Below are 55193 nucleotides of genomic sequence, written 5' to 3'. Positions count from 1 at the left end.
TCCCGGTCGGCCAGCCGCAGCCCGTCCGCGTCGATGAGCACCGGCACCTCGGCCCCGACCACCTCAGCGACGGTCCCGGCGTCGTCCCCGGCGCCCGGCCCGGTGACCCATGCCTGCACCCGTCCCGCCTTGTGCGGGCCACGGTCGGAGACCAGGGTCTCGGGGAAACGGGCGATGACGGCGTCCCCGGCGGGCCCGACGTACCGCACGGCCCCGGCCCCGCCGCGCAGCGCGCCCGACACGGCGAGCACGGCGGCCCCCGGATACCGCGCCGACCCGGCCGCGATCCCGACGACCCCGCGCCGGTACTTGTCGCTCTCCGCCCCGGGCACCGGCAGCAGCCGGGCCACGTCCGCGTGTTGCAGGGCCTCAAGGTCCGGCTCGGCGGGCAGGTCGAGCCCGATGTCGACGAGCCGCACGGTACCCGCGTGCTCCCGGGCCGGGTCGATCAGCAGTCCGGGCTTGTGCGTCCCGAAGGTCACGGTGAGGTCGGCGCGGACGGCGGCCCCCAGCACCTGCCCGGTGTCCGCCTCGACCCCGCTCGGCAGGTCGACGGCGACGACGGCGGCGCGGGACCGTTCGGCGGCGGCGGCCAGGGCCGCGGCCTCGGGCCGCAGCCCGCCCCGCCCGCCGATCCCGACGATGCCGTCGACGACGAGGTCGGCCCGGTCGATCGCCGCCTCGCCGCCGCCGGGCGCGGCGACGCCGCCGCCCGCGCGGCGCAGCGCGGCCAGCCCCGCGGGATGGGTGCGGTCGGCCGCGAGCAGCACGGCCGTCACCCCCGCCCCCCGGCGCGCGAGCCGCGCCCCGGCGTACAGGGCGTCACCTCCGTTGTCCCCGCTGCCCACCAGCAGTACGACCCGGCTGCCGTATACGCGTCCGAGCAACTGGGCGCAGGCGGCCGCCAGTCCGGCGGCGGCCCGCTGCATGAGCGCCCCCTCCGGCAGCCGTGCCATGAGATCACGCTCGGCGGCCCGCACCGTCTCCACGCTGTACGCAGTACGCATGGGTCCGAGTCTGCCCCGGATGCCCCCGCGCCCGCACCCGCGCCCCCGTCGGTCGGCGGATCGTCAGCCCTCCGCGATCACCACCGCGGACGCCACGCCCGCGTCGTGGCTGAGGGAGACGTGCCAGGACTTCACGCCGAGCTGGGCGGCCCGGGCCGCGACCGTGCCCGTCACCCGCAGCCGGGGCTGCCCGCTGTCCTCGACGTACACCTCGGCGTCCGTCCAGTGCAGGCCGGGCGGGCCGCCGAGCGCCTTGGCCAGGGCCTCCTTGGCGGCGAAGCGTACGGCGAGGGAGGCCGCGCCCCGGCGCTCGCCGCTCGGCAGCAGCAACTCGCTGTCCAGGAAGAGCCGGCCGACCAGTCCGGGCGTCCGTTGCAGCGACGCCTCGAACCGGTCGATCTCGGCCACGTCGATACCGACCCCGATGATGCTCATGCCCAGCACCCTACGGCGAACAGCCCCCCATGACGGCGGCTCAGGACGCCGACTCGGGACGGCAGATCGGCGCGACGGCTCAGAACACCGGCCCGGAGCGGCCGAACGGGACGACGGCTCACGACACCGCACGACCGAGCCCTCACACCAGCGGCAACACGGCACCGCACAGGCAAGCCGTCGCGCCGGCGGTGCCCGCCGGACGGGCGCGGCCCGCCGGAGCGCCGCGCGGCGCAGGGGCCCCGCTACTCCACCGTCACCGACTTCGCCAGGTTGCGCGGCTGGTCCACCTCGTTGCCGCGGGCGGTGGCGAGTTCGCAGGCGAACACCTGGAGCGGGACGGTCGCCACCATCGGCTGGAGCAGGGCCGGGGTCGCCGGGATGCGGATCAGATGGTCGGCGTACGGGGCCACCGCCTCGTCGCCCTCCTCCGCGATCACGATCGTCCGTGCGCCCCTCGCCCGGATCTCCTGGATGTTGGACACGATCTTGTCGTGCAGCGCCGATCGCGCCTGCGGCGACGGCACGACGACCACCACCGGCAGGTCCTCCTCGATCAGCGCGATCGGCCCGTGCTTCAACTCCCCGGCCGCGAAGCCCTCGGCGTGCATGTACGCCAGTTCCTTCAGCTTCAGCGCGCCCTCCAGCGCCACCGGATACCCCACGTGCCGCCCCAGGAAGAGCACCGTGTTCTTGGCGGCGAGGGTGCGCGCCAGCGCCCGCACCGGCTCCATCGTCTCCAGGACCCGCTCGACCGACCCGGCGATCCGCGACAGGTCCCGGATGACCGCCCCGATCTCGTCACCCCACTTGGTGCCCCGCACCTGGGCCAGATACAGCGCCACCAGATAGCAGGCCACCAACTGCGTGAGGAACGCCTTGGTCGAGGCGACCGCGACCTCGGGCCCGGCGTGCGTGTACAGCACCGCGTCCGACTCGCGCGGAATCGTCGACCCGTTGGTGTTGCAGATCGCCAGCACCTTGGACCCCTGCTCGCGGGCGTGCCGCAGCGCCATCAGGGTGTCCATGGTCTCACCGGACTGGGAGACCGCGATGACCAGCGTCCGGTGGTCGAGGATCGGGTCCCGGTAACGGAACTCGCTGGCCAGCTCCACCTCGCACGGGATGCGCGTCCAGTGCTCGATGGCGTACTTGGCGATCAGACCCGCGTGGAAGGCCGTACCGCACGCGACGATGACGACCTTGTCCACCTCGCGCAGTTCACCCGCGTCGATCCGGACCTCGTCCAGGCTCAGCGAGCCGGCCGCGTCGATGCGGCCCAGCAGCGTATCGGCGACCGCCTTGGGCTGCTCGGCGATCTCCTTGAGCATGAAGTAGTCATAACCCCCCTTTTCCGCGGCCGACGCGTCCCAGTCCACGTGGTACGGCCTGACCTCCGCCGGACGGCCGTCGAAGCCCGTCACCGTGACACCGTCCCGGCGCAGTTCCACCAGCTGGTCCTGACCCAGCTCGATCGCCGACCGCGTGTGGGCGATGAACGCGGCGACGTCCGAGGCGAGAAAGGCCTCGCCCTCTCCAACGCCCACCACGAGCGGCGAGTTCCGCCGCGCGCCGACCACCACGTCTGGCTCGTCCGCGTGCACCGCCACCAGGGTGAACGCGCCCTGAAGCCGCCGGCACACCAGCCGCATCGCCTCGGCGAGGTCGGCGGTCACGGAGAACTCCTCGGCCAGCAGGTGCGCGACCACCTCGGTGTCGGTCTCGGACGCGAGGTCATGGCCGCGCTCGGTCAACTCGGCGCGCAGCACCGCGAAGTTCTCGATGATCCCGTTGTGCACCACGGCGACCCGCCCCGCGTTGTCCAGGTGCGGATGCGCGTTGGCGTCCGTGGGCGCCCCGTGGGTGGCCCACCGGGTGTGTCCGATGCCCGTGGTCCCCGCCGGCAGCGGCCGTTCGACCAGCTCCTTCTCCAGGTTGACGAGTTTCCCGGCCCGCTTCGCGGCGGCGAGCCCGCCGTCCGCGGGCACGGCGACGCCCGCCGAGTCGTACCCCCGGTACTCCAGCCGTTTCAACCCGGCCATGACGACGTCGAGCGCCGACTGGGCCCCCACATATCCCACAATTCCGCACATGGGCCGCAGCCTACGGGCCGAAGCCCGCGCAAAACCGGCACCGCGTGCCCGAAATCGGAAATTGCCACCGTCGTACGACCACCCGTCATCGCGCGCCGCTCCCTCGCGTGACCCATCCCACCCGCCGTCCCGTTCGAACTCCGTTAACAATGGACTGTGATCTCTCCGGTCTCCCCGATGCCCCGGAGCGCCCACCGGCACCGGCCGGAGGCGACTCCCTACGTCGACCTCACCCGAGCCGAGTGGAGCGCGCTGCGCGACAAGACGCCGCTGCCGCTCACCGCCGAGGAGGTCGAAAAGCTGCGCGGCCTCGGCGACGTCATCGACCTCGACGAGGTGCGCGACATCTACCTCCCGCTGTCCCGGCTGCTCAATCTGTACGTCGGTGCCACGGACGGGCTCAGAAGCGCCCTGAACACCTTCCTGGGCGAACAGGGCTCGCAGTCCGGCACGCCGTTCGTCATAGGCGTCGCCGGTTCCGTGGCGGTGGGCAAGTCCACCGTCGCCCGCCTCCTTCAGGCGCTGCTGTCCCGCTGGCCGGAACACCCTCGGGTCGAACTGGTCACCACGGACGGCTTTCTGCTCCCCACCAAGGAGTTGAAGGCGCGCGGCCTGATGTCCCGCAAAGGCTTCCCGGAGTCGTACGACCGCCGCGCCCTCATCCGGTTCGTCGCCGACATCAAGGCCGGCAAGGACGAGGTCACCGCCCCCGTCTACTCCCATCTGATCTACGACATCGTGCCCGGCGAGCGGCTCACCGTGCGCCGCCCGGACATCCTCATCGTCGAGGGCCTGAACGTCCTCCAGCAGGCCCTGCCCGGCACGGACGGCCGCACCCGGGTCGGCCTCGCCGACTACTTCGACTTCAGCGTGTACGTCGACGCCGGCGCGGAGGACATCGAGCGCTGGTACCTCAGCCGCTTCCGCAAGCTGCGCGCCACCGCCTTCCTCGACCCGTCCTCGTACTTCCGCACGTACACACAGGTGTCCGAGGAGGAGGCCCTGGACTACGCCCGCACGCTCTGGCGGACCATCAACAAGCCCAATCTGGTGGAGAACATCGCACCCACCCGCGGTCGCGCCACCCTCATCCTGCGCAAGGGCCCGGATCACAAGGTGCAGCGGCTGCGGCTGCGCAAACTGTGACCGCTACCCTGCCGCCATGCTTCACCTCCGGCTGATCGTCCCGTCCGGCACGACCGACGACGTCGTGCGCCTCATCGAGCGGACGGTCGGCGCCACGCACCTCGTGGTGCTGCCCGGCGCCGCCCGCAACCCCGTCGGGGACGTCGTCCTGTGCGACGTGGCCCGGGAGGCGGGCGACGAACTGCTCACCGCGCTGCGGGCGTCGGGCCTTGAGGAGACCGGCTCGATCGCCGTCGAGAACATCGACCTGTCCTTGTCCAAGCGGGCCGACAAGGCCGAGGAGGAGGCGCCCGGCGAGGGCGCGGACGCGGTGCTGTGGGAACACCTCGCCGAGGCGACCCACGAGGAGTCGACGCTCACCGTCACCTATGTGGCGTTCCTGGCCGTGGCCACGATGCTCGCCGCGTGCGGTGTGATGCTGGACAACGCGATCCTGATCGTCGGCGCGATGGCCGTCGGCCCGGAGTTCGGGCCGCTCGCGGGGATCTCGACGGCGCTCGTGCAGCGGGCGCCGCATCTGGTGTGGCGGTCGCTGTGGGCGCTGCTCGCCGGGTTCGCCGTCGCGATGGTGGTGACGGCCGGTTTCAGCGGGCTGATGGACGTGCTCGGGCTGTTCGAGAGGTCGATGGTGGAGGCGGCCCGGCCGAACACCGCGTTCATCTGGAAGCCGGACGCGATGTCGTTCGTGGTGGCGTTCCTGGCCGGCATCGCCGGCACCCTGTCCCTGACGTCCGCCAAGTCGGGCGCGCTGATCGGGGTGGCGATCTCCGTGACCACGGTACCGGCGGCCGCGAACGCCGCGGTGGCCTTCAGCTACACGGACTACTCACAGACCTGGGGCTCCGTCTGGCAACTGCTCGCCAACCTGGGCGGAATCGTCCTGGCGGGCACCCTCACCCTACTCACCCAAAAACTCCTGTGGTCAGCACAACGCCGCCGCCGCGCATCCCCCTGACCCAACACCCCACCCGGGCCCCCGCCCCGACAAACCGCCCGACCGAGCGCCCCGATCCACCACCTGGTCGCCCCCCACCAGGCTTCCGGCTCCGCCACCTTCCCGGCAACCTCCCGACCGACCCCGAGGCCACAAGGCCGGTTGCCTGCCCGGTCAGGCCCCGGCGGCCGTTTCGGACGGGCGCCGGGGGTAGCGCGAGCGGGGCGGCGCGGCCATCAGCCGAGCGCACCGCCTTCGAGGAAACCCCGGCACCAACACCACCGCGCCGACGAACCGCCCGACGACCGACCCACGCCGACCGCCCGCCGGACGGTCCAGCAAGTCCCCCGGCCGACCCCCCGCACAGACTCCGGCCGACCACCGGCCCGCGCCGAACCCACCCGCCCAGGCCACCGGCCGAGCCCACCGCATTCGACGGAACACCGGCACCGACACCACCGCGTCGGGAACCCGCGCGGCCGGGAGGTCGATGATCTGCTCGGTCAGGCCCCCGGCCAAGCCCCGGCGGGTCCCCGGCGGCCGTTTCGGACGGGCGCCGGGGGTAGCGCGAGCGGGGTGGCGCCGGACGTCGGGTGGGTGCGGTGGTGTCGGGGGTCAGCCCAGTGCTGACTTCACCGCGTCGGCGAGGCGGGCGGCGATCGAGCGGGCCTGGTCGATGTCGGCGGCCTCCACCATGACGCGTACCAGCGGCTCGGTGCCCGAGGGGCGCAGCAGTACCCGTCCGGCGGAGCCCAGCTCCCGCTCCGCCTCGGCGACCGCGGCGGCGAGGTCCGCGGAGGTCTTCACCCGGGACCTGTCCACGTCCGGCACGTTGATGAGGACCTGGGGCAGCCGCTCCATGACCGCCGCGAGCTCCCGCAGCGTACGGCCGGTCCCGGCGACCCGTGCGGCCAGCAGCAGCCCGGTCAGCGTGCCGTCGCCGGTGGTGGCGTGGTCGAGGACGATGACGTGCCCGGACTGCTCGCCGCCGAGGGCGTAGTCGTGCTCCTTCATCTCCTCAAGGACGTAGCGGTCGCCGACCGCGGTCTGCACGAGGCGGATGCCCTCGCGCTCCATGGCCAGCTTGAAGCCCAGATTCGACATCACGGTCGCGACGACGGTGTCGGAGCGCAGAGCGGAACGTTCCCGCATCGCCAGCGCGAGCACGGACAGGATCTGGTCGCCGTCGATCTCCTCGCCGGTGTGGTCCACGGCGAGGCAGCGGTCGGCGTCGCCGTCGTGCGCGATGCCGAGGTCGGCGCCGTGCTCCACGACGGCGGCCTTCAGCTGGTCGAGATGGGTGGAGCCGCAGCCGTCGTTGATGTTGAGCCCGTCCGGCTGGGCGCCGATGGTGACGACCTGCGCCCCGGCCCGGGAGAACGCCTCCGGAGAGACCCCGGCGGCGGCGCCGTGCGCCTCGTCAAGGACGATCTTCAGTCCGTCGAGCCGGTTCGGCAGCACGCCGAGGAGATGGGCGACGTACTGGTCGAACCCTTCGTCGTAGCTCCGCACCCGGCCCACGCCCGCGCCGGTGGGGCGGTCCCAGGGGGCGCCCGTGCGGTGCTCCTCGTAGACGCCCTCGATCCGGTCCTCCAGCTCGTCGGCGAGTTTGTGGCCGCCGCGGGCGAAGAACTTGATGCCGTTGTCGGGCATCGCGTTGTGGCTTGCGGAGAGCATGACACCGAGGTCGGCCCCGAGGGCGCCGGTCAGATACGCCACCGCGGGCGTCGGCAGCACACCGACCCGCAGCACGTCCACGCCCGCGCTGGCCAGCCCCGCGACCACCGCGGCCTCCAGGAACTCCCCGGACGCACGCGGGTCCCGCCCGACCACCGCCGTCGGCTTGTGGCCCGCGAAGCTGCCCGCCTCGGCCAGCACGTGCGCCGCCGCGACGGAGAGGCCGAGCGCCATCTCGGCCGTCAGATCCGCGTTGGCGACACCGCGCACGCCGTCCGTGCCGAAGAGTCGTCCCACTTGTCCTCCTGAGGAAGCGTCAGTTTCGAAGCCGTAGCGCATGCGACGGTTCGCTGCCGGGTCGGTGCGGCTCCGCATCCCAGGCATGCCTGCCTGGACACCCGATCACACAAGCCTTTGAGCGTCTTGTGCCGTTATACGCCCTTGGCCTGTGATATACGAACGCCCCGGCGGCACTGTGGCGTGCCGCCGGGGCGTTCGGAGTACGAGCGGGCAGCTGCGGTCAGCGCTTGCTGTACTGCGGAGCCTTGCGGGCCTTCTTCAGACCGGCCTTCTTGCGCTCGACCGCACGGTCGTCACGACGCAGGAAGCCGGCCTTCTTCAGCGGGCCGCGGTTGTTGTCGACGTCGGCCTCGTTCAGCGCGCGGGCGACACCGAGACGGAGCGCACCGGCCTGACCGGAGACACCGCCGCCCGCGATGCGGGCGATGACGTCGTAACGACCTTCCAGCTCCAGAACCTTGAACGGCTCGTTGACTTCCTGCTGGTGCACCTTGTTGGGGAAGTAGTCCTCAAGGGTGCGGCCGTTGATCTTCCACTTGCCGGAGCCGGGAACGATCCGGACCCGGGCGATGGCGTTCTTGCGGCGGCCCAGGCCGGCGGCCGGCTGGGGCTCGCCGAAGCGGGAGGCCAGGGACTCCGAGGTGTACTCGCCCTCGACGGGCGCCTCGGACTCGGTGGTGTAGCTGTCGATGTCAAGCTCTTCGAGCGGCTGCTCGGCAGTGGTCTCGGCCACGATTCTCCTCAGATTCTCTTCAGTCTTAGGGGGTGGCCGGACTTACTGCGCGACCTGGGTGATCTCGAACGGCACCGGCTGCTGCGCGCCGTGCGGGTGCTGGTCACCCTTGTAGACCTTCAGCTTCGAGAGCATCTGACGGCCCAGGGAGTTCTTGGGGAGCATGCCCTTGACGGCCTTCTCGATGGCCTTCTCGGGGTTCTTGTCCAGCAGCTCGTCGTAGCGGACGGAGCGCAGACCACCCGGGTAGCCGGAGTGGCGGTACGCCATCTTCTGGGTCCGCTTGTTACCGGAGAGGTGCACCTTGTCCGCGTTGATGATGATGACGAAGTCACCAGCGTCGACGTGGGGGGCGTAGATCGGCTTGTGCTTGCCCCGGAGGAGGGTGGCGGCGGTCGTGGCGAGACGGCCCAGGACGACGTCCTGAGCGTCGATGACGTGCCACTGACGCGTCACATCGCCGGGCTTGGGGCTGTACGTACGCACGGTTCGTAGCCTTCGCTATCTTCAGTGAGTGGTCCTGACAAGGTCACCGAAGACGATCACGACAGCCCTGACCGCACCGCGGTGACGCAAACCGCGTGCTGGTCGCTGGTCATCGGCCCGGTGGACCGGTGTAAGGGCCCGTCCCGTGAGAATGAGCAAGCCAATACACAACGAACATGCAGGATACCGGGGTGCCTCGGACGGGTCAAAACGAGTGGCCTCCGACACCTCCGGCGGCGAAGATGCGCCACCCTGCGCCGATAGGTCCCCTATCCGCCCCAACGGGGGCGCACCGGCAGCGCCGGTCCCCGTCTAGGATGCGCCCCATGAGCTATGGGCAGGGGGGACCCCAGTCCCAGTGGGATCCCTGGAAACCGCATTCTCAGCAGCAGCCCTGGAACAGCGGCGGCAGCCAGACCCCGGACTGGGCCGCCCTGGCGGAGGCATCGGAGACCCGGAACAAGCGCCGCAGACTGCTGTTCATCGGCGGCGGCGCGGTCGCCACCGTCGTGGTCGGCGCGGCCGTCGCCATGGCCGTGGTCTCGGCGAACGGCGACAACGGCGACAACGCCTCGGGGCAGCCCGCCGACCTGCCCGCGAGCGCTTCACTGCCCAGTGACTCCGCCGCGCCCGCGCCGTCCTTCGATCCGACCAGCGCGCCGCCGCCGCTGGACCCGAAGGACTTCATATCCAGCGCGCAGAAGGACACGGCGCCGCTCAGCGCCGAGACCCTTTTCCCCGGCACCCAGCTGACCATGGGCGAGACCGTCTACAAGAAGGGCGCCACCGCCGACACCAAGGACTGCGCCTCGGCCGCCGGCGGCACCCTGCCCAAGGTCCTCACCGGCAACGACTGCACGCGGCTGCTGCGGGTCAGCTACGTCAAGGACGGGGTCGCGGTCACCGTCGGCGTCGCCGTCTTCGAGACGGAGGCCCAGGCCGTCAAGGCGAAGGGCCAGACCGACAAGAAGAGCATCGTGAAGTCCCTCGCGGGCAAGGGCGTCGCGGCCTTCTGCGACTCGGCGGTCTGCCGCTCGACGACCAATTCCTACGGCCGTTACGCCTACTTCACCATCGCCGGTTTCACCGACGGCAAGGACGTGACGACCAAGGACACCAAGGTCTTCTCGACCGGTGACGACCTGGCGGAGTTCACCTTCCGGCAGATCCGCCGCCGCGGCGAGGCCCAGGCGTCGGCCGCGGCCGGCGAGTGACGCACGGCACCGGCCCGACACCTTGGACCTGGACAGACGTGCCCGCGTCGGGCTGATAGCGGCCGCGGCCGGCGCGGCCCTGCTGGCCCCGCTGGGCGTGTGGGCCTGGCCCGAGGGCGAGGGCGGGGCGCCCGGTCCCCGCCTCGTCCCCGCCGATCTGCGCGGGCGCGATGCCGCGGCGACACCCGCCGCGCGCCGCGTCTACGCGCTGCTGGCCGGGCTGGAGAACGCCGCCCGCCGCGGCCGTCCGAGCCGTACGGTGATCGGCCAGCACGTGGAGCTGCACAACGAGCGGTACAACGCGCGGTACGGCGACTACCGGGGCACCAAGCAGCCGGGCTACTACTACCGCAAGGCCCGCGACATCACCGGACGGCTGCCCGGCTTCGTCGAGCTCGACCTCGGCCCGGGCTACGACCGGCCCGGCTGGGCGGTGGGCGAGGCCCGCTCCTACTCGGCGGCCTGGCCGTCCTGCCGCCGCTCCTGGGGCTATGTGGAGGACGCCGTGGATCTCGCCGTCGGCGTGTGGGCGGGTCTGCCCCGGGCGGCCGACGGTTCCTACCGGCCCTCCGGCACGCACCGCGAGTGCTCCTCCGGCGCGGAGGTCTCCCTGCCGCACAACGGGGGCGGCCCGGCGGGCCTGGTCGGCTTCTCCTTCCACCAGCCCTATCCGGGCAGCCGGGTCAAGGGCTTCCAGCAGACGCTGCACCGCAACTCCCCCGGCGCTACGGACCCCGGCTGGTTCGGCCGGGTGGTCACCGAGGGCAGCGCCGAGCACCGGGCCCTGCTGCACGACCTCGCGTTTCTCGCGGACCACCTGGGCTATCTGGCCGGCCGCGGGGTGCCGGTGCTGCTGCGGCCGTACCACGAGATGAACACGGTCCCGGGCCACGGTTTCTGGTGGGCGGGGCAGGACCCGGCGGCGTTCCGCAGGCTGTGGCGGCTGACGTACGACTACCTCGTGCGCCGTCGCGGACTGCACAACCTGATCTTCGTCTGGTCGCCGAACTCCTGGGACGGGAGGTACGGGCGCGAGCCCGGCGCGTACTACCCCGGCGGCGGCTACGTCGACGTCGTGGGCGTCGACGACTACAGCGACACCCCGGCCAGGCCCTTCGGCACGGGCGCCTGGACCGAGGTCTGGTACCGCGGCCTTGAGGCGTACCGCAGGCCGCGGATCGTCGCCGAGTCCTTCCATGTACCGCTCAACGCGGCCCAGCCCCGGACCCTGGCCCGCACCCCGTGGGTGCTGTGGACCGTGTGGGGCCAGGCACTGACGTACGACAACGTCTCCGCGCCCCGGCGGAAGAACACCCCGGCGGATGTGCAGCGGACCTACGCGTCGGCGAGGGTGATCACGGGCGGGCGCGCGATCGCGGCACCGCACACCGCATAGGCCGAGGCCGTGCACGGCACACGAGACGGGACGCACACCAGACGCCACACCGTGAACGCCTGATGTCGCCTTCCTCACAACTGTTCCTTATCTCGTGCATATATGCGAGAGTGGATCCCCTGTTCGGTCAGTGGTTCGGAGCCCGGGGGGGCAGAGGCCCCGCTGACCGAGGCGCCAACGAAGGCGTTGAGGGGGGATGGCACCCAGAACCAGCCAGTCGTGGCGGTGCGTTCACGCGCGCCGTAACGGAGATCCGTCGCTGCCTCAACGCGCCACCGATCTCACGGGAAGTCCTGTTGACCTGTCATGACGTCGACTCTGGTAGAGGGTGACCCTTCGTTCTCGCGTCAAGGCGCGAAGCTCGCGAAGCGTACGGCCGCCTGGAAGCCGGGTGTCCTGCCGTTCCTGCTGCCCTTTGTCCTGCTGGTCTTCTTCGGCCTGTGGAGCTACCGGCCCAGCTCCTCCCTGCTGAGCTGGATCCTCACCGTCGTGTGGTCCCTGCCCGTGGCCGGTGTGCTGGTCGGCATCCAGGGCGCCCTGCTGATCCGCCGCCGGGTCCGCCGCAGCGACCGGATGACCCCGCCCGCCCCGGCCGACCAGGACTTCCTGATCGTCCTGTGCCCGACCATCGGCCGCCACGACACCTACCCGGCGCTGGAACGTTCCGTCCTGTCCTATGTCGAGCACCTGCCGGACTGGTTCCCGTACATGCGGGTCGACATCCTCACCGAGGAGGGCTGCGAGGCGGCCGAGAAGATCGACCGGCTCGCCGACTCCCACCCGCTGATCCGGGTCATCACCGTCCCGAAGGACTACGTCCCGGCCAACGGCACCCGCTTCAAGGCCCGCGCCAACCACTACGCCCACGAGCTGCGCATCGCCGAAGGCGAAGCCCTCGACTACGTCTGGGTCCTCCACATGGACGACGACACGGGCGTCGGCCCCGACACCGCGACCTCGCTCGCCCAGTTCATCAACCGCCAGCGCCGCGCCCACCCCGACGAGGCCAAGCACATGGCGCAGGGCATCCTGACCTATCCGCGCGAGAACGCGGTCAGCCTCTTCACCTGGCTCGCCGACGCCGTACGCCCCGCCGACGACATCGCCCGCTTCCGCGCGCTGACCGGCATGGGCACCCCGGCGGCCGGGGTGCACGGCGAGTTGCTGGTGCTGCGCGCCTCCATCGAGGCGGAGATCGGCTGGGACTTCGGCCCCAAGGAGATCGTCGAGGACGCCCGGCTCGCGCTGACCTTCTGCCGCAAGTACCCCGGCCGCAGCGACTGGTTCAACGGCCGCTGCTACGGCGCCTCCCCCGCCAACGCGCGCGACTTCGTCAAGCAGCGCGAGCGGTGGGCCTGGGGCCTGGTCGCGCTCTGCTTCAACCGCCAGGTGCCGCTGCGCTACCGCTGGTTCCTGTCGGTCTGCGTGACCACCTGGATCCTCGGCCCGCTCCAGCACATCGGCGCCGTCCTGCTCCTCGGCTGGCTGATCAACGACATGAACACCTCGCCCGCCACCCAGTCCGTCGTCATTCTGTGGGCCCTGAACTTCGCCTACGTCATCTGGACCTACTGGGAGGGGCTGCGGCTGAACGCGCTCGCCTCGCTCAGCGGGCGGCGCAAGTGGTGGGAGCCGATCGTCGTGGTCGCGCTCATCCCCGTCTTCTCGGTGCTGGAAGGACTCGGCGGCCTGCGCGGCTTCCTGAAGTTCGCACGGCGCGAGGAGAACAAGTTCGTCGTGATCGCCAAGCCCGCCTGACCCTCGGCCAAGACGGAAGACTGAAGACAGAAGACACCTGACCATGCGCTCACGCCTGCCCCTGCTCGCCATCTTCCCGGTGACCGTCCTCACCGTCGTCCTGGGCACCCCCCTCCTCTTCGGCGACCACCCCGTGCGCTGGGAGGCGGGCTCGGCCCTGCCCAGGCTCGTCCTGGACGGCTCCCCCGAGAAATCGGACGCCCCCGGCCCGTCCGGGAAGCCCACGGACGCGACGAAGCCCTCCACTCTCCGGGTCGCCAAGCCCTGGAAGGCCGGCATGCCCCAGTGGGGCGTGCAGATCTACTGGGAGGAGGAGCCACAGAAACGTTCCGACGAGTTCATCGAGAAGCAGGCACACAAGCAGGCCGCGTACCTGGTCGGCCTCGGCGCCAACTCCGTGTCGATCTCCTTCCCCTTCTTCACCAAGAGCCCCACCTCCGACACCGTCGCGACCGGCGCCAAGACCCCCTCGCCCGAGCGCCTCCAGCGGGTCCTGCGGGTCTTCCAGAAGGCGGGCTTCCGCACCACGATCCGCCCGGTCATGGACGAGACCGCCCTCATCGGGACGGGCGACTGGCGCGGCAACATCGTCCCCGACTCGGACTCCGCCTGGTTCGCCTCGTACGCGAAGCTCCTCGCCCCCTATCTGAAGATCGCCGAGGCCGAGAAGGCGAACACCTTCGTGATCGCCACCGAGCTGAACTCCATGGAGGGCAAGCCGGGCTGGGACAACCTCGTCGCGTCCGCCGAGAAGACGTTCTCCGGTGAGATCTCCTACGACGCCAACTGGGACAACTACGTCTCCGGCCGGATCAACATGCCGGTCAACCACCTCGGCGTCGACGCCTACTTCCCCGTCAAGGTCCCGGACAGCGCCCCCGTGAAGACCCTGGTCGCCGGGTGGAACGACTGGCTCGACAAGAAGGCCACCGGACCCCTGCCGAAGATCACCGTCGCCGAGGCCGGCATCGGCGCGATGAAGGGCGCCTACCACGCCCCCGGCGACTTCTACGCCCGCAGGGCCGTCAACCCCAAGGTGCAGGCCAACTGGTACACGGCCGTCTGCAAGGTCGTCCAGGAGCGCCGGATGAGCGGCGTCTACTGGTGGTCGATCCACTTCGACGACGACCCCAACACCGCGCCGGACGACAAGACCGCCTCCCGGCTCGACTTCGCCGGCCGCCCCCTGACCGAGCGGGCCGTCAAGACCTGTTTCTCCTCGGGCTACGCGGGCCCCGGGACCGACACCGCCGACTGACCAGCGAGGCAACCATGCGAGAAGCCATCATCCTGGTGGGCGGCAAGGGAACCCGTCTGCGCCCCCTCACCAACCACACCCCGAAGCCGCTCCTCGGCGTCGCGGGCACCTCCTTCATCCGCCACCAGGTGGCCAAGCTGCTGGACGCGGGCGTCGAGCACCTGGTGTTCGCCACCTCCTACCTCGCCTCCCTCTTCGAGGACGAGTTCCGGGACTTCTCCGGCGGCCTGGAGATCTCCTACGCCGTCGAAGAGGTACCCCTGGGCACGGGCGGCGCGATCCGCAACGCCGGACAGCGGCTGCGCGGCGACTCACCCGACGCGCCGGTGCTGATCCTGAACGGCGACATCCTCTCCGGCGTCGACCTGCGCGACGTCGTACGGCGGCACGAGGCCCGGGACGCCGACGTGACCCTGCACCTCACCCGGGTCGCCGACCCCCGCGCCTTCGGCCTGGTGCCCACCGACGCCGACGGCCGGGTGCTGGCGTTCCTGGAGAAGCCGAAGACGCAGGAGGAGTGCGTCACCGACCAGATCAACGCCGGCTGCTACGTCTTCCGCCGCTCCGTTCTGGACGCCATCCCCGCCGACCGCGAGGTCTCGGTCGAGCAGGAGACCTTCCCGCAGCTCGTCGCCCGAGGCGCGCGCGTCCTCGGCCACACCACCGACGACTACTGGCGCGACCTCGGCACTCCCCTGGCCTTCGTGCAGGGCTCAGCCGACCTGGTCACGGGCCAGGCGGCCTCGCCGCTCGTCGGGCCGCCCGCCGAAGCCCTGATCCACCCCACGGCCACGATCGACCCCACCGCCCGCGTCACGGGCGGCTCCACGGTCGGCCCGCACGCCGTCGTCGGGGCCCACGCCGTCATCGACCGCTCCATCATCGGCGAGCGCGTCACCGTCGGCGAAGGCACCCGGATCCACGAGTCGGTCGTCGACCACGACTCCTCGATCGGCAGCCAGTCGTTCCTGCGCGAAGTCGTCGTGGGCTGCCACTCCCACGTCGGCGCGGACAACGAGCTGCCGGCCCAGCTGCGGCTGTCGTGCGGCATCCGCATTCCCGCCCAAGGGGTGCGCGTCAGCGGAACGGCTGCCGCCTGCCTGACGGCCCACTGACCACCTGCTACGGGAGAACCGTGACCCGCCACCGCTCAACGGCCGCGCAGGCAGAGCGCCTTCGCAAGTACCGGCCGGACATCCAGGGCCTGCGTGCCGTCGCCATCATGATGGTCGTCAGCATGCACTGCGGCATCCTCGACATCCACGGCGGCGTGGACGTCAGCTTCGTGCTCAGCGGCTTCCTCATCGGCAGCCAGCTGCTCGCCGAGATCGACAAGACGGGCAAGGTGTCCCTGACCAAGTTCTGGGCCCGCCGCTTCCGCCGCCTCGCACCCCCCATGGCCCTCACCATCGTCGGTACCGCGGTCATCGCCTGGCTCTACGCCAGCCCCCTGAAGTTCCGCGACTTCGTCGCCGACGGCCTCAGCGCCTCCCTGAGCTTCCTGAACTGGCGGCTGGTCGAGAACGGCACCGACTACTTCGCCAACGACGGCACCCAGTCCCCCTACCAGCACTTCTGGTCACTGGGCATCGAGGAGCAGTTCTATCTCGTCGCCCCGATCGTGCTGGTCGCCCTGGTCTGGCTCAGCCGCAAGATCCTGCGCAACCGCGCCCTGGTCGGCCTCGCCCTCCTCGCCGTGATCGCCGGCTCGTTCTACCTGGGCTGGTCGCAGACCCCCGTGAACCAGCCGCTCGCCTACTTCAGCACCCACACCCGGATCTGGGAGATCACCTCCGGCGTCCTGCTCGCCCTCCTCGCGCCGTTCGTCTCACGCATGAACACCACGCTGGCGGCCCTGGTCAGCTGGCTGGGACTCGGCACCATCCTGGTGACCTCGCTCCTGATCACCTCCGAGACCCCGCTGCCCGGCTACGCGGTGGCCGGGCCGGTACTCGGCGCCCTCCTGGTCATCGCCGGCGGCTGCGCCAACCCCGGCTTCGGCGCCGAACGCCTCCTGTTCAACCCGGTGTTCGACTTCATCGGCAACGTCAGCTACGGCTGGTACCTCTGGCACTGGCCGATCCTGGTGATGTGGCCGCACATCGTCGACCGGGAGTTCACCTTCCAGGAACGCATGCGGGTCGTCGTCCTGTCGTTCCTCATCGCCACCGCCATGCACTACCTCGTGGAACGCCGGTTCAAGAACAACGTGCAACTGGTGGCCCGCCCCTGGAAGGGCGTCCTCGCCGGCGGCTTCACCACCGCCGGCACCGCGGGGGCGATGGTGCTCGCCGCGATCGTGCCGCTGAACCTGGCCACCGCACCCGGCTCGGCCCGGCCGGCCCCCGGATTCACCAGCACGGCGTCCGTCGAGAAGGCCGTCCACCAGCGGAAACTGTCCGCCAGGGTGCAGAGCACCTTGCTGAAGGCGACCGACAACCACGCCTCCAAGGGCTGCATCGACAACACCGAGATCACCAAGTTCGTGATGCGGGACGGCTGCGTCATCGGCGACCGCGGCAGCAAGAAGACCGTGGTCCTCATGGGGGACTCCCACGCCTGGCAGTGGAACGACCTCTACGACGAACTCGGCCGCGAACTGAACGTCAAGGTGGTCACCATGGCCAAGGGCGGCTGCTCGCCGCAGATCTACCACATCGCCAGCCCCACCCTGGGCCGCGAGTACCGGGAGTGCGACAGCTGGCGTGACTCCGCCTTCGCCGAGCTGAAGAAGCTCAAGCCCGACGTCCTGATCATCGCCGACCGCGCCCGGCAGGAAGCCACCCGCGACGGCGCGGAGGCCGCGTTCAAGGTGTTCGAGAAGACCGGCGCCCGCCTCGTCTACATGACCGACACCCCGCAGCCGGGCCAGAACGTCCCCGACTGCCTGGCCACCCACACCGACGACATCACCCCCTGCAACCGCAAGCAGTGGCAGGCCCTCGAATACACCGAATTCCGCGCCATGGAGCGAAAGGTGGCCGAGGAGCACGGCGCCGAGATCATCGACACCACGCCGGCCTTCTGCTCGCTGGACGTCTGCCCCTCCGTGATCGGCGATCAGCTCGTCTACTACGACAACAGCCACATCACCTCGGGCTACTCCAAGTCGCTCAAGCCCTTCCTCAAGCCCGCCCTGGAAGGCATCCTCAGCGACGCGTAAGCGCTCCGCCGGCTGGACCGCGTTGTGCCGTCGGTCGTCTGCGGCTCCGTTGTGGCTGGCCGCGCAGTTCCCCGCGCCCCTTCGGGGCGCCGTCGAACCGCAGCGGACGCTCTCAGTGCACCGTGCCCCGCACCCGCCGGGCCTGCCGCTGCCGCTCCGCGAGCAGCCCGTCCGCCGGATAGCCGACCTCCTCCAGGGTCAGCCCGTGCGGGCGCACGACATGGACGGCGCTGTCGCGGACCCGGGCGTCCAGGACCCGCCGCGGCCAGTCCACGTCACGGTGCCCGTCGCCCACGAACAGCAGGGCACCCACCATGGACCGCACCTGGTTGTGGCAGAAGGCGTCCGCCCGTACCTCGATCTCCACGACGCCGTCCGACCGCCGGCGCACCCCGAAGTCAAGGATCTCGCGGACCGTCGTCGCCCCCTCGCGCCGCTTCGCGTACGCCGCGAAGTCGTGCTCGCCGATCAGGGACTTCGCCGCCGCGTCCATCGCCGTGACGTCCAGCGCCCAGTCGTGCCAGAGCACATGGCCGCGCAGCAGCGGATCCACTCCGCCGGGCCGGTCCCCGACCCGGTACACATAGCGCCGCCACAGTGCGGCGAACCGCGCGTCGAACCCGGCCGGAGCCTCGGTGAGCGCCCACACCCGCACATCCTTCGGCAGCCGCCCGGCGAGCCGCTTCAGCAGCTTCTCCCGGTGCTCGGCCCACAGCCCCGCGGGCAGGTCCACATGGGCCACCTGGCCGCGCGCGTGCACCCCGGCGTCCGTCCGCCCGGCCACGGTCAGCTCGTACGTCCGCTCCCCGGACCGCGTGACCGTCCGCAGCGCGTCCTCGATCTCCCCCTGCACGGTCCTGCGCCCGCCGGCCTGCTTGGCCCACCCGGAGAATTCGGTGCCGTCGTAGGACAGATCGAGGCGCACCCGTACCTGACCGTGCTGTACTTCGTCACTCACAAACAGATCCTCACACAGGGTGTGCACGGTCGTTCAACGCGAAGGCGGGCCCGCCCCTTGAAGGGAACGGGCCCGCTCACACGCCCCGAAGGGGCGCGGGGAACTGCGCGACCAGCCACGAGGAAGCCGCGGCCGCCAGCCGGACAGCACCCCGCAGACGCTTACGCGTCCTTGGCCTCTGCGGCGCCAGCCTCGGCCGTGTCCTCAGCCTCGTCGGCCTTGGTCACGTCGACCTTGGTCTCCTCGGCCTTGGTCTCCTCGGCCTTGACCTCGGCAACAGCCTCGGCGTCCTTGGCGGCACGCTTCGTCGCGGCCTCGGCCTCACCGGTCGCCTGCTGGGCGACGGTCAGCGCCTCCACCAGCTCGATGACGGCCATGGGCGCGTTGTCGCCACGGCGGTTACCGATCTTGGTGATGCGGGTGTAGCCACCGGGACGGTTCTCGTAGCGCGGGCCGATCTCGGTGAAGAGCGTGTGGACGATGCCCTTGTCCGTGATGACCTGGAGCACCTGGCGACGGTTGTGCAGGTCGCCCTTCTTCGCCTTGGTGATCAGACGCTCGGCGTACGGGCGCAGCCGACGGGCCTTCGCCTCGGTGGTGGTGATACGGCCGTGCTCGAAGAGGCTCTTCGCGAGGTTGGCGAGGAGCAGCTTCTCGTGCGCGGCACTGCCGCCCAGACGGGCACCCTTGGTGGGCTTCGGCATTCTTCTTCTCCTGTATGTCTGCCCCGGCCGTACCAGGTACCGGGGTCAGTATCTGAGCAGACGGTTGTCTGTCAGAGATCCGGACGACAGCCCCGAAGGGGCGTGTCGTCCGGAAGGGGCGCGGGGCTGTATCGATATGCGGCTCCGCCGCGCGGGCGCGATCAAGCACAGCGCACCCGCACCCGACATCGGACCGGCAGTCCCGAGTTCTCAGTACTGCTCGGTTTCCACGAAGCCGGCATCCGCGTCGTCGTCCGCGCCGAAGGCATCCGCCGCGGCCGTCGGGTCGAATCCGGGCGGGCTGTCCTTCAGGGCCAGGCCCATGCCGGCCAGCTTCGCCTTGACCTCGTCGATGGACTTCGCACCGAAGTTGCGGATGTCCAGCAGGTCGGCCTCGGAGCGAGCGACCAGCTCACCCACGGAGTGGATGCCCTCACGCTTGAGGCAGTTGTAGGAGCGGACGGTCAGCTCCAGCTCCTCGATCGGCAGCGCGAGGTCCGCGGCCAGCGCGGCGTCCGTCGGGGACGGACCCATGTCGATGCCCTCGGCGTCGATGTTCAGCTCACGGGCCAGACCGAACAGCTCCACCAGCGTCTTGCCCGCCGACGCCATCGCGTCACGGGGACGCATGGCCTGCTTGGTCTCGACATCGACGACCAGCTTGTCGAAGTCGGTGCGCTGCTCGACACGCGTGGCCTCGACCTTGTACGTGACCTTGAGCACCGGCGAGTAGATCGAGTCGACCGGAATACGGCCGATCTCCTGACCCACCTGCTTGTTCTGCACGGCGGAGACATAGCCGCGACCGCGCTCGACGGTCAGCTCCATCTCCAGCTTGCCCTTGCCGTTGAGCGTGGCCAGCACCAGGTCGGGGTTGTGCACCTCGACACCGGCCGGAGGCGCGATGTCGGCGGCGGTGACCAGACCCGGACCCTGCTTGCGCAGGTACATCACGACCGGCTCGTCGTGCTCCGAGGAGACGACCAGCTGCTTGATGTTGAGGATCAGGTCGGTGACGTCCTCCTTCACGCCCGGCACGGTGGTGAACTCGTGCAGGACACCGTCGATGCGGATGCTGGTGACAGCAGCGCCGGGGATCGACGACAGGAGAGTGCGACGGAGAGAGTTGCCGAGGGTGTAGCCGAAGCCCGGCTCCAGCGGCTCGATCACGAACCGGGAGCGGAACTCGTCGACGACCTCTTCGGTCAACGAGGGACGCTGAGCGATCAGCATGTGTGGATCAGATCCTTCTTTCGTGGACGCCCGCTATTTGACGTCCGACGGAAACCGCACCCGTGAAAAGTGCGGGTACTGCAAGGGTACGGGCGGCACGACCGTATGGAGCCGTACCGCCCGGCTGTTGCCTGTGGGGGACAACCCCCACACCCCCGGCACAAAAGCCCGGAGGCACAGCAAGCCCTTGAAGCGCCGATGTCAGACGCGGCGGCGCGGGTCACCCCCGCTCGCGCGGGGAAGCCGCCGCGACGGGGTCAGACGCGGCGGCGCTTCGGCGGGCGGCAGCCGTTGTGCGGGGTCGGCGTGACGTCCTGGATGGAGCCGACCTCAAGGCCCGTGGCCTGCAGGGAGCGGATCGCGGTCTCGCGACCGGAACCCGGGCCCTTCACGAACACGTCGACCTTGCGCATGCCGTGCTCCTGGGCGCGGCGGGCGGCCGACTCGGCGGCCATCTGCGCGGCGAACGGCGTGGACTTCCGGGAGCCCTTGAAGCCGACATGGCCGGCGGAGGCCCAGGAGATCACATTGCCGGACGGGTCCGTGATCGAAACGATCGTGTTGTTGAACGTGCTCTTGATGTGCGCGTGGCCGTGAGCGACGTTCTTCTTTTCCTTGCGGCGCACCTTCTTGGCAGCGCCCTGACGTCCCTTGGGGGGCATCCTCTAACTCCTACGGGAGGTGGTCGGTCCTACAGCGAAGACCGTGGACAGGTGTCCGCTGCGGACTACTTCTTGCCCGGCTTCTTCTTGCCGGCGATGGCGCGACGCGGGCCCTTGCGGGTGCGGGCGTTGGTGCTGGTGCGCTGACCGCGGACGGGCAGACCGCGACGGTGACGGAGACCCTGGTAGCAGCCGATCTCCACCTTGCGGCGGATGTCGGCCTGAATCTCACGACGGAGGTCACCCTCGGTCTTGATGTTGTTGTCGACGTACTCGCGGATCGCGACCAGCTGCTCCTCGGTCAGGTCGCGAACGCGGGTGTTCGGGTCGACGCCGGTCGCTGCCAGCGTCTCCTTCGAAAGGGTCCGGCCGATGCCGAACACGTAGGTGAGGGCGACCTCCACGCGCTTTTCGCGCGGGATGTCAACACCGGAAACGCGTGCCATTCAATGGCTCCAGTTACTTGTCGGAGGTCTTCCACAGGACCGGATCCCAGCCGCCGTACCAGGTACGAACTGGGTCCCCGGCCTCCGAGCCGGGGGTATCGGAACCGAAGACGGCTCCGGGCCCTGCGTATGAACAATTCAGCTTGCGTCGCGCGAAGTCCTGCGTGATGCAGAGGTGCGGTCCTGTGTCAGCCCTGGCGCTGCTTGTGGCGCGGGTTCTCGCAGATGACCATGACCCGGCCGTGACGGCGGATCACCCTGCACTTGTCGCAGATCTTCTTGACGCTCGGCTTGACCTTCATGGGATGTGAGGTTCTCCGGGTCAGTGCCATCACCCCGGCGGGCCGGGGCGCGGGCAAGATCTACTTGTAGCGGTAGACGATCCGGCCACGCGTCAGGTCGTACGGAGACAGCTCCACCACGACCCGGTCGTCAGGGAGGATGCGGATGTAGTGCATACGCATCTTGCCGCTGATGTGTGCCAGGACCTGGTGGCCGTTCTGGAGCTCGACCTTGAACATGGCGTTCGGAAGAGACTCGACGACAGTGCCCTCGATCTCGATGGCACCTTGCTTCTTGGCCACGCTTCGCCCTTCGAATCGACTACCTTGATCGACTCCCTCGCGTCCCTTGCGGGCACATGCGGACATGCGGATGCACGAGAGCCGACGAGTCAGTCTACGTCAGCGCCCCCGGAAAGACGAATCGGGGAAGTCTGCCCCACACCGGAGATCGTTAAGCGAGCGGGTCGGGGGCGGCCGTGATGCCGTGCTCCGCCAGCTTGGCCCGGCCGCCGTCCGGGGCGGTCAGCACCAGCGGCCCCTGCTCGGTCAGCGCGACGGAGTGCTCCCAGTGGGAGGACCAGGTGCCGTCGGTGGTGATGACCGTCCAGTTGTCCTGGAGCACCTCGGTCTTCGCGGTGCCCAGGGAGACCATAGGCTCGATGGCCAGGCAGAAGCCGGGGACCAGCTTGGGGCCCTTGCCGCGCTTGCGGTCGACGTAGTTCAGCAGGTGCGGGTCCATGTGCATCTCGGTGCCGATGCCGTGGCCGCCGTAGTCCTCGATGATCCCGTAGCGGCCGCCGCCGGGCTTGGGCTGGCGGCGGATGTAGGTCTCGATGGCCCGGGAGACGTCGACGAGCCGGTTGCCCTGTCGCATCGCCGCGATCCCGGCCCACATCGACTCCTCGGTCACCCGGGACAGCTCGACCAGTTCCGGGGCGTGACCGGAGCCCACGAAGGCCGTGTAGGCGGCGTCGCCGTGCCAGCCGTCCACGATCGCGCCGCAGTCGATGGAGATGATGTCGCCGTCCTTGAGGACGACCTCCTCGGAGGGGATGCCATGGACGACGACCTCGTTGACCGAGGTGCAGATGGTGGCCGGGAAGCCGCCGTACCCGAGGAAGTTCGGCGTGGCGTTGTGCTCGGCGAGCACCTTGCGTGCCACCTCGTCCAGGTCCTTGGTGCTGGCGCCGGGCACGGCGGCCTCCCGGGTGGCCGCGTGGATCGCGGCGACGACCAGCCCCGCCGCACGCATCCTGGCGATCTGCTCGGGGGTCTTGATCTGCACCATGGGGGGCCTGCGCTCTCCGTCACTCGCGACAACCGGTTACTGCACAACACTACGGCCGCGGCGCCCTTGGGGTCCCCCCGGATCGGGTCCGGGGGAGGGCACCGCGGCCGGAACGGCCCGAGGGGGCTACTTGGCGGCCTCGTCCCGCTTGAGCGCTTCCAGCGCCCGGCGGGTGATCTCGTCCACCGGGCCCAGGGCGGAGATCGTCACGACCAGGCCCTGCGCCTTGTAGTAGTCGATGATCGGCTCGGTCTGTGTGTGGTAGACCTCAAGCCGCTTGCGGACGGTGTCCTCCGAGTCGTCGTCACGCTGGTACAGCTCGCCGCCGCAGACGTCGCAGACGCCCTCCTTCTTCGGCGGGCTGTAGGTGACGTGGAAGACGTGCTCCGACTTGTTGCGGCAGGTACGCCGGCCGGCGATCCGCTTGACCACCTCGTCCTCGGGGACTTCGAGGTCGAGCACCGCGTCCAGCGTGACGTTCTCGTTCTCCAGCAGTTCGTCCAGCGCCTCGGCCTGGGAGACGTTGCGCGGGAAGCCGTCCAGCAGGAAGCCGTTCTCGGCGTCCTGCTGCTCCATGCGGTCCTTGGCCATCGCGATGGTGACCTCGTCGGGGACGAGGTTGCCGGCGTCCATGTAGGACTTCGCGAGTTTCCCCAGCTCCGTCTGCTGGCTGATGTTGGCCCGGAACAGGTCGCCCGTGGAGATGTGCGGGATGCGCAGTTCTTCGGAAAGACGCACGGCCTGCGTTCCCTTACCGGCACCCGGCGGCCCGACGAGGACGATTCGCATCAGCGGAGGAACCCTTCGTAATTGCGCTGCTGGAGCTGGCTCTCGATCTGCTTCACCGTTTCGAGACCGACACCCACGATGATCAGGATGCTGGTGCCACCGAAGGGGAAGTTCTGGCTTGCCCCGAAGCCGACCAACGCCATCGTCGGTACGAGAGCGATCAGGCCCAGATACAGCGAACCCGGCCAGGTGATCCGGTTGAGCACGTACGACAGGTACTCAGCGGTCGGTCGGCCAGCCCGGATGCCCGGGATGAAGCCACCATACTTCTTCATGTTGTCGGCGACTTCCTCGGGGTTGAAGGAGATCGCCACGTAGAAGAACGCGAAGAAAACGATCAGCAAGAAGTAGAGGGTGATGTAGATCGGGTGGTCGCCCTTGGTCAGGTTCGCGGTGACCCACTGTTTCCAGCCGGAGTTGCCGCCGGCGAACTGGGCGATCAGGGCCGGGATGTAGAGCAGCGAGGACGCGAAGATGACGGGGATCACACCCGCCTGGTTGACCTTCAGCGGAATGTACGTGGACGTACCGCCGTAGGAGCGACGGCCGATCATGCGCTTCGCGTACTGCACGGGGATGCGGCGCTGGGCCTGCTCGACGAAGACGACGAGCGCGACCATGACCAGGCCGACCGCGATGACGGTGCCGAACTCGATCCAGCCGTCGGCGAGGGTGCCCTGCTTCTTGATCGCCCACAGCGCGGACGGGAAGGTCGCGGCGATCGAGATGAACATCAGGATCGACATGCCGTTGCCGATGCCGCGGTCGGTGACCAGCTCGCCCAGCCACATGACGACGGCCGTACCCGCGGTCATGCAGATGACCATCGTGATGGTGGTGAAGATCGCCTGGTCGGGGACGATGCTCGACGCGACGGTGCAGCCCGAGAAGAGGGCGCCGCTGCGGGCGGTGGCCACCAGGCCGGTGCCCTGCAGGATGGCCAGCGCCACCGTCAGGTAACGGGTGTACTGGGTGATCTTCGCCGTACCGGCCTGGCCCTCCTTCTTGAGGGCTTCCAGGCGCGGGATGACCACGGTCAGCAGCTGCAGGATGATGCTCGCCGTGATGTACGGCATGATGCCGAGGGCGAAGACGGTGATCTGCAGCAGCGCGCCGCCGCTGAACATGTTGACGAGACCGAAGAGGCCCTGGTTGCCGGATGCCTCGTTCACGCACTGCTGGACGGCTTGGTAGTTGACGCCGGGGATCGGGATGTGGGTACCGACCCGGTAGACCACGATGATGCCCAGCGTGAAGAGCAGCTTCTTGCGCAGGTCGGGCGTCTTGAACGCCCGGGCGAACGCGGTGAGCACGGTGCCTCCTGCGACCCCCGCGCAACTGCGTCAAGGGTGACGGTCTTGAGGTTCGACGAATACGTAACGGTCAACTGCCGATCAGAGTGCCCCATGGGAAGCACCCAGTGAAAGTGGGCAGTGCAGGCAACCTTACCGGCGACACCGCCCCCCTTGGAACGACCAACCGGGGATACCCCATTTGTGGAGCATCCCCGGTCGGGATCGTTCAGGTCATCGAGACGTCCGATTGGGTCAGACGAGCTCGGTGACGGTGCCGCCGGCGGCGGTGATCTTCTCCTTGGCGGAGCCGGAGACGGCGTCGACCGTCACCTGCAGCGCCACGGAGACCTCACCCTGCCCGAGCACCTTGACGAGGCTGTTCTTGCGAACGGCGCCCTTGGCCACCAGGTCCTCGACCGTGACCTCGCCACCCTCGGGGTAGAGCGCGGCCAGCTTGTCGAGGTTCACGACCTGGTACTCGGTCTTGAACGGGTTCTTGAAGCCCTTCAGCTTCGGCAGGCGCATGTGCAGCGGCATCTGGCCGCCCTCGAAGCGCTCCGGAACCTGGTAGCGGGCCTTGGTGCCCTTGGTACCACGACCGGCCGTCTTACCCTTCGACGCCTCACCACGACCGACACGGGTCTTGGCGGTCTTGGCGCCCGGGGCGGGACGGAGGTTGTGGATCTTGAGCGGGTTCTGCTCCGCCATGATCAGTCGACCTCCTCGACCGTCACGAGGTGGCGGACGGTGTGCACCATGCCGCGGAACTCGGGACGGTCCTCCTTGACGACCACGGTGTTGATCCCCTTGAGACCAAGCGACCGCAGGGTGTCACGGTGGTTCTGCTTGCTGCCGATGTAGGACTTGACCTGCGTGATCTTCAGCTGAGCCATCACGCACCCGCCCCGGCACGCGCACGCAGCAGGGCCGCGGGGGCCACGTCCTCCAGGGGCAGACCGCGGCGGGCCGCGATCTCCTCGGGACGCTGCAGGCCCTTCAGGGCCTCCACGGTCGCGTGCACGATGTTGATCGCGTTGTCGGAGCCGAGCGACTTCGACAGCACGTCGTGGATGCCGGCGCACTCCAGGACGGCACGCACGGGACCACCGGCGATCACACCGGTACCCGGCGAGGCCGGCTTGAGGAGCACGACACCGGCGGCCTTCTCACCCTGGATGGGGTGCGGGATGGTGCCCTGGATCCGGGGGACCTTGAAGAAGTGCTTCTTGGCCTCCTCGACACCCTTGGCGATGGCGGCCGGCACCTCCTTGGCCTTGCCGTATCCGACACCGACGGTGCCGTCACCGTCGCCCACCACGACCAGCGCGGTGAAGCTGAAGCGACGACCACCCTTCACAACCTTGGCGACGCGGTTGATCGCGACGACGCGCTCGACGTACGCGGTCTTCTCGGCGGCAGCAGCGCCGCCGTCACGGCCCTTCCGGTCCCGCCGCTCGCCGCCACCGGCACCGCTTCCGCGGCGCTGGGGTCCAGCCATTGGATTACCTCTCTCTTTCCGCTAGCTACAAGCGGCTCAGAACTTGAGCCCGGCTTCGCGGGCGGCGTCCGCCAGGGCGGCGATGCGCCCGGCGTACTGGTTGCCACCACGGTCGAACACGACGGCCTCGACACCGGCGGCCTTGGCACGCTCGGCGACGAGCGCGCCGACCTGCTTGGCCTGCGCCGACTTGTCGCCCTCGGCACCACGGATCGACGCGTCCAGGGTGGACGCCGACGCCAGGGTGTGGCCCTTGAGGTCGTCGATCACCTGCGCCACGATGTGACGGTTGGAGCGGGTCACGACCAGACGGGGGCGCTCCGCCGTGCCCGCGATCCGCTTGCGGATCCGGATGTGACGGCGCTTGATCGCGGCGCGCTTGTAGGCGTCGCCCTTGAGGATCTTCTGCCCGTATGCCATGGCTTACTTACCCGCCTTTCCGACCTTGCGGCGGATGACTTCGCCCTCGTACTTGACGCCCTTGGCCTTGTACGGGTCCGGCTTGCGCAGCTTGCGGATGTTGGCCGCGACCTCGCCGACCTTCTGCTTGTCGATGCCCTCGACCGAGAAACGGGTCGGGGCCTCCACCTTGAAGGTGATGCCCTCGGGGGCCTCGACCAGGATCGGGTGGCTGTAGCCGAGGGCGAACTCCAGGTTCGAGCCCTTGGCGGTCACGCGGTAACCGACACCGCTGATTTCGAGCTTCTTCACGTAACCCTGGGTCACGCCGGTGATCATGTTCGCCACCAGCGTGCGGGACAGGCCGTGCAGGGCCTTGTTCTGACGCTCGTCGTTCGGGCGGGTCACCTGCAGGGTGCCGTCCTCGCCCTTGGCGACCTCGATCGGCGCCGCGACGGTGTGGGTCAGCGAGCCCTTGGGGCCCTTGACCGAGACCGTACGGCCGTCGATGGTGACGTCCACGCCGGCGGGAACCGCGATGGGGAGCTTGCCGATGCGCGACATAGCTGTTTCCTCCGTTCCCTTCTGCTACCAGACGTAGGCGAGGACTTCCCCACCCACGCCCTTCTTGCCGGCCTGCTTGTCGGTGAGGAGCCCGTGCGACGTGGAGATGATCGCCACGCCCAGGCCGCCGAGCACCTTCGGCAGGTTGGTGGACTTCGCGTACACCCGGAGACCGGGCTTGGAGATCCGCTTGATGCCCGCGATGGAGCGCTCACGGTTGGGGCCGAACTTCAGCTCCAGGACGAGGGACTTGCCGACCTCGGCGTCCTCGACCTTCCAGCCCGTGATGAAGCCCTCCTGCTGGAGGATCTCCGCGATGTGCGACTTGATCTTCGAGTGCGGCATCGCCACGGAGTCGTGGTACGCCGAGTTCGCGTTCCGCAGACGCGTCAGCATGTCTGCGATCGGATCAGTCATGGTCATGAATTGGCCTGTGGCCTTTCTCGCCGGGGTTTCCTATATGCGCCATCCCTCTCCCCGTACTACGAGACGGGACGGGTGCGGCGCGGGGACCTACGGCGTAGTAAGTGATCCAGGGCGGCGAAGGCCCAACCCTCCCAGCCTAAGCCATGGAGGGGGCGGGCCTTCGCCGACCCAGTTGCTTACCGAGAGGTCCAGGAATCCCTAAAGGAGGGATTACCAGGAGCTCTTGGTCACGCCCGGCAGCTCGCCGCGGTGAGCCATCTCACGAAGGCACACGCGGCACAGGCCGAACTTGCGGTAGACGGAGTGCGGACGGCCGCAGCGCTGGCAGCGGGTGTACGCGCGCACACCGAACTTGGGCTTGCGAGCAGCCTTGGCAATCAGAGCCTTCTTCGCCATCTCGCTCACGCCTCCTTGAACGGGAAGCCGAGGTGACGAAGGAGCGCGCGGCCCTCAGCGTCATTGGTCGCCGTGGTGACCACGGTGATGTCCATACCCCGGACGCGGTCGATCTTGTCCTGGTCGATCTCGTGGAACATGACCTGCTCGGTGAGACCGAAGGTGTAGTTGCCACGGCCGTCGAACTGCTTGGGGGACAGACCGCGGAAGTCGCGGATGCGCGGCAGCGCGAGCGACAGGGTGCGGTCCAGGAACTCCCACATGCGGTCGCCACGGAGCGTGACGTGGGCGCCGATCGGCTGGCCCTCGCGCAGCTTGAACTGCGCGATGGACTTGCGGGCCTTGGTGACGGCCGGCTTCTGACCGGTGATCGTGGTGAGGTCGCGGATGGCGCCCTCGATCAGCTTCGAGTCGCGGGCGGCGTCGCCCACACCCATGTTGACCACGATCTTGACGAGGCCCGGGATCTGCATGACGTTCTCGTACTTGAACTCGTCACGCAGCTTCGGGGCGATCTCGTCGCGGTACTTCGTCTTCAGACGCGGAGTGGTGGTGGTAGCCATCAGATGTCCTCACCCGTCCGCTTGGCAACGCGGATCTTGTTGCCCTCTTCGTCGAAGCGGTAGCCGACACGCGTGACGACCTTCTTGCCGTCCTTCTCCACGACCAGCTGGACGTTGGAGACATGGATCGGCGCCTCGGTGGTCACGATGCCGCCGGCCTGGGAACCGCGCGCCGTCGGACCGGCCTTGGTGTGCTTCTTGACCCGGTTGACACCCTCGACCAGGACGCGGTCCTCGCGCGGGTAGGCGGCGATGACCTTGCCCTGCTTGCCCTTGTCCTTGCCGGTGATGACCTGAACCAGGTCGCCCTTCTTGATCTTCATGCTTACAGCACCTCCGGCGCGAGCGAGATGATCTTCATGAACTTCTTCTCGCGCAGCTCACGGCCGACCGGGCCGAAGATGCGGGTGCCGCGAGGGTCGCCGTCGTTCTTCAGAATGACGGCGGCGTTCTCGTCGAAGCGGATGTACGAGCCGTCCGGACGGCGGCGCTCCTTGACGGTGCGAACGATGACCGCCTTGACGACGTCACCCTTCTTCACGTTGCCACCGGGGATCGCGTCCTTGACGGTGGCGACGATGACGTCACCGATGCCCGCGTAGCGGCGACCGGAGCCACCGAGCACACGGATGCAAAGGATTTCCTTCGCGCCCGTGTTGTCGGCGACACGCAGCCGCGACTCCTGCTGGATCACGTCTATCTCCTGTTTGTCTGCCGGTTCCCGGCGAGAAGCGCGTGTTGGGCACGCTTCTCGCCGAGCCTGGCGGAACTGACCTGCGAGGCAACTGCCCCGCAGGAATTACTACTTGGCCTTTTCGAGGATCTCGACGATGCGCCAGTGCTTGGTGGCGGACAGCTTCCGGGTCTCCATCAGGAGGACGCGGTCGCCGATGCCGGCAGCGTTCTGCTCGTCGTGCGCCTTGAGCTTGTTCGTACGGCGGATGACCTTGCCGTACAGCGCGTGCTTCACACGGTCCTCGACGGCGACGACGACGGTCTTGTCCATCTTGTCGCTGACGACCAGACCCTCACGGGTCTTGCGGGCGTTGCGCTCGGTCTTTGCAGTCACGTTGTTCTCGCTCATCAGGCGCTCTCCACCGTTTCGATGCCCAGCTCACGCTCGCGCATCAGGGTGTAGATCCGCGCGATGTCCTTGCGGACCGCCTTGAGACGGCCATGGTTCTCAAGCTGACCCGTCGCCGCCTGGAAGCGGAGGTTGAACAGCTCTTCCTTGGCCTCGCGGAGCTTGTCCAGCAGCTCCTCGTTGCCCAGCTCGCGCAGCTCGGACGCCTTGGTACCGGCCGACATCACGCTTCACCTGCCTCGCGCTTGACGATCCGGCACTTCATCGGCAGCTTGTGGGCCGCACGGGTCAGCGCCTCACGGGCGATCTTCTCGTTGGGGTACGACAGCTCGAACATCACGCGTCCGGGCTTGACGTTGGCGACCCACCACTCCGGAGAACCCTTACCGGAACCCATGCGGGTCTCGGCCGGCTTCTTCGTCAGCGGACGGTCCGGGTAGATGTTGATCCAGACCTTGCCGCCACGCTTGATGTGACGGGTCATGGCGATACGAGCCGCCTCGATCTGGCGGTTCGTGACGTACGCCGGGGTCAGCGCCTGGATGCCGTACTCGCCGAACGCAATCTGCGTCCCACCCTTGGACATACCACTGCGCTTCGGGTGGTGCTGCTTGCGGTGCTTGACCCTACGGGGGATCAGCATGTCGGTCAGGCCTCCGTTCCGGTGCTCTCAGCCGGAGCAGCTGCGGGGGCCGCCGAGGACTCAGCCTTGGGGGCCTCGGCGCCGGCAGCCTGCTGCGGCTTACGACCGCGCCGCTCGCCACCGCGGCCACCACGGGCCGGGCGGTCGGCACCGCCGCGCGCCGGGCGGTTGCCCGCACGGGCGGCGGCGTTCTCGGCGCGGACCTCGGCGATGTTCTTGACGTCGCCCTTGTAGATCCAGACCTTCACGCCGATGCGGCCGAAGGTCGTCTTGGCCTCGAAGAAGCCGTAGTCCACGTTCGCCCGGAGCGTGTGCAGGGGCACCCGGCCCTCGCGGTAGAACTCCGAGCGGGACATCTCGGCGCCGCCGAGGCGGCCACCGCACTGGATCTTGATGCCCTTGGCGCCCGCCTTCATCGCCGACTGCATGCTCTTGCGCATGGCGCGGCGGAAGGAGACGCGGGAGGACAGCTGCTCGGCGACGGCCTGGGCCACCAGCTGAGCGTCCGTCTCCGGGTTCTTGACCTCAAGGATGTTCAGCTGGACCTGCTTGCCGGTCAGCTTCTCCAGGTCACCGCGGATGCGGTCGGCCTCGGCGCCACGGCGGCCGATGACGATGCCCGGACGCGCGGTGTGGATGTCGACGCGGACCCGGTCACGGGTGCGCTCGATCTCGACCTTGGAGATGCCGGCGCGCTCCATGCCGGACGTCATCATCCGGCGGATGGCGACGTCTTCCTTGACGTAGTCCTTGTAGAGCTTGTCGGCGTACCAACGCGACTTGAAGTCGGTGGTGACACCGAGCCGGAACCCGTGCGGGTTTACCTTCTGGCCCATTACCGGGTTCCTTCCTTGCTGCTGACGACCACGGTGATGTGGCTGGTCCGCTTGCGGATCCGGTAGGCACGGCCCTGGGCACGCGGACGGAACCGCTTCAGGGTCGGGCCCTCGTCGACGTACGCCTCGGAGATGAAGAGGCTGTCGGCGTCGGTGTGGTCGTAGTTGTGCGCGGCGTTGGCGATGGCGCTGTCGAGCACCTTGCCCACCGGAACCGAGGCTGCCTGCGGAGCGAATCGCAGAACAGCCTGGGCCTCCGTGGCGTCCATGCCACGGATGAGGTCCACCACACGGCGGGCCTTCATGGGCGTGACGCGGATGTACCGCGCCTGGGCCCTGGCTTCCATGGTTGTCCCTTCAGAGTTACTTACTTGTCTGTTGCGATCCGCGCCTAGCGGCGCTTCGACTTGCGATCGTCCTTGACGTGGCCCCGGAAGGTGCGGGTCGGCGAGAACTCGCCGAGCTTGTGGCCGACCATCGACTCGGTGACGAACACCGGGATGTGGGTCTTGCCGTTGTGCACCGCGATCGTGTGGCCCAGCATGGCCGGGACGATCATCGAGCGGCGGGACCAGGTCTTGATGACGTTCTTGGTGCCGGCTTCGTTCTGCGTGTCCACCTTCTTCATCAGGTGGTCGTCGACGAAGGGCCCCTTCTTCAAGCTACGAGGCATCTCAACCCGTCCTTAGCGCTTCTTGTTCGTCTTGCGGCGGCGGACGATGTACTTGTTCGACGCCTTCTTGGGCGAACGAGTACGGCCTTCCTTCTTGCCCCACGGGGACACGGGGTGACGACCACCGGAGGTCCGGCCCTCACCACCACCGTGCGGGTGGTCGACCGGGTTCATGACCACACCACGGACGGTCGGGCGGACGCCCAGCCACCGCTTACGGCCGGCCTTGCCCCAGTTGATGTTGCTCTGCTCGGCGTTGCCGACCTCGCCGACCGTGGCGCGGCAGCGCTGGTCGACCAGGCGGATCTCACCGGACGGCATGCGCAGGTGGGCCATGGAGCCCTCCTTCGCGAGCAGTTGCACGGAGGCGCCGGCCGAGCGGGCGAACTTGGCGCCGCCGCCCGGACGCAGCTCGATGGCGTGCAGCGTGGTACCGACCGGGATGTTGCGCAGGGCGAGGTTGTTGCCCGGCTTGATGTCGGCCCCGGGACCGTTCTCGACGCGGTCGCCCTGCGACAGGCCACGCGGCGCGAGGATGTAGCGCTTCTCGCCGTCCGCGTAGTGCAGCAGCGCGATGCGCGCGGTGCGGTTGGGGTCGTACTCGATGTGCGCGACCTTCGCCGGCACGCCGTCCTTGTCGTGACGACGGAAGTCGATCACGCGGTAGGCGCGCTTGTGGCCACCGCCCTGGTGGCGGACGGTCACACGACCGGAATTGTTACGGCCGCCCTTGCTGTGCAGGGGACGGACCAGCGACTTCTCCGGCGTGGACCGCGTGACCTCGACGAAGTCGGCGACGCTGGCGCCACGACGGCCAGGAGTCGTCGGCTTGTACTTGCGGATACCCATTGTCTCTCAGTCCTCGGAAGTGATTCCGAAATCTGGACGTTCCGGACCGCCGTCAGGCGGTCGGACCGCCGAAGATGTCGATACGGTCGCCCTCGGCGAGGGTCACGATCGCGCGCTTGGTCGCGGCACGCTGCCCGAAGCCCGTCCGGGTCCGCTTGCGCTTGCCCTGGCGGTTGATCGTGTTGACCCCGGTGACCTTGACCGAGAAGACCGCCTGGACGGCCTCCTTGATCTGGGTCTTGTTGGCACGCGGGTCGACGACGAACGTGTACTTGTTCTCGTCGAGGAGCGCGTAGCTCTTCTCGGACACGACCGGCTTGAGCAGGACGTCACGGGGGTCCGTGTATGCCTTGCTCGCCGGGGTGACGACGGTGTTCTTGCCCTCGGTGGCGTGGCGCTTCGCCTTGGCGACGCGCGCGGCCTTGGCGGCCTTGGCGGCCTTCGAGGCGATGGAGGGGTGACGCGTAGCCATCAGGCCTCGCTCCCTTCGGTGTCGTTGGCCTTGTTCGGGCCGGCGACGAAGGACTCGAAAGCGGCCTGGGTGAAGACCACGTCGTCCGAGACGAGAACGTCGTACGTGTTCAGCTGGCCCGGCTCCAGGATGTGGACCTGGGGCAGGTTGCGGGCGGACAGCCACGCGGCCTCGTCGGCGCGGTCGACGACCAGGAGCAGGTTCTTGCGCTCGCTGATCTTGCCGAACAGGCTCTTGGCGGCCTTCGTGCTGGGGGTCTCGCCCTCGACCACGCCGGAGACGACGTGGATGCGGTTGTGGCGGGCCCGGTCGGTGAGGGCGTGGCGCAGGGCCGCGGCCTTCATCTTCTTCGGGGTCCGCTGCGAGTAGTCGCGCGGCTGCGGGCCGTGCACGACGCCACCGCCGGCGAACTGCGGCGCGCGGGTCGAGCCCTGGCGGGCGCGGCCGGTGCCCTTCTGGCGGTACGGCTTCTTGCCGCCACCACGGACTTCACCGCGGGTCTTGGTCTTGTGCGTGCCCTGGCGGGCGGCGGCCAGCTGTGCGACGACGACCTGGTGGATCAGCGGAATGCTGACCTTCTCCACGCCGAAGATCTCCGCGGGGAGCTCGACGGTACCGGCCTTCTCGCCCGCCGGCGAAAGGATCGCGAGGTTGATTGAAGTACTCATCGGATTACCTCAGGCCCCCTTGGCCGCGGTGCGGACCAGGACGAGGCCGCCGTTCGGACCGGGAACCGCGCCCTTGATGAGCAGCAGACCCTTCTCCGCGTCAACGGCGTGGACGGTCAGGTTCTGGGTGGTGACCCGCTCGTTGCCCATGCGGCCCGCCATGCGCAGGCCCTTGAACACCCGGCCCGGGGTGGCGCAGCCGCCGATGGAGCCGGGAGAGCGGTGCTTGCGCTGGGTGCCGTGTCCGGCGCCGAGGCCACCGAAGTTGTGGCGCTTCATGACGCCGGCGAAGCCCTTGCCCTTGCTCTTGCCGGTGACGTCGACCTTGACGCCGGCCTCGAACACCTCGGCGGTGACTTCCTGGCCCAGCGTGTACTCGGAGGCGTCCGACGTGCGGATCTCGACGAGGTGACGACGCGGGGTGACGTCGGCCTTGGCGAAGTGACCCTTGAGGGGCTTGTTCACCTTGCGCGGGTCGATCTCGCCGAAGGCGATCTGGACGGACTCGTAGCCGTCGACGTCGTTCGTACGCACCTGGGTGACGACGTTGGGGCCGGCCTTGACGACGGTGACCGGAACAACGCGGTTGTTCTCGTCCCACACCTGCGTCATGCCGAGCTTCTCGCCCAGGATGCCCTTGATCTGCTTGGTCATCTCTCAGATCACCGCGCCTCAGAGCTTGATCTCGATGTCGACACCGGCCGGGAGGTCGAGTCGCATCAGAGAGTCAACGGTCTTGGGGGTCGGGTCGAGGATGTCGATCAGGCGCTTGTGCGTGCGCATCTCGAAGTGCTCGCGCGAGTCCTTGTACTTGTGCGGCGACTTGATGACGCAGTACACGTTCTTCTCAGTGGGCAGCGGCACCGGGCCCGCGACCGACGCACCCGTGCGGGTCACCGTCTCGACGATCTTCTTCGCCGAGGAGTCGATGACCTCGTGGTCGTAGGCCTTGAGCCGAATGCGGATCTTCTGTCCCGCCATGGCTACTCAGTAGTCCTGTCTCTTCTCACGCTCTGGAACCCGGTGTTCCCTTCGTTCTCTTCGCCTTCTCCGACCCACGCGGTCGGGCGTGTCGCGCTCCCGCTGACACAGATGTCCCTTGTTCGAACATCCCTGCGGGGAATGCGCACGGCCCTTCCGGAACCGCAGACCGGGGACGGAAGGCCCACCGGGTGCCTGGCCGGTGCCGCGCCGACGCTTCCCGGAAGATTCCCGTACGTCCAACCCACACGGGGTTGACGAGTACTGTGGGACTCGCTTCCGGTCCTCCCGGCGGGAGGCGCGCAGCATCAACACTCGGCCGAGCAACTCGGACAGTCTGCCACAGGGGGTGGGGGGCTGGCCAATCGAGCCGGAGAGAATACCCCCAAGGTGACAGAGGTCAAACCGTGTCCCCCGCGCCCGTCGCTCAGCGGCACAGCGGCCCACACCCCTGGGCAGCGGGTCCCTGGCCATCCTGCGCCACCCCGAGGCACGGGTCCGCCGCGGTCCGTCGTGCCGACGGGATACAGGCCGGCGCCCGCCTGCTCGGCGAGGTCGTCGATGATCTCCGCGCCCCACATCACCACCAGCGGGCCCAGCAGGAACTCAGGGCCCAGCGGCGTCTGCCCCGGCGCGGGGTAGGGGACGCCGACGTATCCGAACGCCGCGAGGAACCCGCGCGCGGCCTCGTGGATCTCGTACGCGCCAGTCTCCAGAAGCACGGTCTCCCAGGTCGCCGTGGGGATCGCCCGGCCCGGGAACCAACCGCAGGCCCGCAGCACCCGGTCGGTCCGCGCGGGCCGCTGTTCCCCCGCGGTCCCGTCCGCTTCCACGGCGTCCCGCCGGTGTCGGAACCCTCGGCGGCCGAAGTGTCGTCACGCCGCCGCGGCGGCGTCCGGGCGGCCTGGGCCGCGATCAGCCGGTCCAGCGCCTCGTCGGCGGTCCCGGCCAGCCGTTCCACGCGCTCGGTCGCGAGATGGTCCGCGCCGTTCTCGGCGATCCCAAGACGGCTGCCGCCCTCATCCGACCGGCCCACCGGAGACAGCGCCGTCCCCGCCTCCCGGCTCATCGACGCGCACACCTCGGCCTCCCACGCGTCGGGGAGCGGGTCGAACCGGACGGCCGAGCGGGTCACGACCGGGTCGACGGGCCAGCCGTAGGTCACCAGCCCGCCGAACTCGGCGAGGAACCGGCGCGCGGCCTCGTGCGCCACGAACCCGCCGCGCCGCAGCAGGAGCGCCTCTCAGGTGTCCGCCGGCACGGCACGGCCCGGCCGCCATCCCGCGCGCCGCAGGACGTCGTCGGTCTGCGGGGCCCAACGCCCCGCCCAGCCATGACGCGTTTACGAACGGCGTCCGCGCAGAGAGCGCCAGACATCCCCGATCGCCTCGGTGGAACGCAGCCACCAGCCTTCCAGCTTGTCTCGCACCGTCACAAACACCCACCGGCGCTTGAACCACGGCGGCAGCTTTCGAAACGGTACATACGTCAAGACGTCCCTGATGGGGTGCTCGGCGACGCCGCCGGGACCCTCGTCCCTCAGCGCCGTGAACAGTTCGGGCGTCAAGTCCCCGTTGAGTCGCGCCGCATGTCCCGCCGCGGTGAACGCATACCCCCGCTGATCGCGGTCCGGAAGCCGCATCGCCCTGACAATCCGCGGCGATGCCTCCTCCAACGAACACTGAAACGCCAGCCCGATCACCGCCGTGCCCAGGTGGTCCTCGCCGCGCTCGAACGCGGCATCCCACGCCTCGGGGTCGTCGAGGCCCAGCAGCCCCTCGCCGTTCTCCCAGTCCCACCCTGACGCCATAACCGACTTCCCCGCTTCACCCGTCACCCGTCGCACTTGGGCGGGAGCACCCGCTGCTTCTTGATGTTGTCGATCATGCCTGCCTTCTTCAGTTTGGTCAGGTCGCCCTGCGTGACACTCTTCGACGGATACGAGGACTGCACATGGCCGTGGTAGAGCTCCTTGACGATATTGCCGTCCTTGTCCGTGATCGCGCGGTGCCGGTCCAGCACCACGATCTCGTTGTTCACGTGGTCCACTCCGAGGCGCCTGGTGACGTTCGGGTTGTTCGGGTCCAAGTCGATGGACCGATCCAGCGCCGCCTGCCCGTTGGTGGGCGCACGGCTGACTTCGCCCTTGGCCGACGAGCCGCTGGCCGAACCGTGCTTGCTGTACTCCGAGTCGTCATAGACGCGGACCGGCTGAGTGCTGTCTCCCTCCAGACCGAGCGGGTCAGTCCAGCGGAAGGGGTTGTCGACGTATGCGTGCGGGTTCGGGCCGGGGACCAGACCGAGTGGATCGGGGGTGAGGAAGCTCGCCGTGTCCGGGTCGTAGTAGCGCGCCAGGTTGTAGTGCAGGCCCGTCTCGGCGTCGCGGTACTGGCCCGGGAAGGCCAGCGGGCACAGGTCGCCGTCGGCGGCGGCGAGGGGGCGGCCCCACAAGCTCGTCGCGGACCGCCAGGCGATCGTGCCGTCCTCACTGACGAGTTCGCTGGGCGTGCCGACCAGGTCGGTGACGATGGCGTAGAACTGCCTGTCGATCGTCTCCGGGTCGTCGGCTCGCCAACGTCTCCGTACCTGGGCCGCCGCACGGTGGGTGCCCGGCTCCCAGTCCCAGGTGTCGGTCTCCACCCGGTCGTCACGGGCTGTCTGCTGCTCCGCGAGGTTGGCACCGTCCCAGGTGAAGAGGGTCTCGTCCGTGGTCGAACCGTCCTCGTGCACACGCCACTTGGCGATGCGCCGGCCCATCACGTCGTAGCCGTACCGCCACACCCCACGGTCGGGCGTCACCACCTCCGTGAGTCGGTCGTCAGCGTCCCAGGCGTACCTCCAGATCCGCCGCAGCCCGGACAGCGTGCGCCGGACCATCCGGACCACGCGGCCCTGGCCGTCGTGTTCGTACCGGGTACGACCCGCCGACGTGGCCTTCGTACCGCGGTGCCCGATCGGGCCCTGTGCGTCCACCCCGCCCGTCGCAGGGTGGGCGGCGGCGGTGAGGTTGCCGAGTTCGTCGTAGGCGTACGTCTCGGTCCAACTCTCGGCGGACACCCGTGTGACACGGCCCGCGCGGTCGAGATCGAACCTTCGGGTGCCGCCCAGTCGCTCGGTGATCGCGGTGACATGGCCGTCCCCGCGGTAGGCGTAGGACCGGGCCTGCCGAACGGCGTCCGCGCTGCTTCCCGAGCGGATGACCTGCTCGACGAGCCGGTGACCGGCGTCCCAGGACTGCGTCAGCGTGGCGGCGCCGGCCAGGTCGCGGGCGATCTCGCGGCCGGCCGCGTCATGGGTGAACGTCAGCTCACCGGCCGCGGTGACGAGCGACGTGGGCAGGCCCGCTGCGTCGTACGACCAGTGCGAGGTCGCTCCCGAGGGCGTGGTGCGCCGTACGCGTCGGCCCAGGGGGTCGTACACGCTGCTGACCGTCCGGCCGTCGACGGTCTCGGCGACAGTCCTGCCCATCGCGTCGTAGTTGTAGACGACCGTGCTGCCGGGGTTCACCGCCTCGACCAGTCGTCCGACGGCGTCGTACCGCAGCGTGGTGAGGGCGCCGTCGTCCGTGCGGGTCGTCACCACGCGCCCGGCGGCGTCCCGGGTGAGACGGACGGTCTGGCCGGCACCGTTCGTCCGTTCGATCTGGCGGCCTGCCGCATCGTGGACGTAGTCGAGCGTACGGCCGTCGAAGTCCGTCTCGCTCGTCAGGCGGCCGGCCGAGTCGTAGCGGTAACTCCACACGTCGCCGTGCGGATTGGTCACGCCGATGAGCCGTAGCTCGGCGTCGTGGGCAAAGAGGTAGCGGGTGCCGTCCGGGTCGGTTCGGGCGCTGGGCAGGTCAAAGGCGCCGTACTCGAACGAGGTGGTGAACGCTCCCGGCTCACACCACTCAGTGAGGTTGCCCTGTGCGTCGTACGACCAGGTCTCCCGTCCGCCGTCCGCGCGCTCCCGCCACAGCAGGCGGCCGTCCGGGCTCCAGCCCTGCCGGACGGTCCCGCCGACCGCGTCGTTGATCTGCACGACGCGACCGAACGCGTCCCGGCGCACGGTGACGACGCTCCCCCGCGGGTCCACGACCCCCACGGGCAGCCCGGCGTCATCGGTGTCGAAGCGGAACGTGTTGCCGAGCGCGTCGGTCTGCGCGATCCGGTGTCCGCGTTCGTCGTAGGTGTACTCGCTCACCGCTCCCAGCGGATCGGTACTGGTGAGCAGGTTGCCCCGGTCGTCGTATGTGCATTCCCAGCGCGTCCCGTCGGCTTCCGTGAGAGCGACAGGCAGCATGTCGTCGCGGTACTCCACCTGGACACAGGTCCCGTCCGGCCGGTCCATCCGGACCGGTTGGCCGTGCGCGCCCAGACTGAAGCGGGTCGTGTTGCCCAGTTGGTCGGTACGGGACAGAAGCCGCCCGTAGCGGTCCCACTCCGAGTACTCGAAGTGGCCGAGGGGATCGGTCACGGCGACGAGTTGGTGCAGCTCGTTGTGCCGGTACGTCGTGGTGTTGCCGAGCGCGTCGGTGTAGCGGGTCTCCCGGCGCTCGGTGTCGTAGGCGATGGTGCAGGACAGCCGGCCGTCGGCCCCTTCGCCCCGGACGCAGCGGTCCTGCTCGTCGTAGGTGAAGCGGTACCAGCAGCCGATGCGGTCGGTCCACGAGGTGATGCGCCCGCGCTCGTCGTAGGTGAGTCTCAGGGGCAGACCACTGGAGTCGAAGACCTCGGTGAGGTGGCCTTCGGGGCTGTAGCCGAAGCGTCTGAGGAGCGTGCCCTGCGGGCCGTTCTCCGGATCGCGCAGACGCAGCCCGGTGACGCGCCCGCCGTCGGTGTCCACGTGGAGGTACCGGCCGCCCGAGTCGCGCACGGCGACGGGGGTGCCGTCGGCATCGCGCTCGAAGTCGATCCGGTAGCCGTTGCGGTCCGTCATGGCGGCGATCAGGAGGGTGAACGGCTCGTCGCCCCTCGCGGGGCGCCGGGGCGGCGCGAAGTGGCGCGTGACGCCCGTGAGCGGGTCGGTGACGCGCAGCGGGGCGCCTGGGGTGCCGTCCCAGTCCAGTGGTCGGCGGGGTCCCTCGGTGGGCAGGACCGAGGTGCCGGGCCGGGGCACGGGATACAGGAGGATCATGCCGTCTTCGGTGGCGTGGACGGCACCCTGGTCGTCCAGTTCCAGGCGCTCGTCGAGCGTGGAGGCCCAGGAGGGGCCGAAGGAGCGGCCCGCCCAGTAGGTCGACAGATGGGTGCGGCGCAGGACCAGCGGGAGCAGGCCCGGCAGGTCGACATCGGTCTCCGCCATCAGCATCTCGCCGGAGACCATGTCGATGGGGTCGCCGTTCAGGCAGCGGCCCTTGCCGGGTTTGCTCTTGGCGAGGGCGTCGTCGGCCTCGCGGCGCAGTCCCTTCCCGAGCCCTTTGGCCATCCCCTTCAGGCCCGTCTTGCCCAGGCCCTTCAGGCCCTTGGCGAGTTTGCCGAAGCTGGTGATGCCCTTGCCGCCGGGTATGCAGTCCAGGGCCGCGAAGGCGACGTCCCACAGGGATGCCTTGCCCTGGGAGTATTTGTAGAGGGTGTCGGCGAGGACGACGAGGGCCGCGATCAGGACGATCGCACCGAGGATCGGCCCGCCGATGATCATCGCGATGATGCCGACGACCGCGACGACCACCTTGCAGACCGCGACGATGGTGTCCCAGTTGTTCTCGAACCAGTGGCCGATGTCCTGCCACCACGACCGGTTCTGGATCCCCGCGTCCGACGCCTCGTCGATCCTCGACTTCGCCTCGCGCGCCGCCTCGTCGCGCATCGCCCGCGCGTCCGCGGCCATCTTCTTCGCCGCGTCCAGCGCGTTCTGGGCGGCGGTGACGTCCGACTGCGCCTTCTCGTGCGCCGACCGGGCGTTCCGCACGTCTCGGGCCGCGGCCCGCACCTTCGCCTCGTCCGGCCCGTCGGCATCCGACCTGCTGCCCGTCGGGTCGTCCTTGTACTTGTCCGCCTCCTTGCCGGCCCGGGTCACCCACGAATCGGCCGACGCCAGACGGGACTTGGCCGAAGCCAGCTCGGACTGCGCCTCCCTCGCCCTGGCCAGGGCCCGGTCCGCGAGCGCCTGCGCCCGCTCCAGCTCGGGCCAGAAACCGGCGAGGGCGTCGCCGCACATCGCGTACGACGTCCTCAGCTTCTTCAGGTCCTTCGGGACGTCCCCGAACTGCTCCTTGAATGCCTCGGCCGACTTGCCCGCCCACTGAAGCAGCGTGTCCTCGCCCGCCATGCCCTTGACCAGACGCAGCGCGTCGGACACATCGTCCGCGAAGTCGTGCAACTGCTTCGCCAGGGAACGCACCCGCTGCGGATCCCCCGGTGTCGGGTCCTTGTCAAGATCCAGCGGATGCCAGTCCGCGGGCCGATGCCCCACCATCCCGCAACCCCCGTCACATGCGCATCCTCAACAACCAGGTGCACCCGCGAACTTACCGGGAACGGCTGTGCGAGAGAACCCGGGCGGGACGGCGGTCGCCCGAGCCGCCCGCCGGGTGGGGCGGCTCGGGCGAGCGTCGTGGTGGGCGGGTCAGATGACGCCCTGGGCCAGCATCGCGTCGGCGACCCGCTCGAAGCCGGCGATGTTCGCGCCGGTCACGTAGTCGCCGGGGAGGCCGTAGCGTTCAGCGGTCTCATGGCACGTGGTGTGGATGTCCCGCATGATGCGGGCCAGTTCCTCCTCGACACGGGCGGCCGTCCACGCGGTGCGCGACGCGTTCTGCGCCATCTCCAGGGCGCTGACCGCGACCCCGCCCGCGTTCGCCGCCTTGCCGGGCCCGAAGGCCACCCCCGCGCGCTGGAGCAGCTGCACGGCCCCGGGTGTCGTCGGCATGTTCGCGCCCTCCGACACCGCCTTCACACCGTTGCGGACGAGGGTGGCCGCGTCGTGCTCGTCCAGCTCGTTCTGCGTCGCCGACGGCAGCGCGACATCGGCCGGGACCTCCCAGACCCGTCCGCCGGGCACAAACCGCGCGGACGCGCCCCGGCGCTCGGCGTAGGCGCTGATCCGGCCGCGTTCGACCTCCTTGACCTGCTTGAGCAGATCCAGGTCGACGCCCTTGTCGTCGACCACGTATCCGCTGGAGTCCGAGCAGGTCAGCGGGTTCGCGCCGAGGGCGAGGAGTTTTTCTATGGTGTAGATGGCGACGTTTCCGGAGCCGGAGACGACCGCCGACAGGCCCTGAAGGTCCTCGCCGCGCTCGCGCAGCATCTCCGCCGCGAACAGCACGTTCCCGTACCCGGTCGCCTCCGGCCGGATCAGGGACCCGCCCCAGTGCGGGCCCTTGCCGGTGAGGACGCCGGACTCCCAGCGGTTGGTGATCCGCCGGTACTGGCCGAACAGATAACCGATCTCACGGGTGCCTACGCCGATGTCACCCGCCGGGACGTCGGTGTGCTCGCCGATGTGCCGGTGCAACTCCGTCATGAACGACTGGCAGAACCGCATGACCTCCGTGTCGCTGCGGCCGTGCGGGTCGAAGTCGCTGCCGCCCTTGCCGCCGCCGATGCCGAGCCCGGTGAGCGCGTTCTTGAAGATCTGCTCGAAACCGAGGAACTTCACGATGCCGAGGTTCACCGTCGGGTGGAAGCGCAGGCCGCCCTTGTACGGGCCGAGCGCGCTGTTGAACTCGACGCGGAAACCGCGATTGACGTGGACCCGGCCGTGATCGTCCTGCCACGGCACCCGGAAGATGATCTGCCGCTCCGGCTCGCACAGCCGCTCGATGAGCCCCGGCTCCGCGTACTCCGGACGGGCCGCGAGCACCGGCGCAAGCGTCTCCAGCACCTCTCGGACGGCCTGGTGGAACTCGGATTGGGCCGGGTTGCGGTGTTCGATCTCCGCCCGCAGGAGGTCGAGTGCGGACGGAGAGGACAGCGCAGTCGGCGAAATTCTCGCTTCGGATCGGGTCGTCACGTGGTTCCCTTCGGGGCACGGCTGCTACCGGTACACACCGGTGGTGAGCGCTCGGCGCCGTTGCCGCGCGCAGGACTGGGGCCGCCCCCGGGTGGACGTCCAGGGGCGGCCGGCACCTCAGTGTTACCTCTGTGTAAACCCGGAGGCCAGTCTCCCTGCGGCGGCTGTCCGCACTCTGAGACCCGCGCCGTCGCGGCTCAGTCCGCGAAGCGGAACGTCGAGGTGATCGCGTCGAAGATGTCGAAGAACGAGTCGGCCAGGTCGAGGACCTGGCTGCTGCCTGCGACGAGGGCCACCTTGCCCTGCTGCCCGGGGACCGGGATGTACGTCTGCATCAGCACGGCCCGTACCGTGCGGTTGAGGCTGTCGCCCGGGACGGGGATGTCCTCGATGCCATGGGTGCGGGCGGCCGGGCCCACTCCGGGTAGGTCGACGGTCGTCACCTTGCGCCAGGAGTCGCCGGGCTTCCTCGCTTCCTTGACGGCGAGTTGGGAGGCGATCGTGGCGGGGTCGTTGGGCAGCGGCGCGCCCTCGCTGGTACGTCCGCCGACGAGGGAGACGGTGACCGAGCCGGTGATCGGGGTGTCACCGCCGAACGTCTCCGCCATGCAGCCGCAGTACAGCGCGCCGGACTTCCAGGCGTCGGCCGCGGCCTTCTGGAGGAAGCCGGTGTACGTGTCGCGGTACGGGGCCAACTCCGGATGCTGTTCGACCCGTTCGTTCACCATGCGCCGGATCGAGTCGTCACGCGACTCCGGGCGTACGTCGAACTCCCACCACGACTCCGGCACCCTGATGCGGAAGCCGCCGCGCTCGATGGTGAGCGCCTCCATGTAGCGGGCCATGGCTGTGGTGTCCCCCGTTTCGTCGGTCACTTGTCCAGGCAGCATGCTGTTGTACGGTGCGGCTCAGCCTACGAGAACGGGGGACGGACGCATGGGCAAGGGCAAGAGCGACCTCTCGCTGCCGCTGACCGAGTTGGAGGACTACGGCCGGCGTCTGCGCTCGATCAAGACCCGTCTGAACCACACCAAGAAGCTCTTCGAGAGCTACAAGGACGACATCGGCGACGGCAAGGTCAACGGCGCCCTCGACGACTTCGAGTCGAACTGGGAGGACGGGCGCGAGGACATCACACAGCAACTGGACGCCCTCGCCGACATGTCCGACACGGTGGTACGCGAGTTCAAGAAGCTCGACGACGAACTGGCAAAAAAGGTCAACGAGGCGGTGAAAACACAGGACACCCGCCCCCCAGGCCAACGGGAACCGAAATAGCGGCTGTCCCCGAAGCGGTCAGCGAATCCGACGCCTTTCCACCGGGCCGGGGTACGCGGGAGGTACGTCTGAGGTGAGTCTCCGCCAGACCGCCCGCGCCGATCGCCGGCCGTTGCCGCACCACCGCCCAGAACTCCAGCCGACGGACCAGGGACCGCGCACTCCCCGCGCCACCGGGCACCTGCCGACCGTCCGCTTCACATGACCCGACGTGCCCCGGGCCCCGTGCACCTTCGGCAGACCGTCGCCGGCCCCCGCGAGGTCGAGGACCTCGATTGCCGTCCCTCGCCGGGGAGTTGAAGCAGGTGGCGAGGGAGACGTTCCGTTCCGGGCGCGGCCGCCCCGAATGCCGAGAGGCCCGTACGACCGGGGTCGTACGGGCCTCTCAGAGACCTGCCGGGTCAGACCGAGATCACTTGTTGATCTTGGTGACCTGACCGGCGCCCACCGTCCGGCCACCCTCACGGATGGCGAACTTCAGGCCCTCTTCCATGGCGACGGGCTGGATGAGCTCCACCTTCATCTCGGTGTTGTCACCCGGCATGACCATCTCGGTGCCCTCGGGGAGGGTCACGACGCCGGTCACGTCCGTCGTACGGAAGTAGAACTGCGGACGGTAGTTGTTGAAGAACGGCGTGTGGCGGCCACCCTCGTCCTTGGAGAGGATGTAGGCCTGCGCCTCGAACTCGGTGTGCGGGGTGACCGAGCCCGGCTTGATGATGACCTGGCCGCGCTCGACGTCCTCGCGCTTGATGCCGCGGAGGAGCAGACCGACGTTCTCACCGGCCTGGCCCTCGTCGAGCAGCTTGCGGAACATCTCGATGCCGGTGACCGTGGTGGAGGTCTTCTCCGGCTTGATGCCGATGATGTCGACGGTCTCGTTGACCTTGAGGACACCACGCTCGATACGGCCGGTGACGACCGTACCGCGACCGGTGATGGTGAAGACGTCCTCGATCGGCATCAGGAACGGCTTGTCGACGTCGCGCTCCGGCTCGGGGATCGCGCTGTCGACGGCGTCCATCAGGTCCAGGACCGACTGGCCCCACTCCTTGTCGCCCTCAAGGGCCTTGAGCGCCGAGACCTTGACGACCGGAACGTCGTCGCCCGGGAACTCGTACTCGGAGAGGAGCTCACGGACCTCAAGCTCGACGAGCTCAAGGATCTCCTCGTCGTCCACCATGTCGGCCTTGTTCAGGGCGACGACGATGTACGGAACGCCGACCTGGCGGGCCAGAAGCACGTGCTCCTTGGTCTGCGGCATCGGGCCGTCGGTGGCGGCGACCACCAGGATGGCGCCGTCCATCTGCGCGGCACCGGTGATCATGTTCTTGATGTAGTCCGCGTGACCCGGGCAGTCGACGTGGGCGTAGTGGCGCGCCTCCGTCTGGTACTCGACGTGCGCGATGGAGATGGTGATACCGCGCTGACGCTCCTCAGGAGCCTTGTCGATCTGGTCGAAGGCCGAGGCCTCGTTCAGGTCCGGGTACTTGTCGTGCAGCACCTTGGTAATGGCGGCCGTGAGGGTCGTCTTACCGTGGTCGATGTGACCGATGGTGCCGATGTTGACGTGCGGCTTAGTCCGCTCGAACTTCGCCTTCGCCACTGGGGTCCTCCTGTGGAGTGGTTCTGTACGCCTTACTTCATCGGCGCCAGGTGATCTTTGCTGTAAAGGCCCGGAACCCGGGGGCGTTCCGTCCGCGTTCGCGGGGGAATGCCCCTGGAGGCTCCGGAGTCAAGCCTACGGCGTGTGAACGGGGTGCGTTACTCGCCCTTGGCCTTCGCGATGATCTCCTCGGCGACGTTCCGCGGAACCTCGGCGTAGGAGTCGAACTGCATCGAGTAGCTTGCGCGACCCGACGTCTTGCTGCGGAGGTCGCCGACGTAGCCGAACATCTCCGACAGGGGCACGAGGCCCTTGACGACGCGGGCACCGGCCCGCTCCTCCATGGCCTGGATCTGACCACGGCGGGAGTTGATGTCGCCGATGACCTCACCCATGTAGTCCTCGGGCGTGGTGACCTCGACGGCCATCATCGGTTCGAGCAGCACGGGGCTGGCCTTGCGCGCGGCCTCCTTGAAGGCCTGCGAGCCGGCGATCTTGAACGCGAGTTCGGAGGAGTCGACCTCGTGGTAGGCACCGTCGAGCAGGGTGACCCGGACGCCGGTCATCTCGTAGCCCGCCAGGATGCCGAACTGCATGGCCTCCTGCGCACCGGCGTCGACCGAAGGGATGTACTCCTTCGGGATACGGCCACCGGTCACCTGGTTCACGAACTCGTACGCCATGTCGCCGCTCTCGATCGGCTCGATCGAGATGATGACGCGACCGAACTGACCGGTACCACCCGTCTGCTTCTTGTGGGTGTACTCGACCTTGTCGACCTTCTTGCGAATGGTCTCGCGGTACGCGACCTGCGGCTTGCCGACGTTGGCCTCGACCTTGAACTCACGGCGCATGCGGTCGACCAGCACCTCAAGGTGCAGCTCGCCCATGCCGCCGATGACGGTCTGGCCGGTCTCCTCGTTGGTGTGCACCTGGAAGGAGGGGTCCTCCTCCGCGAGACGCTGGATGGCGACACCCAGCTTCTCCTGGTCACCCTTGGACTTGGGCTCGATCGCGACCTCGATGACCGGCGCCGGGAAGTCCATCGACTCCAGGATGACCGGGTTCTTCTCGTCGCTCAGCGTCTCACCGGTGGTGGTCTGCTTCAGGCCCATGACGGCGACGATGTCGCCGGCGCCCACCGACTCGATCTCCTCACGCTTGTTGGCGTGCATGCGGTAGATCTTGCCGATGCGCTCCTTGCGGCCCTTGACGGAGTTGAGCACGGCGGAGCCGGACTCCAGGCGGCCGGAGTACACGCGGACGAAGGTGAGCTTGCCCAGGTGCGGGTCGCTCATGATCTTGAACGCCAGCGCGGACAGCGGCTCGTCCTCGGACGGCTTGCGCTTGATGATCACCTCGGGGTCCTTGACGTCGTGGCCCTCGATGGCCTCGACGTCCAGGGGCGAGGGGAGGTAGCGCACGACCGCGTCGAGCAGGGGCTGGACGCCCTTGTTCTTGAACGCGGTACCGCAGAACACCGGGGTGACGGTGGTGCCGGTGCCCTTGCCGGACGCGATGGTGATACGACGGATGGCCGCGTACAGCTGCTCCACGGTGGGCTCCTCGCCCTCCAGGTACAGCTCCATCAGCTCTTCGTCGTTCTCGGCGACGGCCTCAAGCAGCTTGCCGCGCCACTCGTCGGCGGCCTCGGTGTGGGTGGCCGGGATGTCGATGGTGTCGTACATCTCGCCCTTGGTGGCCTCGGCGGACCACACCAGAGCCTTCATCGTCACCAGGTCGACGACGCCCTTGAAGTCCGCCTCGGCACCGATCGGCAGCTGCATGACCAGCGGCTGGGCACCCAGTCGGTCGGAGATCATGTCGACGCAGCGGTGGAACTCGGCACCGGTGCGGTCGAGCTTGTTGACGAAGCAGATGCGCGGAACGCCGTAGCGGTCCGCCTGACGCCACACCGTCTCGGACTGCGGCTCGACGCCGGCGACGCCGTCGAACACCGTCACGGCACCGTCGAGGACGCGCAGGGAGCGCTCCACCTCGACCGTGAAGTCGACGTGGCCCGGGGTGTCGATGATGTTGATGGTGTGGTCGACGTCTTCCAGCGGCCAGTGACAGGTGGTGGCAGCAGAGGTGATCGTGATGCCACGCTCCTGCTCCTGCTCCATCCAGTCCATGGTGGCAGCGCCGTCGTGGACCTCACCGATCTTGTAGGAAACGCCGGTGTAGAACAGGATCCGCTCGGTGGTGGTCGTCTTGCCCGCGTCGATGTGGGCCATGATGCCGATATTGCGCACCTTGGCCAGGTCAAGCGAAGTGGTAGCCATAAGGCTTCAGTCTTCTCTCGGTTCTCGATGGGGTAGCGACTACCAGCGGTAGTGCGCGAAGGCCTTGTTGGACTCGGCCATCTTGTGCGTGTCCTCGCGCTTCTTCACCGCGGCACCGAGGCCGTTGGAGGCGTCGAGGAGCTCGTTCAGCAGACGCTCGGTCATGGTCTTCTCGCGACGGGCGCGGGAGTAACCGACCAGCCAGCGCAGCGCCAGGGTGTTGGCACGGCCGGGCTTGACCTCGACCGGGACCTGGTAGGTGGCGCCACCGACACGGCGGGACTTGACCTCAAGGGTCGGCTTGATGTTCTCAAGGGCGCGCTTGAGCGTGATGACCGGGTCGTTGCCGGTCTTCTCGCGCAGACCCTCCATGGCGCCGTAGACGATGCGCTCGGCGGTGGAGCGCTTGCCGTTCAGCAGCACCTTGTTGATCAGGGAGGTCACCAGAGGGGAGCCGTAAACCGGGTCGATGATGACCGGGCGCTTCGGGGCGGGGCCCTTACGAGGCATTCTTACTTCTCCTTCTTGGCGCCGTAACGGCTGCGGGCCTGCTTGCGGTTCTTGACACCCTGGGTGTCGAGGGAGCCACGGATGATCTTGTAGCGAACACCCGGCAGGTCCTTCACACGGCCGCCGCGCACGAGCACGATGGAGTGCTCCTGCAGGTTGTGTCCCTCACCCGGAATGTAAGCGGTGACCTCGATGCCGCTGGTCAGACGCACACGCGCGACCTTACGCAGGGCCGAGTTCGGCTTCTTCGGGGTGGTCGTGAACACACGCGTGCAGACGCCACGACGCTGGGGGGAACCCTCAAGTGCGGGCGTCTTGTTCTTCTCGACCTTGTCCTGCCGGCCCTTGCGGACCAGCTGCTGGATCGTAGGCACTACTTCTCCGGTTTCTGTGTGCCGATGCGTACAGCTAACCTGGAACGCCTCCGACCCACGCGGTCGGGTGTGTCGAATCCCGCAGACTCCCGCCGAGCGGCGAAAAGGTCGCAGATTACGGTGGCCGATGTCGGCTCGCCATGCGGTTGAAGGCACGCACGAGAGCCAGGGCACACCCCAGGCACAAGGTCTGAGCGTACCCAGCGCATTCGCTGCGGTCAAAACAAATGGGTCACGCCAGTACCGCGTCGTGGGCCATGTCAAGCCCACGCCCCGTCAATGATCTTCGAATCGGCGATCCGGGCACGTCGGAGGCCGTTCCACAAAGATAGCCCGGCGTTTCCCTGTACGACGAGGAACGACCACCGCCGAATGCATGCGCCCTACACGCCGAGTACGGGGCCCGCCCTGCCGCTGCCACGCGGCCCGGCCCTACGGCCGGGGGCGGCACCCCGGCCGTACGGCCTCCCGGTGGGTCAGCGCTGGGCGCGGCGGGCCGCGGCACGCTCCGCGGCGAAGACGTCCTCCAGGCGGAACAGTGCCGCCCGGCCCGCCCTGCCGGCCGCCGCGAGGTGGCCCAGCTGGACCCATTTGCGGATGGTCGCCGGGGCGACGCCGGCCTCCCGGGCGGCCAAGGCGCCGGGGATCAGCGTCGGCGGGTCGGCCCTCATCGGTGGCTCCACTCCCCCTCGTTCCAGGTGTGCCGGTAGGCCGGGTCGTCGTGGCAACCGCAGTCGGGCACCGAGCAGCGGCAGCCGGGATTGACGCAGAGGACGGCGGCGCGCTCCGGGAAGGCCCGCAGCGACACGGAGTCGCACCAGGGACAGCGGCCGGAGACGCGTACCACGGTTTCGGTGTCACCCAGCGCACGGGCGCACCGCCGGGCCATCCGCCGGGTCTCGTCCCGTACGTGCGCGGCGAGTACGGGGTCGGCGGCGACGGCGTCGAGCAGGGCGGTGATCCGGCGCAACCGCTCGGGCACGGACGCCCGGCGCACGCGCGGCAGGCCGAGCCGGTCCCGCACGGCCTCCTCCAGTTCCAGCACGCCGTCGGTGATGTCGCGGATGGTGTCGGAGATGTGCAGCCGCAGCGGGGCCGCGCTGGGGCCGGGGGCGACGAGGCCGTGCCGCTGTTCGAGGAGCAGCGCCTCCTCGCGTTCCGCGCGGAGCCGGCCGACGCTGCCGGGCGGGGGCGGGGCGGCCGGGCCGTGGGCCTGACCGGGGCGGCCGGGGGCGAGTTCGGCGGACAGTTCGGGGAACTGCTGGAGGAGCCGGCCGATCCAGAGGGCGGCGTGCTCGGCGGGGTTCACCGGGGAGGAGGCGGGGGCGGGGCCCGAGGCGCGGATCCTTCGACGGTCCGGGGTGGGGCGATGGTCAGACAACGGGGCCTCCGCGCCGGACGACGGGTCGCAGGACCGGGAGGAGGCGCGCGGGAACGGCGACGGGGCGCCCAGAGCGCCAGAGCCGGCCGCCGCAGACGCCGTCGAACCAGTTGCCTGCGGGGGCCACGGCCTCCTCGCACTCGCGCCGGACCGTGCAGCGGGCGCAGGCACGCAACGCGGGGGCGGCCTCCGTGGCCTTCCTGGCGAACACGACCCTGGGCGGGAGTCCGGCACAGGCGGCCGCGGTGCGCCAGCCCCGCGGCTCGTCGAAGGGGCGGGGGACCTGGACCGGTCTCGGTCGGGGCGGTGGGCACGAGCCGGTGGCGGGCATGGGGCCCCCCTCTGGGACGGGTGTGACGCGAGGCGTCCCAGATTTACAGATTGCGCGTGCGCTCGCAACGTAATGGGTCGGCAGGGGCCGCGGGCCGACGTTTACAGGCGCCCAACCACCCCAACTGGCCTCTGTCTTGGCGATTCTTTGCACATCCTGCACGTGAGGGCACGTAATACCGTGCGCGCAAGCAAGCTAAACTTGCTGCCCTCCAAAGGAAGCGAGCCCACACATGACCGGCCGGGATCTGGACGCGTTCGCCGCGTGGGTCGAGGACCTGATGCGCGACCGCGGCTACGACATCGACAACCCACGCGGCGGTGGCAAGTCGCGCATCGCGGACGAGGCGGGGGTGCACCGCGCCGCCGTCACCCGCCTGTTGCAGCGGCAGAGCATGCCGGACCTCGAAACCACGCGCCGACTCGCCCGCGCGCTGGGGGTGCCGGTCCGCGAGATGCTGATCCGCTCCGGCCGGCTGACCGCCGAGGAACTGGCCGACCCCCACGACCACCCGGCCGCGCCCGGCGCGGAGTTCGGCCGCCGCCCCACGCTCGAAGAAGTCGCCGATCTGCTGGGGGTGCCGGCCGACCGGCGGGAGATGTTCGTCCGCGTTGTCGAGCAGTTCCTGCCCAACGACCCGCCCGCCATGGAACACATCCCCGAGGACGCGGGGGAGCTGACGGAGGCCACCGCCACAGCGTCCCGCACCGCCGACTGACCTTCACCCCCGCTCGCAGCGCGGCCTCTCCGCTCCTTTCCCGCCCCCCGCCTCCCGCCTCCCGCCTCCCGCTGGACACAGCCTCCCCCCACCCACTCACCTCGCACTTTCGCCCCTCGGGCTCTCTGACGCACCTCTCGGCACATCCCACTCGCCGAATTAGTTGCGTGCGCGCACGCTCCTCTGTCACAGTTGGTGCAGCGGCGGAGCTGTGCCCGCAGGCCGGCCGCACACTGGCTCGTCGCGTCCCGCCCGCCCTCCCGAAGCTGTCCCGAGGTGACCCAGGCATGACCACACCCACTCCACCCAGCGCCTTCCCGGACGTCGAGGCCATGGTCGTCGACATCCTGGAGGACGACCCGAGGCTTTCCGGCGCGCTCGTCACCGTCCAGGCGCCGCCGGACTTCGACGGCACGGACGCCGCCGTGCTCGTCAACCGGCGCGGCGGCGCCTGGGTCGGCGAACGCCACGTCGACCAGCCGCTGATCGAGCTGGAGGTGTACGGCCCGACCAAGCAGGCCGCGCACGTCCTCGCCAACGACGCCCGCCAGACCCTGCTGGCCACGGCGGGCCACCGGTACGGCACGAACCTCGTCACGGAGGTGGAGGAACAGGACGGCCCGCGCTGGCTGCCCGACTACCTCTACTCCGCGGCCAACCGCTACGTGACCGTGATGAAGGTGTACGTGGACGTCTACTGACGACCCGACCGACGCCGTACCCACCCGCGCGGCCCGCCCCGTGCACCGCGCCCCAGTTCGAAGGCCCCGCCACCCCGGCGGGGCCTTCGCCGTATCCGGACCACCGAGGTAACAGCAGCCATCCCCGCTCCACCCACCACCTCACCAAGGAGAACCACCACCATGGCAGGAACCAACTCCTCCGAGATCCGCATCGCCGGCGTAGGCCGCCTCTTCGTCGCCAAGGCCGACACCGCCGTACCGACGGCCTTCACCGACTCCGCCACCGACTGGGCGGAGTGGACGGACCTCGGCTTCACCTCCGGTGACGGCGTCACCTTCAGCAAGAAGGACAAGCTGGAGCCGGTCGACGTGTGGCAGGCCGTCAGCCCGGTGCACTTCGTGTACTCGGACCGCGACCTGACCCTGAAGTTCGCGCTGATGCAGTTCAACGAGGACACGCTGCCGTTCTTCATGGGCGGCGGTTCGATCGGCGCGGTCACCGGTTCGACCGGCGTCTACAAGTACGACATCGCCGACCGGCCGTACGCCGACGTGCGCGCCCTCGGCCTGGAGTTCACGGACGTCAAGGCGAGCGACGGCACCACCGTCACCTACCGCTTCGGCATCCCGCGCGGCCAGGTCACCGCGGCGGACGACATCAAGCTGGCCCGCAAGTCGGCGGCCCAGTTCGGCATCACCTTCACGGCGATGGCCGCCACCGACGGCTCGGCGCTGGCCGGCTTCGTGATGAAGGACACCGCGTACGCCGCGTCCTGACCCGCCGGGGTGGGACGGCCCCCTCGGTCCGCCCCACCCCGGACCCGCACCACGCCCCCCTTCCCCACGCAAGGAGTCACCATGGCCCGTTTCGACGTCAACGCAGCACGCGCCCAGCGTCTGGAAGCCCTCGGCCGTACCTGGTCGTTCGAACTCGACGGCGAGAGCTACACCCTGCCCACCGAGCTGACCCGCGCGACCGCGAAGGCCCTGCGCAAGCTCGACGACAACGACGTGGACGGGCTGCTGCGCCTGCTGCTCGGCGAGAAGCAGTTCACCCGCTTCGAACAGCACGAGATCACCATGCAGGACATCGCCGCCATCCTGGAGGCCTACGGCAAGGAGACCGGGCTCGGCCTGGGGGAAGGCTGAGCCTCGTCGGGTTCGTCGACGAACACGCCGAGGCCCTCGAAGCGGACCTGCTCCGCTACTACGGCATCGACCTGCTCGACTGGCACCGCGAGACGCTGACCGCACGGCGTCTCGCACTGCTCGTCAAGCACCTGCCGCGCGACAGCGCGCTGAACAGGGAGCTGCACGGCGAGGCCGCCGAGTGGTCGGTCTCCGACCATCTCCTCGCCGCCGCGGTGGACCATCTGGCCGCCGCGAACTGGATGTTCGCCTGCGTCAACTCGGAGGAGGGCGACCAGCCGGAACCGCCGGTGCCGCGTCCGTCGTACGACGACTCGTACGACGACGCACCGGCAGCCGAAAGGAAACCGGACCCGGCCCAGCCCGCCCCCGATTCCGCACCGTCGGCCGTACAACTGGCCCGCTTCTTCGGCTGACCAGGCTGTACGACGCCCTACTCGTCCCGGCGCCGACTCGGGGCCCGGCGCAGATCAGAGCCTTGTTCGAGCCGGTCGATCCCGTGTCGTTGCCGCGCATTGCCCGCGTCCCCGTCCACCCCGTAGGGCTTGCTCGATGACACAACATCCACTGCACCCCGGCATCACCGCAGGTCCAGGCCGGGCGGCAACGGAGAGTGAAAGAAAGTGGGTTGGGCAAACACGGAGCGACACCACCAGATTACTCGTACACTAGTTCGAACAGACGCTACGAACGCGTCAGGAGCACACACCTGTACCACCAGTCAGCGGACAGACCGGAAAGCAGGACGACGACATGGCGACTGGCACGAGCAACTCCCCGCACCAGCCGATCGACACCTACTCCCGCCTCGCCCACCTTCTGCACTCCCCCGCGCCCGACCGCGAGGCACTGCTGGACCGGCTGTACGAGGAACTGCTTACCCGCGAGTCGCGCGCCTACGCGGCCGGCTGGACGGACGCCCTGACGGAAGCCCGCCGAGGCCGCTCATAGCTCACACGGCGAACGCGCACCACACCAACTCCTCGCCGTATCCCGCCCTCTCCGCCACGACACTGCCTCGACCAGCCGCATCCCCTCCCGCTCTCACCCCACGGGTCGCTGTCGGCCGGCAGTTGAGGCGCCGACCATGTCTCCCCATCCACCACCATCACCCGAAGCGACGGCGGCGCGAACCGCTGCCCGAACCCAACACGAGCTCCAGCCCGGCGAGGCAACCCCAGTGCCGTACGGCGTTGGCGCACAACTACCCGACGGCCGGCTCGACGGAGTCGGCCAGCTCGGTCAACTTCCGGCGTCGTATGAACACGGTTGAACAAGTAGCGTTGAATCGCAGCCGGTCGAGGGACGCCGTCCACGGCACCATCAAGGAGCTGTAACCCCGTGTGCAGGCGAAGACGGGTACTCGGCACCTACTGGGACTGGCGCTTGCCACCGACTTGCCCGGCGTCAGTGCGGTGGACGGCCCGGCATGGGAGGGGGTCGTGCTGGGCAGTTGCGTCTTCCTCATCCTGAACCAACTGATCTACACCTACCCAGGCGATATTCGAAACGCTCACGCGGTCCCGCTGCTGATGCTCGCCGCGATCGGCATCGTCCAGGACACCCTGATCTGGCTCCTCGTCTCGTGCCTCAGCTCCACGCTGGATTTCGGCACGTCGACAACTTCCTCGCGCG

At 69.1% G+C, this 55193-nt stretch carries 64 protein-coding genes and 2 pseudogenes (1 of these 66 running past the window's edge); 16 read left to right on the top strand and 50 right to left on the bottom strand.

Annotated elements, in window-relative coordinates; all coding sequences use genetic code 11:
• The 3 genes from AC27LF_RS40630 to glmS all read right to left on the bottom strand — a co-directional run.
• On the bottom strand, positions 1–1007 hold the 5' portion of the coding sequence (locus AC27LF_RS40630; protein ID WP_479657030.1) for an NAD(P)H-hydrate dehydratase. Its footprint begins 448 nt before the window's first position; 1007 of the gene's 1455 nt are visible here — the first part of the coding sequence; it begins with the start codon at positions 1005–1007; the stop codon falls past the left edge of the window.
• Between the two features lie 63 nt (positions 1008–1070).
• On the bottom strand, positions 1071–1442 hold the full coding sequence (locus AC27LF_RS40625; RefSeq protein WP_479657029.1) for a holo-ACP synthase: 372 nt from the start codon (positions 1440–1442) through the stop codon (positions 1071–1073).
• A 245-nt stretch (positions 1443–1687) separates the two neighbouring features.
• A complete protein-coding gene (gene glmS / locus AC27LF_RS40620) occupies positions 1688–3535 on the bottom strand; it encodes a glutamine--fructose-6-phosphate transaminase (isomerizing) (protein ID WP_479657028.1) in 1848 nt (615 codons plus the stop codon).
• A gap of 177 nt (positions 3536–3712) precedes the next feature.
• On the opposite strand from glmS, the gene coaA reads away from it, so the two are divergent.
• Positions 3713–4681, top strand: coding sequence for a type I pantothenate kinase (gene coaA / locus AC27LF_RS40615; RefSeq protein ID WP_479657027.1), 969 nt, complete (start codon positions 3713–3715; stop codon positions 4679–4681).
• Between the two features lie 16 nt (positions 4682–4697).
• A complete protein-coding gene (locus AC27LF_RS40610; protein WP_479657026.1) occupies positions 4698–5636 on the top strand; it encodes a DUF389 domain-containing protein in 939 nt (312 codons plus the stop codon).
• Between the two features lie 594 nt (positions 5637–6230).
• Here AC27LF_RS40610 and glmM read toward each other — a convergent pair.
• From glmM to rplM, 3 genes are all read right to left on the bottom strand, one after another.
• Complete coding sequence (glmM, locus tag AC27LF_RS40605) at positions 6231–7589, bottom strand: phosphoglucosamine mutase (protein WP_479657025.1); 1359 nt, start codon at positions 7587–7589, stop codon at positions 6231–6233.
• Between the two features lie 223 nt (positions 7590–7812).
• Entirely contained in the window at positions 7813–8325 is a 513-nt protein-coding gene (rpsI, locus tag AC27LF_RS40600; protein WP_351743243.1) for a 30S ribosomal protein S9, read from the bottom strand.
• Between the two features lie 42 nt (positions 8326–8367).
• Complete coding sequence (rplM, locus tag AC27LF_RS40595) at positions 8368–8811, bottom strand: 50S ribosomal protein L13 (RefSeq protein ID WP_030745278.1); 444 nt, start codon at positions 8809–8811, stop codon at positions 8368–8370.
• 326 nt (positions 8812–9137) lie between these two features.
• Between rplM and AC27LF_RS40590 the strand changes: the two genes are divergently transcribed.
• The 6 genes from AC27LF_RS40590 to AC27LF_RS40565 all read left to right on the top strand — a co-directional run bounded on the left by AC27LF_RS40590 (position 9138) and on the right by AC27LF_RS40565 (position 17600).
• Positions 9138–10025, top strand: a complete 888-nt coding sequence (locus AC27LF_RS40590) for a hypothetical protein (protein ID WP_479657024.1) — start codon at positions 9138–9140, stop codon at positions 10023–10025.
• Positions 10026–10047: 22 nt separating this feature from the next.
• Positions 10048–11421 carry a glycosyl hydrolase gene (locus AC27LF_RS40585; protein WP_479657023.1) on the top strand — a complete coding sequence of 458 codons (1374 nt, stop codon included), beginning with the start codon at positions 10048–10050 and terminating at the stop codon, positions 11419–11421.
• 306 nt (positions 11422–11727) lie between these two features.
• A complete protein-coding gene (locus AC27LF_RS40580) occupies positions 11728–13179 on the top strand; it encodes a glycosyltransferase family 2 protein (protein ID WP_479657022.1) in 1452 nt (483 codons plus the stop codon).
• A gap of 43 nt (positions 13180–13222) precedes the next feature.
• Positions 13223–14437, top strand: coding sequence for a glycoside hydrolase family 113 (locus tag AC27LF_RS40575; protein ID WP_479657021.1), 1215 nt, complete (start codon positions 13223–13225; stop codon positions 14435–14437).
• Between the two features lie 14 nt (positions 14438–14451).
• Complete coding sequence (manB, locus tag AC27LF_RS40570; RefSeq protein WP_479657020.1) at positions 14452–15552, top strand: mannose-1-phosphate guanylyltransferase; 1101 nt, start codon at positions 14452–14454, stop codon at positions 15550–15552.
• A gap of 20 nt (positions 15553–15572) precedes the next feature.
• Complete coding sequence (locus AC27LF_RS40565; protein ID WP_479657019.1) at positions 15573–17600, top strand: acyltransferase family protein; 2028 nt, start codon at positions 15573–15575, stop codon at positions 17598–17600.
• Between the two features lie 112 nt (positions 17601–17712).
• Here the strand turns inward: AC27LF_RS40565 and truA are convergent, their stop codons facing one another.
• From truA to AC27LF_RS40380, 37 genes and pseudogenes are all read right to left on the bottom strand, one after another.
• The gene (truA, locus tag AC27LF_RS40560; protein ID WP_479657018.1) at positions 17713–18558 is read right to left on the bottom strand and encodes a tRNA pseudouridine(38-40) synthase TruA; all 846 of its coding nucleotides are present in this window, start codon (positions 18556–18558) and stop codon (positions 17713–17715) included.
• Between the two features lie 161 nt (positions 18559–18719).
• On the bottom strand, positions 18720–19262 hold the full coding sequence (gene rplQ, locus AC27LF_RS40555) for a 50S ribosomal protein L17 (RefSeq protein WP_479657017.1): 543 nt from the start codon (positions 19260–19262) through the stop codon (positions 18720–18722).
• 210 nt (positions 19263–19472) lie between these two features.
• The gene (locus AC27LF_RS40550; protein WP_412494370.1) at positions 19473–20495 is read right to left on the bottom strand and encodes a DNA-directed RNA polymerase subunit alpha; all 1023 of its coding nucleotides are present in this window, start codon (positions 20493–20495) and stop codon (positions 19473–19475) included.
• 257 nt (positions 20496–20752) lie between these two features.
• Positions 20753–21157, bottom strand: coding sequence for a 30S ribosomal protein S11 (rpsK, locus tag AC27LF_RS40545; protein ID WP_003956432.1), 405 nt, complete (start codon positions 21155–21157; stop codon positions 20753–20755).
• 65 nt (positions 21158–21222) lie between these two features.
• Positions 21223–21603 carry a 30S ribosomal protein S13 gene (gene rpsM / locus AC27LF_RS40540; protein ID WP_023547369.1) on the bottom strand — a complete coding sequence of 127 codons (381 nt, stop codon included), beginning with the start codon at positions 21601–21603 and terminating at the stop codon, positions 21223–21225.
• A gap of 188 nt (positions 21604–21791) precedes the next feature.
• Positions 21792–21905: a 50S ribosomal protein L36 gene (rpmJ, locus tag AC27LF_RS40535; protein WP_003998809.1), complete on the bottom strand. Its 114-nt coding sequence runs from the start codon at positions 21903–21905 to the stop codon at positions 21792–21794.
• A gap of 60 nt (positions 21906–21965) precedes the next feature.
• Positions 21966–22187, bottom strand: a complete 222-nt coding sequence (gene infA, locus AC27LF_RS40530) for a translation initiation factor IF-1 (protein WP_003948620.1) — start codon at positions 22185–22187, stop codon at positions 21966–21968.
• Positions 22188–22338: 151 nt separating this feature from the next.
• Positions 22339–23175, bottom strand: coding sequence for a type I methionyl aminopeptidase (map, locus tag AC27LF_RS40525; RefSeq protein ID WP_479661894.1), 837 nt, complete (start codon positions 23173–23175; stop codon positions 22339–22341).
• A 126-nt stretch (positions 23176–23301) separates the two neighbouring features.
• Entirely contained in the window at positions 23302–23964 is a 663-nt protein-coding gene (locus AC27LF_RS40520) for an adenylate kinase (RefSeq protein WP_479661895.1), read from the bottom strand.
• Positions 23964–25277, bottom strand: coding sequence for a preprotein translocase subunit SecY (gene secY, locus AC27LF_RS40515; protein WP_404029253.1), 1314 nt, complete (start codon positions 25275–25277; stop codon positions 23964–23966). The genes AC27LF_RS40520 and secY overlap by 1 nt, the downstream gene beginning before the upstream one ends.
• Before the next feature lie 234 nt (positions 25278–25511).
• Positions 25512–25967 carry a 50S ribosomal protein L15 gene (rplO, locus tag AC27LF_RS40510; protein WP_479661896.1) on the bottom strand — a complete coding sequence of 152 codons (456 nt, stop codon included), beginning with the start codon at positions 25965–25967 and terminating at the stop codon, positions 25512–25514.
• Positions 25968–25969: 2 nt separating this feature from the next.
• Positions 25970–26152: a 50S ribosomal protein L30 gene (gene rpmD / locus AC27LF_RS40505; protein ID WP_003998814.1), complete on the bottom strand. Its 183-nt coding sequence runs from the start codon at positions 26150–26152 to the stop codon at positions 25970–25972.
• Positions 26152–26757, bottom strand: coding sequence for a 30S ribosomal protein S5 (rpsE, locus tag AC27LF_RS40500; RefSeq protein ID WP_019753099.1), 606 nt, complete (start codon positions 26755–26757; stop codon positions 26152–26154). The genes rpmD and rpsE overlap by 1 nt, the downstream gene beginning before the upstream one ends.
• A 36-nt stretch (positions 26758–26793) precedes the next feature.
• A complete protein-coding gene (gene rplR, locus AC27LF_RS40495; protein ID WP_030601188.1) occupies positions 26794–27177 on the bottom strand; it encodes a 50S ribosomal protein L18 in 384 nt (127 codons plus the stop codon).
• 3 nt (positions 27178–27180) lie between these two features.
• Positions 27181–27720: a 50S ribosomal protein L6 gene (rplF, locus tag AC27LF_RS40490; RefSeq protein ID WP_388702755.1), complete on the bottom strand. Its 540-nt coding sequence runs from the start codon at positions 27718–27720 to the stop codon at positions 27181–27183.
• Positions 27721–27744: 24 nt separating this feature from the next.
• Positions 27745–28143, bottom strand: coding sequence for a 30S ribosomal protein S8 (gene rpsH / locus AC27LF_RS40485; protein ID WP_351354146.1), 399 nt, complete (start codon positions 28141–28143; stop codon positions 27745–27747).
• 213 nt (positions 28144–28356) lie between these two features.
• Positions 28357–28542 carry a type Z 30S ribosomal protein S14 gene (locus tag AC27LF_RS40480; RefSeq protein ID WP_003956452.1) on the bottom strand — a complete coding sequence of 62 codons (186 nt, stop codon included), beginning with the start codon at positions 28540–28542 and terminating at the stop codon, positions 28357–28359.
• Between the two features lie 5 nt (positions 28543–28547).
• A complete protein-coding gene (gene rplE / locus AC27LF_RS40475; protein ID WP_388702751.1) occupies positions 28548–29105 on the bottom strand; it encodes a 50S ribosomal protein L5 in 558 nt (185 codons plus the stop codon).
• Positions 29105–29428, bottom strand: a complete 324-nt coding sequence (gene rplX, locus AC27LF_RS40470; protein ID WP_350962687.1) for a 50S ribosomal protein L24 — start codon at positions 29426–29428, stop codon at positions 29105–29107. The genes rplE and rplX overlap by 1 nt, the downstream gene beginning before the upstream one ends.
• 2 nt (positions 29429–29430) lie before the next feature.
• Positions 29431–29799: a 50S ribosomal protein L14 gene (gene rplN, locus AC27LF_RS40465; RefSeq protein ID WP_003998823.1), complete on the bottom strand. Its 369-nt coding sequence runs from the start codon at positions 29797–29799 to the stop codon at positions 29431–29433.
• A 108-nt stretch (positions 29800–29907) separates the two neighbouring features.
• Positions 29908–30189 carry a 30S ribosomal protein S17 gene (rpsQ, locus tag AC27LF_RS40460; protein WP_388702747.1) on the bottom strand — a complete coding sequence of 94 codons (282 nt, stop codon included), beginning with the start codon at positions 30187–30189 and terminating at the stop codon, positions 29908–29910.
• A complete protein-coding gene (gene rpmC, locus AC27LF_RS40455) occupies positions 30189–30413 on the bottom strand; it encodes a 50S ribosomal protein L29 (protein WP_121894850.1) in 225 nt (74 codons plus the stop codon). The genes rpsQ and rpmC overlap by 1 nt, the downstream gene beginning before the upstream one ends.
• Complete coding sequence (gene rplP, locus AC27LF_RS40450) at positions 30413–30832, bottom strand: 50S ribosomal protein L16 (protein WP_479661897.1); 420 nt, start codon at positions 30830–30832, stop codon at positions 30413–30415. Before rplP ends, rpmC begins: the two co-directional genes overlap by 1 nt.
• Positions 30833–30837: 5 nt before the next feature.
• Positions 30838–31668 (bottom strand): 30S ribosomal protein S3, encoded by an 831-nt coding sequence (gene rpsC / locus AC27LF_RS40445; protein ID WP_351735974.1) that lies wholly within the window; start codon positions 31666–31668, stop codon positions 30838–30840.
• Positions 31668–32015: a 50S ribosomal protein L22 gene (gene rplV, locus AC27LF_RS40440; RefSeq protein ID WP_003974262.1), complete on the bottom strand. Its 348-nt coding sequence runs from the start codon at positions 32013–32015 to the stop codon at positions 31668–31670. Before rplV ends, rpsC begins: the two co-directional genes overlap by 1 nt.
• Before the next feature lie 44 nt (positions 32016–32059).
• Positions 32060–32341, bottom strand: coding sequence for a 30S ribosomal protein S19 (gene rpsS / locus AC27LF_RS40435; RefSeq protein WP_392053705.1), 282 nt, complete (start codon positions 32339–32341; stop codon positions 32060–32062).
• A 12-nt stretch (positions 32342–32353) separates the two neighbouring features.
• Entirely contained in the window at positions 32354–33190 is an 837-nt protein-coding gene (rplB, locus tag AC27LF_RS40430; RefSeq protein ID WP_086560683.1) for a 50S ribosomal protein L2, read from the bottom strand.
• Positions 33191–33242: 52 nt separating this feature from the next.
• On the bottom strand, positions 33243–33662 hold the full coding sequence (rplW, locus tag AC27LF_RS40425) for a 50S ribosomal protein L23 (protein WP_351735969.1): 420 nt from the start codon (positions 33660–33662) through the stop codon (positions 33243–33245).
• Entirely contained in the window at positions 33662–34330 is a 669-nt protein-coding gene (rplD, locus tag AC27LF_RS40420) for a 50S ribosomal protein L4 (protein WP_479661898.1), read from the bottom strand. Before rplD ends, rplW begins: the two co-directional genes overlap by 1 nt.
• A 9-nt stretch (positions 34331–34339) precedes the next feature.
• Positions 34340–34984 carry a 50S ribosomal protein L3 gene (rplC, locus tag AC27LF_RS40415; RefSeq protein ID WP_332885447.1) on the bottom strand — a complete coding sequence of 215 codons (645 nt, stop codon included), beginning with the start codon at positions 34982–34984 and terminating at the stop codon, positions 34340–34342.
• Between the two features lie 18 nt (positions 34985–35002).
• Positions 35003–35311: a 30S ribosomal protein S10 gene (gene rpsJ / locus AC27LF_RS40410; RefSeq protein WP_003948644.1), complete on the bottom strand. Its 309-nt coding sequence runs from the start codon at positions 35309–35311 to the stop codon at positions 35003–35005.
• Positions 35312–35619: 308 nt separating this feature from the next.
• The gene (locus tag AC27LF_RS40405) at positions 35620–36093 is read right to left on the bottom strand and encodes an SUKH-3 domain-containing protein (protein ID WP_479664820.1); all 474 of its coding nucleotides are present in this window, start codon (positions 36091–36093) and stop codon (positions 35620–35622) included.
• 191 nt (positions 36094–36284) lie between these two features.
• Positions 36285–36476: pseudogene (locus AC27LF_RS40400) on the bottom strand (SUKH-3 domain-containing protein); the annotation flags it as partial.
• A 177-nt stretch (positions 36477–36653) separates the two neighbouring features.
• On the bottom strand, positions 36654–37148 hold the full coding sequence (locus AC27LF_RS40395; RefSeq protein WP_479664819.1) for a hypothetical protein: 495 nt from the start codon (positions 37146–37148) through the stop codon (positions 36654–36656).
• Positions 37145–41707, bottom strand: a complete 4563-nt coding sequence (locus AC27LF_RS40390) for an RHS repeat-associated core domain-containing protein (protein WP_479661900.1) — start codon at positions 41705–41707, stop codon at positions 37145–37147. The genes AC27LF_RS40395 and AC27LF_RS40390 overlap by 4 nt, the downstream gene beginning before the upstream one ends.
• Positions 41708–41857: 150 nt before the next feature.
• On the bottom strand, positions 41858–43243 hold the full coding sequence (gene gdhA / locus AC27LF_RS40385; RefSeq protein ID WP_479661901.1) for an NADP-specific glutamate dehydrogenase: 1386 nt from the start codon (positions 43241–43243) through the stop codon (positions 41858–41860).
• Positions 43244–43440: 197 nt separating this feature from the next.
• On the bottom strand, positions 43441–44088 hold the full coding sequence (locus tag AC27LF_RS40380) for a hypothetical protein (RefSeq protein WP_479661914.1): 648 nt from the start codon (positions 44086–44088) through the stop codon (positions 43441–43443).
• Between the two features lie 91 nt (positions 44089–44179).
• Between AC27LF_RS40380 and AC27LF_RS40375 the strand changes: the two genes are divergently transcribed.
• Positions 44180–44521, top strand: a complete 342-nt coding sequence (locus AC27LF_RS40375; RefSeq protein WP_479661902.1) for a hypothetical protein — start codon at positions 44180–44182, stop codon at positions 44519–44521.
• Between the two features lie 412 nt (positions 44522–44933).
• On the opposite strand, the gene tuf is transcribed toward AC27LF_RS40375, so the two are convergent.
• The 7 genes from tuf to AC27LF_RS40340 all read right to left on the bottom strand — a co-directional run bounded on the left by tuf (position 44934) and on the right by AC27LF_RS40340 (position 51008).
• Positions 44934–46127: an elongation factor Tu gene (gene tuf / locus AC27LF_RS40370; RefSeq protein ID WP_479661903.1), complete on the bottom strand. Its 1194-nt coding sequence runs from the start codon at positions 46125–46127 to the stop codon at positions 44934–44936.
• A gap of 158 nt (positions 46128–46285) precedes the next feature.
• On the bottom strand, positions 46286–48412 hold the full coding sequence (fusA, locus tag AC27LF_RS40365; RefSeq protein ID WP_479661904.1) for an elongation factor G: 2127 nt from the start codon (positions 48410–48412) through the stop codon (positions 46286–46288).
• A gap of 39 nt (positions 48413–48451) precedes the next feature.
• Positions 48452–48922: a 30S ribosomal protein S7 gene (rpsG, locus tag AC27LF_RS40360; RefSeq protein ID WP_003998848.1), complete on the bottom strand. Its 471-nt coding sequence runs from the start codon at positions 48920–48922 to the stop codon at positions 48452–48454.
• Between the two features lie 2 nt (positions 48923–48924).
• Positions 48925–49296, bottom strand: coding sequence for a 30S ribosomal protein S12 (gene rpsL, locus AC27LF_RS40355; RefSeq protein WP_003948652.1), 372 nt, complete (start codon positions 49294–49296; stop codon positions 48925–48927).
• A 476-nt stretch (positions 49297–49772) separates the two neighbouring features.
• On the bottom strand, positions 49773–49967 hold the full coding sequence (locus AC27LF_RS40350) for a hypothetical protein (RefSeq protein WP_479661905.1): 195 nt from the start codon (positions 49965–49967) through the stop codon (positions 49773–49775).
• Positions 49964–50677 (bottom strand): hypothetical protein, encoded by a 714-nt coding sequence (locus tag AC27LF_RS40345; protein WP_479661906.1) that lies wholly within the window; start codon positions 50675–50677, stop codon positions 49964–49966. Before AC27LF_RS40345 ends, AC27LF_RS40350 begins: the two co-directional genes overlap by 4 nt.
• Positions 50670–51008: a WhiB family transcriptional regulator gene (locus tag AC27LF_RS40340; protein WP_479661907.1), complete on the bottom strand. Its 339-nt coding sequence runs from the start codon at positions 51006–51008 to the stop codon at positions 50670–50672. Before AC27LF_RS40340 ends, AC27LF_RS40345 begins: the two co-directional genes overlap by 8 nt.
• A 232-nt stretch (positions 51009–51240) precedes the next feature.
• Between AC27LF_RS40340 and AC27LF_RS40335 the strand changes: the two genes are divergently transcribed.
• The 7 genes and pseudogenes from AC27LF_RS40335 to AC27LF_RS40305 all read left to right on the top strand — a co-directional run.
• A complete protein-coding gene (locus AC27LF_RS40335) occupies positions 51241–51726 on the top strand; it encodes a helix-turn-helix domain-containing protein (RefSeq protein ID WP_479661908.1) in 486 nt (161 codons plus the stop codon).
• Positions 51727–52013: 287 nt separating this feature from the next.
• Positions 52014–52427 carry a hypothetical protein gene (locus AC27LF_RS40330; protein WP_479661909.1) on the top strand — a complete coding sequence of 138 codons (414 nt, stop codon included), beginning with the start codon at positions 52014–52016 and terminating at the stop codon, positions 52425–52427.
• Between the two features lie 162 nt (positions 52428–52589).
• Positions 52590–53186: a phage tail tube protein gene (locus tag AC27LF_RS40325; RefSeq protein WP_479661910.1), complete on the top strand. Its 597-nt coding sequence runs from the start codon at positions 52590–52592 to the stop codon at positions 53184–53186.
• An 81-nt stretch (positions 53187–53267) separates the two neighbouring features.
• On the top strand, positions 53268–53558 hold the full coding sequence (locus AC27LF_RS40320; protein WP_479661911.1) for a hypothetical protein: 291 nt from the start codon (positions 53268–53270) through the stop codon (positions 53556–53558).
• Positions 53559–53623: 65 nt separating this feature from the next.
• Positions 53624–53974 (top strand): hypothetical protein, encoded by a 351-nt coding sequence (locus AC27LF_RS40315; RefSeq protein WP_479661915.1) that lies wholly within the window; start codon positions 53624–53626, stop codon positions 53972–53974.
• A gap of 337 nt (positions 53975–54311) precedes the next feature.
• The gene (locus AC27LF_RS40310; RefSeq protein WP_479661912.1) at positions 54312–54509 is read left to right on the top strand and encodes a hypothetical protein; all 198 of its coding nucleotides are present in this window, start codon (positions 54312–54314) and stop codon (positions 54507–54509) included.
• A gap of 392 nt (positions 54510–54901) precedes the next feature.
• A pseudogene (locus AC27LF_RS40305) lies at positions 54902–55193 on the top strand (hypothetical protein); the annotation flags it as partial.

It is taken from the genome of Streptomyces diversicolor (genome assembly GCF_057537855.1).
Note: the sequence above shows the minus strand (reverse complement) of the source record. Positions and strands in the feature narration are given on the sequence as shown.

Excerpts from the sequence above, each read along its gene's own strand:
- rpsJ (WP_003948644.1), bottom strand. The coding sequence starts at position 35,311 with ATGGCGGGACAGAAGATCCGCATTCGGCTCAAGGCCTACGACCACGAG.
- rplX (WP_350962687.1), bottom strand. The coding sequence starts at position 29,428 with ATGAAGATCAAGAAGGGCGACCTGGTTCAGGTCATCACCGGCAAGGAC.
- rpsK (WP_003956432.1), bottom strand. The coding sequence starts at position 21,157 with ATGCCCCCCAAGGGACGTCAGGGCGCTGCCAAGAAGGTGCGCCGCAAG.
- glmS (WP_479657028.1), bottom strand. The coding sequence starts at position 3,535 with ATGTGCGGAATTGTGGGATATGTGGGGGCCCAGTCGGCGCTCGACGTC.
- rpsS (WP_392053705.1), bottom strand. The coding sequence starts at position 32,341 with ATGCCTCGTAGCTTGAAGAAGGGGCCCTTCGTCGACGACCACCTGATG.
- rpsQ (WP_388702747.1), bottom strand. The coding sequence starts at position 30,189 with ATGAGCGAGAACAACGTGACTGCAAAGACCGAGCGCAACGCCCGCAAG.
- rpmD (WP_003998814.1), bottom strand. The coding sequence starts at position 26,152 with ATGGCTCAGCTGAAGATCACGCAGGTCAAGTCCTACATCGGCAGCAAG.
- AC27LF_RS40320 (WP_479661911.1), top strand. The coding sequence starts at position 53,268 with ATGGCCCGTTTCGACGTCAACGCAGCACGCGCCCAGCGTCTGGAAGCC.
- rplP (WP_479661897.1), bottom strand. The coding sequence starts at position 30,832 with ATGCTGATCCCCCGTAGGGTCAAGCACCGCAAGCAGCACCACCCGAAG.
- rpsH (WP_351354146.1), bottom strand. The coding sequence starts at position 28,143 with ATGACCATGACTGATCCGATCGCAGACATGCTGACGCGTCTGCGGAAC.
- rplE (WP_388702751.1), bottom strand. The coding sequence starts at position 29,105 with ATGGCTACCACCACCACTCCGCGTCTGAAGACGAAGTACCGCGACGAG.
- rplO (WP_479661896.1), bottom strand. The coding sequence starts at position 25,967 with ATGGCGGAGCAGAACCCGCTCAAGATCCACAACCTCCGTCCCGCCCCG.
- AC27LF_RS40625 (WP_479657029.1), bottom strand. The coding sequence starts at position 1,442 with ATGAGCATCATCGGGGTCGGTATCGACGTGGCCGAGATCGACCGGTTC.
- rplW (WP_351735969.1), bottom strand. The coding sequence starts at position 33,662 with ATGGCTACGCGTCACCCCTCCATCGCCTCGAAGGCCGCCAAGGCCGCC.
- AC27LF_RS40550 (WP_412494370.1), bottom strand. The coding sequence starts at position 20,495 with ATGCTGATCGCTCAGCGTCCCTCGTTGACCGAAGAGGTCGTCGACGAG.
- rpmJ (WP_003998809.1), bottom strand. The coding sequence starts at position 21,905 with ATGAAGGTCAAGCCGAGCGTCAAGAAGATCTGCGACAAGTGCAGGGTG.
- rpmC (WP_121894850.1), bottom strand. The coding sequence starts at position 30,413 with ATGTCGGCCGGTACCAAGGCGTCCGAGCTGCGCGAGCTGGGCAACGAG.
- AC27LF_RS40610 (WP_479657026.1), top strand. The coding sequence starts at position 4,698 with ATGCTTCACCTCCGGCTGATCGTCCCGTCCGGCACGACCGACGACGTC.
- coaA (WP_479657027.1), top strand. The coding sequence starts at position 3,713 with ATGCCCCGGAGCGCCCACCGGCACCGGCCGGAGGCGACTCCCTACGTC.
- AC27LF_RS40390 (WP_479661900.1), bottom strand. The coding sequence starts at position 41,707 with ATGGTGGGGCATCGGCCCGCGGACTGGCATCCGCTGGATCTTGACAAG.
- fusA (WP_479661904.1), bottom strand. The coding sequence starts at position 48,412 with ATGGCTACCACTTCGCTTGACCTGGCCAAGGTGCGCAATATCGGCATC.
- rplQ (WP_479657017.1), bottom strand. The coding sequence starts at position 19,262 with ATGCCGAAGCCCACCAAGGGTGCCCGTCTGGGCGGCAGTGCCGCGCAC.
- rplB (WP_086560683.1), bottom strand. The coding sequence starts at position 33,190 with ATGGGTATCCGCAAGTACAAGCCGACGACTCCTGGCCGTCGTGGCGCC.
- map (WP_479661894.1), bottom strand. The coding sequence starts at position 23,175 with ATGGTGCAGATCAAGACCCCCGAGCAGATCGCCAGGATGCGTGCGGCG.
- AC27LF_RS40325 (WP_479661910.1), top strand. The coding sequence starts at position 52,590 with ATGGCAGGAACCAACTCCTCCGAGATCCGCATCGCCGGCGTAGGCCGC.
- rpsC (WP_351735974.1), bottom strand. The coding sequence starts at position 31,668 with ATGGGCCAGAAGGTAAACCCGCACGGGTTCCGGCTCGGTGTCACCACC.
- rplR (WP_030601188.1), bottom strand. The coding sequence starts at position 27,177 with ATGGCATACGGGCAGAAGATCCTCAAGGGCGACGCCTACAAGCGCGCC.
- rplC (WP_332885447.1), bottom strand. The coding sequence starts at position 34,984 with ATGACCAAGCAGATCAAGGGCATCCTGGGCGAGAAGCTCGGCATGACG.
- rplF (WP_388702755.1), bottom strand. The coding sequence starts at position 27,720 with ATGTCGCGCATCGGCAAGCTCCCCATCGCGGTTCCCGCCGGCGTGGAC.
- AC27LF_RS40580 (WP_479657022.1), top strand. The coding sequence starts at position 11,728 with ATGACGTCGACTCTGGTAGAGGGTGACCCTTCGTTCTCGCGTCAAGGC.
- AC27LF_RS40335 (WP_479661908.1), top strand. The coding sequence starts at position 51,241 with ATGACCGGCCGGGATCTGGACGCGTTCGCCGCGTGGGTCGAGGACCTG.
- AC27LF_RS40480 (WP_003956452.1), bottom strand. The coding sequence starts at position 28,542 with ATGGCGAAGAAGGCTCTGATTGCCAAGGCTGCTCGCAAGCCCAAGTTC.
- rplV (WP_003974262.1), bottom strand. The coding sequence starts at position 32,015 with ATGGAAGCCAGGGCCCAGGCGCGGTACATCCGCGTCACGCCCATGAAG.
- AC27LF_RS40330 (WP_479661909.1), top strand. The coding sequence starts at position 52,014 with ATGACCACACCCACTCCACCCAGCGCCTTCCCGGACGTCGAGGCCATG.
- rpsE (WP_019753099.1), bottom strand. The coding sequence starts at position 26,757 with ATGGCTGGACCCCAGCGCCGCGGAAGCGGTGCCGGTGGCGGCGAGCGG.
- AC27LF_RS40340 (WP_479661907.1), bottom strand. The coding sequence starts at position 51,008 with ATGCCCGCCACCGGCTCGTGCCCACCGCCCCGACCGAGACCGGTCCAG.
- AC27LF_RS40575 (WP_479657021.1), top strand. The coding sequence starts at position 13,223 with ATGCGCTCACGCCTGCCCCTGCTCGCCATCTTCCCGGTGACCGTCCTC.
- AC27LF_RS40380 (WP_479661914.1), bottom strand. The coding sequence starts at position 44,088 with ATGGCCCGCTACATGGAGGCGCTCACCATCGAGCGCGGCGGCTTCCGC.
- rpsG (WP_003998848.1), bottom strand. The coding sequence starts at position 48,922 with ATGCCTCGTAAGGGCCCCGCCCCGAAGCGCCCGGTCATCATCGACCCG.
- AC27LF_RS40590 (WP_479657024.1), top strand. The coding sequence starts at position 9,138 with ATGAGCTATGGGCAGGGGGGACCCCAGTCCCAGTGGGATCCCTGGAAA.
- rplD (WP_479661898.1), bottom strand. The coding sequence starts at position 34,330 with ATGAGTACTTCAATCAACCTCGCGATCCTTTCGCCGGCGGGCGAGAAG.
- AC27LF_RS40310 (WP_479661912.1), top strand. The coding sequence starts at position 54,312 with ATGGCGACTGGCACGAGCAACTCCCCGCACCAGCCGATCGACACCTAC.
- manB (WP_479657020.1), top strand. The coding sequence starts at position 14,452 with ATGCGAGAAGCCATCATCCTGGTGGGCGGCAAGGGAACCCGTCTGCGC.
- rpsM (WP_023547369.1), bottom strand. The coding sequence starts at position 21,603 with ATGGCACGCGTTTCCGGTGTTGACATCCCGCGCGAAAAGCGCGTGGAG.
- AC27LF_RS40520 (WP_479661895.1), bottom strand. The coding sequence starts at position 23,964 with ATGCGAATCGTCCTCGTCGGGCCGCCGGGTGCCGGTAAGGGAACGCAG.
- AC27LF_RS40350 (WP_479661905.1), bottom strand. The coding sequence starts at position 49,967 with ATGAGGGCCGACCCGCCGACGCTGATCCCCGGCGCCTTGGCCGCCCGG.
- AC27LF_RS40375 (WP_479661902.1), top strand. The coding sequence starts at position 44,180 with ATGGGCAAGGGCAAGAGCGACCTCTCGCTGCCGCTGACCGAGTTGGAG.